The 53,726-nt window shown below is 62.6% G+C and carries 62 protein-coding genes, 1 other RNA gene and 1 pseudogene (2 of these 64 only partly in view); 37 read left to right on the top strand and 27 right to left on the bottom strand.

Annotated features, from left to right (window positions below):
* Positions 1-310 carry the 3' portion of a hypothetical protein gene (locus tag NKJ81_RS10090; protein ID WP_352471246.1) on the top strand. Its footprint begins 5 nt before the window's first position, so only the last 310 of its 315 coding nucleotides appear in the window; its start codon lies beyond the left edge, outside the window; its stop codon occupies positions 308-310.
* Positions 311-323: 13 nt separating this feature from the next.
* Here the strand turns inward: NKJ81_RS10090 and NKJ81_RS10085 are convergent, their stop codons facing one another.
* Positions 324-914 (bottom strand): GntR family transcriptional regulator, encoded by a 591-nt coding sequence (locus NKJ81_RS10085; protein WP_502893709.1) that lies wholly within the window; start codon positions 912-914, stop codon positions 324-326.
* Positions 915-1,080: 166 nt separating this feature from the next.
* Between NKJ81_RS10085 and NKJ81_RS10080 the strand changes: the two genes are divergently transcribed.
* The 13 genes from NKJ81_RS10080 to NKJ81_RS10020 all read left to right on the top strand — a co-directional run bounded on the left by NKJ81_RS10080 (position 1,081) and on the right by NKJ81_RS10020 (position 15,650).
* Positions 1,081-1,974, top strand: coding sequence for a dihydrodipicolinate synthase family protein (locus NKJ81_RS10080; protein WP_352471244.1), 894 nt, complete (start codon positions 1,081-1,083; stop codon positions 1,972-1,974).
* A 48-nt stretch (positions 1,975-2,022) separates the two neighbouring features.
* A complete protein-coding gene (locus NKJ81_RS10075) occupies positions 2,023-3,273 on the top strand; it encodes an NAD(P)/FAD-dependent oxidoreductase (protein ID WP_352471243.1) in 1,251 nt (416 codons plus the stop codon).
* 28 nt (positions 3,274-3,301) lie between these two features.
* Positions 3,302-4,303: a 4-hydroxyproline epimerase gene (locus tag NKJ81_RS10070; RefSeq protein WP_352540331.1), complete on the top strand. Its 1,002-nt coding sequence runs from the start codon at positions 3,302-3,304 to the stop codon at positions 4,301-4,303.
* A gap of 335 nt (positions 4,304-4,638) precedes the next feature.
* On the top strand, positions 4,639-5,541 hold the full coding sequence (locus NKJ81_RS10065) for a branched-chain amino acid ABC transporter permease (protein WP_352454929.1): 903 nt from the start codon (positions 4,639-4,641) through the stop codon (positions 5,539-5,541).
* A 4-nt stretch (positions 5,542-5,545) separates the two neighbouring features.
* On the top strand, positions 5,546-7,174 hold the full coding sequence (gene livM / locus NKJ81_RS10060; protein WP_352471241.1) for a high-affinity branched-chain amino acid ABC transporter permease LivM: 1,629 nt from the start codon (positions 5,546-5,548) through the stop codon (positions 7,172-7,174).
* A complete protein-coding gene (locus NKJ81_RS10055) occupies positions 7,174-8,340 on the top strand; it encodes an ABC transporter ATP-binding protein (RefSeq protein WP_352540330.1) in 1,167 nt (388 codons plus the stop codon). Before livM ends, NKJ81_RS10055 begins: the two co-directional genes overlap by 1 nt.
* Positions 8,340-9,068 carry an ABC transporter ATP-binding protein gene (locus NKJ81_RS10050; RefSeq protein WP_352471239.1) on the top strand — a complete coding sequence of 243 codons (729 nt, stop codon included), beginning with the start codon at positions 8,340-8,342 and terminating at the stop codon, positions 9,066-9,068. Before NKJ81_RS10055 ends, NKJ81_RS10050 begins: the two co-directional genes overlap by 1 nt.
* Positions 9,069-9,087: 19 nt before the next feature.
* Positions 9,088-9,435, top strand: coding sequence for a DUF6867 family protein (locus NKJ81_RS10045; RefSeq protein WP_352471238.1), 348 nt, complete (start codon positions 9,088-9,090; stop codon positions 9,433-9,435).
* A gap of 138 nt (positions 9,436-9,573) precedes the next feature.
* On the top strand, positions 9,574-10,692 hold the full coding sequence (locus tag NKJ81_RS10040; protein ID WP_352471237.1) for a branched-chain amino acid ABC transporter substrate-binding protein: 1,119 nt from the start codon (positions 9,574-9,576) through the stop codon (positions 10,690-10,692).
* A 191-nt stretch (positions 10,693-10,883) separates the two neighbouring features.
* On the top strand, positions 10,884-14,342 hold the full coding sequence (pyc, locus tag NKJ81_RS10035; RefSeq protein WP_352540329.1) for a pyruvate carboxylase: 3,459 nt from the start codon (positions 10,884-10,886) through the stop codon (positions 14,340-14,342).
* 161 nt (positions 14,343-14,503) lie between these two features.
* Positions 14,504-14,764, top strand: a complete 261-nt coding sequence (locus NKJ81_RS10030; RefSeq protein ID WP_023719653.1) for a DUF2312 domain-containing protein — start codon at positions 14,504-14,506, stop codon at positions 14,762-14,764.
* A 61-nt stretch (positions 14,765-14,825) separates the two neighbouring features.
* Positions 14,826-15,266, top strand: a complete 441-nt coding sequence (locus NKJ81_RS10025) for a hypothetical protein (protein ID WP_352540328.1) — start codon at positions 14,826-14,828, stop codon at positions 15,264-15,266.
* Positions 15,267-15,335: 69 nt separating this feature from the next.
* Positions 15,336-15,650, top strand: coding sequence for a hypothetical protein (locus NKJ81_RS10020; protein ID WP_352471234.1), 315 nt, complete (start codon positions 15,336-15,338; stop codon positions 15,648-15,650).
* Between the two features lie 3 nt (positions 15,651-15,653).
* Here the strand turns inward: NKJ81_RS10020 and msrB are convergent, their stop codons facing one another.
* The 7 genes from msrB to NKJ81_RS09985 all read right to left on the bottom strand — a co-directional run bounded on the left by msrB (position 15,654) and on the right by NKJ81_RS09985 (position 20,263).
* Positions 15,654-16,058: a peptide-methionine (R)-S-oxide reductase MsrB gene (gene msrB, locus NKJ81_RS10015; RefSeq protein ID WP_027152870.1), complete on the bottom strand. Its 405-nt coding sequence runs from the start codon at positions 16,056-16,058 to the stop codon at positions 15,654-15,656.
* Between the two features lie 109 nt (positions 16,059-16,167).
* Positions 16,168-16,989 (bottom strand): MBL fold metallo-hydrolase, encoded by an 822-nt coding sequence (locus NKJ81_RS10010; RefSeq protein ID WP_352540327.1) that lies wholly within the window; start codon positions 16,987-16,989, stop codon positions 16,168-16,170.
* Positions 16,990-18,180, bottom strand: coding sequence for a vWA domain-containing protein (locus NKJ81_RS10005; protein WP_352540326.1), 1,191 nt, complete (start codon positions 18,178-18,180; stop codon positions 16,990-16,992).
* Between the two features lie 9 nt (positions 18,181-18,189).
* Positions 18,190-18,594: a type II toxin-antitoxin system HicB family antitoxin gene (locus NKJ81_RS10000; RefSeq protein WP_254816428.1), complete on the bottom strand. Its 405-nt coding sequence runs from the start codon at positions 18,592-18,594 to the stop codon at positions 18,190-18,192.
* Positions 18,595-18,603: 9 nt separating this feature from the next.
* Positions 18,604-18,798: a type II toxin-antitoxin system HicA family toxin gene (locus NKJ81_RS09995; protein WP_126104508.1), complete on the bottom strand. Its 195-nt coding sequence runs from the start codon at positions 18,796-18,798 to the stop codon at positions 18,604-18,606.
* 61 nt (positions 18,799-18,859) lie between these two features.
* Positions 18,860-19,306 (bottom strand): GNAT family N-acetyltransferase, encoded by a 447-nt coding sequence (locus tag NKJ81_RS09990; protein ID WP_352450857.1) that lies wholly within the window; start codon positions 19,304-19,306, stop codon positions 18,860-18,862.
* Between the two features lie 117 nt (positions 19,307-19,423).
* A complete protein-coding gene (locus NKJ81_RS09985; RefSeq protein WP_352540325.1) occupies positions 19,424-20,263 on the bottom strand; it encodes an AAA family ATPase in 840 nt (279 codons plus the stop codon).
* Positions 20,264-20,439: 176 nt separating this feature from the next.
* Between NKJ81_RS09985 and ssrS the strand changes: the two genes are divergently transcribed.
* From ssrS to NKJ81_RS09965, 4 genes are all read left to right on the top strand, one after another.
* A non-coding RNA gene (ssrS, locus tag NKJ81_RS09980) (6S RNA) lies at positions 20,440-20,595 on the top strand.
* A 140-nt stretch (positions 20,596-20,735) separates the two neighbouring features.
* Positions 20,736-21,323: a 5-formyltetrahydrofolate cyclo-ligase gene (locus NKJ81_RS09975; protein ID WP_352540324.1), complete on the top strand. Its 588-nt coding sequence runs from the start codon at positions 20,736-20,738 to the stop codon at positions 21,321-21,323.
* Between the two features lie 81 nt (positions 21,324-21,404).
* Positions 21,405-22,229: a TIGR00282 family metallophosphoesterase gene (locus NKJ81_RS09970; RefSeq protein WP_023678036.1), complete on the top strand. Its 825-nt coding sequence runs from the start codon at positions 21,405-21,407 to the stop codon at positions 22,227-22,229.
* A 70-nt stretch (positions 22,230-22,299) separates the two neighbouring features.
* Positions 22,300-23,064, top strand: a complete 765-nt coding sequence (locus NKJ81_RS09965) for a TerC family protein (RefSeq protein WP_352471227.1) — start codon at positions 22,300-22,302, stop codon at positions 23,062-23,064.
* A 21-nt stretch (positions 23,065-23,085) separates the two neighbouring features.
* Here the strand turns inward: NKJ81_RS09965 and NKJ81_RS09960 are convergent, their stop codons facing one another.
* From NKJ81_RS09960 to NKJ81_RS09950, 3 genes are read right to left on the bottom strand one after another with little or no spacing between them, the layout of a single operon-like run.
* A complete protein-coding gene (locus tag NKJ81_RS09960; RefSeq protein WP_352540323.1) occupies positions 23,086-23,553 on the bottom strand; it encodes an SRPBCC family protein in 468 nt (155 codons plus the stop codon).
* A gap of 30 nt (positions 23,554-23,583) precedes the next feature.
* Positions 23,584-23,946, bottom strand: a complete 363-nt coding sequence (locus NKJ81_RS09955) for a VOC family protein (protein WP_352540322.1) — start codon at positions 23,944-23,946, stop codon at positions 23,584-23,586.
* 17 nt (positions 23,947-23,963) lie between these two features.
* Positions 23,964-24,446: an SRPBCC domain-containing protein gene (locus NKJ81_RS09950; protein ID WP_352540321.1), complete on the bottom strand. Its 483-nt coding sequence runs from the start codon at positions 24,444-24,446 to the stop codon at positions 23,964-23,966.
* Positions 24,447-24,497: 51 nt separating this feature from the next.
* Here NKJ81_RS09950 and NKJ81_RS09945 point away from each other — a divergent pair, with 51 nt between their 5' ends.
* From NKJ81_RS09945 to NKJ81_RS09935, 3 genes are all read left to right on the top strand, one after another.
* Complete coding sequence (locus NKJ81_RS09945) at positions 24,498-24,821, top strand: ArsR/SmtB family transcription factor (RefSeq protein WP_352471223.1); 324 nt, start codon at positions 24,498-24,500, stop codon at positions 24,819-24,821.
* A 238-nt stretch (positions 24,822-25,059) separates the two neighbouring features.
* Positions 25,060-25,809 carry a YebC/PmpR family DNA-binding transcriptional regulator gene (locus NKJ81_RS09940; RefSeq protein WP_352540320.1) on the top strand — a complete coding sequence of 250 codons (750 nt, stop codon included), beginning with the start codon at positions 25,060-25,062 and terminating at the stop codon, positions 25,807-25,809.
* Complete coding sequence (locus NKJ81_RS09935) at positions 25,806-26,117, top strand: Rdx family protein (RefSeq protein WP_352540319.1); 312 nt, start codon at positions 25,806-25,808, stop codon at positions 26,115-26,117. Before NKJ81_RS09940 ends, NKJ81_RS09935 begins: the two co-directional genes overlap by 4 nt.
* A gap of 27 nt (positions 26,118-26,144) precedes the next feature.
* Here NKJ81_RS09935 and NKJ81_RS09930 read toward each other — a convergent pair whose 3' ends face one another.
* On the bottom strand, positions 26,145-26,624 hold the full coding sequence (locus tag NKJ81_RS09930; protein ID WP_352471219.1) for an anthrone oxygenase family protein: 480 nt from the start codon (positions 26,622-26,624) through the stop codon (positions 26,145-26,147).
* A 142-nt stretch (positions 26,625-26,766) separates the two neighbouring features.
* Here NKJ81_RS09930 and NKJ81_RS09925 point away from each other — a divergent pair, with 142 nt between their 5' ends.
* Positions 26,767-27,408, top strand: coding sequence for a TetR/AcrR family transcriptional regulator (locus NKJ81_RS09925; protein ID WP_352540318.1), 642 nt, complete (start codon positions 26,767-26,769; stop codon positions 27,406-27,408).
* Between the two features lie 69 nt (positions 27,409-27,477).
* Here the strand turns inward: NKJ81_RS09925 and rpmE are convergent, their stop codons facing one another.
* A complete protein-coding gene (rpmE, locus tag NKJ81_RS09920) occupies positions 27,478-27,699 on the bottom strand; it encodes a 50S ribosomal protein L31 (RefSeq protein WP_006327661.1) in 222 nt (73 codons plus the stop codon).
* Between the two features lie 204 nt (positions 27,700-27,903).
* Between rpmE and NKJ81_RS09915 the strand changes: the two genes are divergently transcribed.
* Positions 27,904-29,706 carry an ABC transporter transmembrane domain-containing protein gene (locus tag NKJ81_RS09915; RefSeq protein ID WP_352540317.1) on the top strand — a complete coding sequence of 601 codons (1,803 nt, stop codon included), beginning with the start codon at positions 27,904-27,906 and terminating at the stop codon, positions 29,704-29,706.
* A gap of 118 nt (positions 29,707-29,824) precedes the next feature.
* On the opposite strand, the gene NKJ81_RS09910 is transcribed toward NKJ81_RS09915, so the two are convergent.
* Positions 29,825-31,852 carry a DUF3857 domain-containing protein gene (locus NKJ81_RS09910; protein ID WP_352540316.1) on the bottom strand — a complete coding sequence of 676 codons (2,028 nt, stop codon included), beginning with the start codon at positions 31,850-31,852 and terminating at the stop codon, positions 29,825-29,827.
* Positions 31,853-32,058: 206 nt separating this feature from the next.
* On the bottom strand, positions 32,059-33,543 hold the full coding sequence (locus NKJ81_RS09905; protein ID WP_352540315.1) for a carboxypeptidase M32: 1,485 nt from the start codon (positions 33,541-33,543) through the stop codon (positions 32,059-32,061).
* Between the two features lie 185 nt (positions 33,544-33,728).
* Between NKJ81_RS09905 and NKJ81_RS09900 the strand changes: the two are divergent.
* A pseudogene (locus NKJ81_RS09900) lies at positions 33,729-34,071 on the top strand (DUF1304 domain-containing protein).
* Between the two features lie 79 nt (positions 34,072-34,150).
* Here NKJ81_RS09900 and NKJ81_RS09895 read toward each other — a convergent pair.
* The 7 genes from NKJ81_RS09895 to NKJ81_RS09865 all read right to left on the bottom strand — a co-directional run bounded on the left by NKJ81_RS09895 (position 34,151) and on the right by NKJ81_RS09865 (position 40,248).
* Entirely contained in the window at positions 34,151-34,549 is a 399-nt protein-coding gene (locus NKJ81_RS09895) for a hypothetical protein (protein ID WP_352540314.1), read from the bottom strand.
* A gap of 273 nt (positions 34,550-34,822) precedes the next feature.
* Entirely contained in the window at positions 34,823-35,854 is a 1,032-nt protein-coding gene (locus NKJ81_RS09890; protein WP_352471213.1) for a peptidoglycan -binding protein, read from the bottom strand.
* 1 nt (position 35,855) lies between these two features.
* Entirely contained in the window at positions 35,856-36,881 is a 1,026-nt protein-coding gene (locus tag NKJ81_RS09885) for a MotA/TolQ/ExbB proton channel family protein (protein WP_352471212.1), read from the bottom strand.
* A gap of 115 nt (positions 36,882-36,996) precedes the next feature.
* Positions 36,997-37,704, bottom strand: a complete 708-nt coding sequence (trhA, locus tag NKJ81_RS09880) for a PAQR family membrane homeostasis protein TrhA (RefSeq protein ID WP_023678018.1) — start codon at positions 37,702-37,704, stop codon at positions 36,997-36,999.
* 99 nt (positions 37,705-37,803) lie between these two features.
* A complete protein-coding gene (locus NKJ81_RS09875) occupies positions 37,804-38,604 on the bottom strand; it encodes an inositol monophosphatase family protein (RefSeq protein ID WP_352540313.1) in 801 nt (266 codons plus the stop codon).
* An 81-nt stretch (positions 38,605-38,685) separates the two neighbouring features.
* Positions 38,686-39,252 carry an elongation factor P gene (efp, locus tag NKJ81_RS09870; RefSeq protein WP_023678016.1) on the bottom strand — a complete coding sequence of 189 codons (567 nt, stop codon included), beginning with the start codon at positions 39,250-39,252 and terminating at the stop codon, positions 38,686-38,688.
* Positions 39,253-39,390: 138 nt separating this feature from the next.
* Complete coding sequence (locus tag NKJ81_RS09865; RefSeq protein ID WP_352540312.1) at positions 39,391-40,248, bottom strand: LysR family transcriptional regulator; 858 nt, start codon at positions 40,246-40,248, stop codon at positions 39,391-39,393.
* A 112-nt stretch (positions 40,249-40,360) separates the two neighbouring features.
* On the opposite strand from NKJ81_RS09865, the gene NKJ81_RS09860 reads away from it, so the two are divergent.
* Positions 40,361-41,377 carry a zinc-dependent alcohol dehydrogenase family protein gene (locus tag NKJ81_RS09860; RefSeq protein WP_352540311.1) on the top strand — a complete coding sequence of 339 codons (1,017 nt, stop codon included), beginning with the start codon at positions 40,361-40,363 and terminating at the stop codon, positions 41,375-41,377.
* Positions 41,378-41,419: 42 nt separating this feature from the next.
* On the opposite strand, the gene NKJ81_RS09855 is transcribed toward NKJ81_RS09860, so the two are convergent.
* From NKJ81_RS09855 to NKJ81_RS09845, 3 genes are all read right to left on the bottom strand, one after another.
* Positions 41,420-42,451 carry a tetratricopeptide repeat protein gene (locus tag NKJ81_RS09855; protein WP_023678013.1) on the bottom strand — a complete coding sequence of 344 codons (1,032 nt, stop codon included), beginning with the start codon at positions 42,449-42,451 and terminating at the stop codon, positions 41,420-41,422.
* Position 42,452: 1 nt separating this feature from the next.
* Positions 42,453-43,100 carry a thiamine phosphate synthase gene (locus tag NKJ81_RS09850; protein WP_352540310.1) on the bottom strand — a complete coding sequence of 216 codons (648 nt, stop codon included), beginning with the start codon at positions 43,098-43,100 and terminating at the stop codon, positions 42,453-42,455.
* A 176-nt stretch (positions 43,101-43,276) separates the two neighbouring features.
* Complete coding sequence (locus NKJ81_RS09845; RefSeq protein ID WP_352540309.1) at positions 43,277-44,161, bottom strand: DMT family transporter; 885 nt, start codon at positions 44,159-44,161, stop codon at positions 43,277-43,279.
* 132 nt (positions 44,162-44,293) lie between these two features.
* Between NKJ81_RS09845 and NKJ81_RS09840 the strand changes: the two genes are divergently transcribed.
* Positions 44,294-44,743: an Lrp/AsnC family transcriptional regulator gene (locus NKJ81_RS09840; RefSeq protein ID WP_023678010.1), complete on the top strand. Its 450-nt coding sequence runs from the start codon at positions 44,294-44,296 to the stop codon at positions 44,741-44,743.
* 95 nt (positions 44,744-44,838) lie between these two features.
* Positions 44,839-45,609, top strand: a complete 771-nt coding sequence (locus tag NKJ81_RS09835) for a sulfite exporter TauE/SafE family protein (protein WP_352450835.1) — start codon at positions 44,839-44,841, stop codon at positions 45,607-45,609.
* A gap of 41 nt (positions 45,610-45,650) precedes the next feature.
* Here NKJ81_RS09835 and NKJ81_RS09830 read toward each other — a convergent pair whose 3' ends face one another.
* A complete protein-coding gene (locus tag NKJ81_RS09830; RefSeq protein ID WP_352540308.1) occupies positions 45,651-46,202 on the bottom strand; it encodes a DUF2269 family protein in 552 nt (183 codons plus the stop codon).
* A 581-nt stretch (positions 46,203-46,783) separates the two neighbouring features.
* Between NKJ81_RS09830 and rcdA the strand changes: the two genes are divergently transcribed.
* Positions 46,784-47,311, top strand: coding sequence for a protease adaptor protein RcdA (gene rcdA, locus NKJ81_RS09825; protein WP_352450833.1), 528 nt, complete (start codon positions 46,784-46,786; stop codon positions 47,309-47,311).
* A 38-nt stretch (positions 47,312-47,349) separates the two neighbouring features.
* Here rcdA and NKJ81_RS09820 read toward each other — a convergent pair whose 3' ends face one another.
* The gene (locus NKJ81_RS09820; protein ID WP_352540307.1) at positions 47,350-47,667 is read right to left on the bottom strand and encodes a winged helix-turn-helix transcriptional regulator; all 318 of its coding nucleotides are present in this window, start codon (positions 47,665-47,667) and stop codon (positions 47,350-47,352) included.
* A 192-nt stretch (positions 47,668-47,859) separates the two neighbouring features.
* On the opposite strand from NKJ81_RS09820, the gene NKJ81_RS09815 reads away from it, so the two are divergent.
* From NKJ81_RS09815 to tolR, 9 genes are all read left to right on the top strand, one after another.
* Complete coding sequence (locus NKJ81_RS09815) at positions 47,860-48,714, top strand: SDR family oxidoreductase (protein WP_352540306.1); 855 nt, start codon at positions 47,860-47,862, stop codon at positions 48,712-48,714.
* A gap of 265 nt (positions 48,715-48,979) precedes the next feature.
* Positions 48,980-49,492, top strand: coding sequence for a crossover junction endodeoxyribonuclease RuvC (gene ruvC, locus NKJ81_RS09810; protein ID WP_352540305.1), 513 nt, complete (start codon positions 48,980-48,982; stop codon positions 49,490-49,492).
* A 55-nt stretch (positions 49,493-49,547) separates the two neighbouring features.
* Complete coding sequence (locus tag NKJ81_RS09805) at positions 49,548-49,817, top strand: AbrB/MazE/SpoVT family DNA-binding domain-containing protein (protein WP_352471202.1); 270 nt, start codon at positions 49,548-49,550, stop codon at positions 49,815-49,817.
* Positions 49,795-50,217, top strand: a complete 423-nt coding sequence (locus tag NKJ81_RS09800; RefSeq protein WP_352471201.1) for a type II toxin-antitoxin system VapC family toxin — start codon at positions 49,795-49,797, stop codon at positions 50,215-50,217. Before NKJ81_RS09805 ends, NKJ81_RS09800 begins: the two co-directional genes overlap by 23 nt.
* 13 nt (positions 50,218-50,230) lie before the next feature.
* A complete protein-coding gene (gene ruvA / locus NKJ81_RS09795) occupies positions 50,231-50,851 on the top strand; it encodes a Holliday junction branch migration protein RuvA (protein WP_352540304.1) in 621 nt (206 codons plus the stop codon).
* A gap of 43 nt (positions 50,852-50,894) precedes the next feature.
* A complete protein-coding gene (gene ruvB, locus NKJ81_RS09790) occupies positions 50,895-51,935 on the top strand; it encodes a Holliday junction branch migration DNA helicase RuvB (protein WP_352540303.1) in 1,041 nt (346 codons plus the stop codon).
* 127 nt (positions 51,936-52,062) lie between these two features.
* A complete protein-coding gene (ybgC, locus tag NKJ81_RS09785) occupies positions 52,063-52,533 on the top strand; it encodes a tol-pal system-associated acyl-CoA thioesterase (RefSeq protein WP_352540302.1) in 471 nt (156 codons plus the stop codon).
* Between the two features lie 295 nt (positions 52,534-52,828).
* Positions 52,829-53,539, top strand: a complete 711-nt coding sequence (tolQ, locus tag NKJ81_RS09780) for a protein TolQ (RefSeq protein ID WP_023677997.1) — start codon at positions 52,829-52,831, stop codon at positions 53,537-53,539.
* Positions 53,540-53,548: 9 nt separating this feature from the next.
* Positions 53,549-53,726, top strand: partial view of a protein TolR gene (gene tolR / locus NKJ81_RS09775; RefSeq protein WP_352522864.1) — the 5' portion only. It continues 281 nt past the right edge of the window; the window shows 178 of its 459 coding nt (coding positions 1-178); the start codon lies at positions 53,549-53,551; its stop codon lies beyond the right edge, outside the window.

The following is a 53,726-nucleotide window of genomic DNA, read 5'->3' as shown; positions in this document are numbered from 1 at the left end:
ACGCAAATCGCTGTTGAGATGGGTGAAAACCCTGGTTCTTGCTGGCGCATTGGCGGTGGGTACGAACACCGCAGGCGCGCAATATCAACACTGCGTTGAACATGGCGAGCTCGTCGCCCATTTGAGCGAGAAGTTCCAGGAAAGGCAGTTTGCTTTGGGGCTGATCGGTCATGAGGCGGTCATGGAAGTCTTTGTCGCCGAGACCGGAACCTGGACCATCGTCGTCACCGATATCGCCGGCAGAAGCTGCATCGTCGCGGCCGGCGACAATTGGGAAAACGTGATGGCCCTGCCCGGCCAGGGCGCATGACGAAATGGCAGGCTCAGCGTGTGGCAGCTGCCTCGGCATGGCCGCGCAAAAGCGCCATCAGGCGCTTGGCGTCCTTGGCCGCGGCATCTTCGTCGCCGGCGAGGATCGAACGGATCAGTGCGACATGATGCTCGGCGGATTCGGCCAAGCCGGTATCGGCCTTGTAGCGGAACCAGAAGCGACGGCTATGGGTTTGCAAGGGTGCCGCCAGGCGCGCGGCGAACGGGTTGTCGGCAGCCAGGGCCAGCGCCTCGTCGAGCGCCTTGTCGGCCTGGATAAAGTAGAACACATTTTCCGAAATCACCGCCTTTTGCATGGCAAGGGCAGCGTCATGGAACAGGTCGGCGGCCTCGCGGGTGACGAAGCGGGCGGCCGAGCGGGCAAGCACCACCTCGACGCCACGGCGGGCGTCGAGGACACGCAGCCAGTCGCCGGGGTGAAGCGGCGCGATGGCGATGCCGGCGCGCGGCCGGACCTCGAGCAGGCCCTCCCAGGCCAGCCGCTGGATTGCTTCGCGAACCGGGGTGCGGCCGAGGCCGAGCCTGTCAATCAGCGCCCCCTCGGTGATGAAGCTCGCCGGCGCCAGTTCGAGAGTTACGATCATGTGCTCGAGCCTGCGGTAGGCCTTCGCAGTTGCCGGCTCGGAGCCCGGGCTGTCATATACCAATGCGGCATCTCCTGATATATTGTTGATATATCATATCAGATTCAACGTTGACAGCCGGCTTCTTAAGAAATATACGACTGATATATCAGATGGAGCGATCGACATGTGGGCCGGAGTCTTCCCCGCCGTTACGACCAAATTCACCGAGGACGACGGCCTCGACCATGCCGAGATGGAGCGCTGCTTTGCGCTGCAGATGGAGGCCGGCTGTGACGGCATCATCGTCTGCGGGTCGCTCGGCGAAGGCCCGATGCTGTCGCACGACGAGAAGATCGCGGTGCTGAAGACCGCGCAGAAGATCGCCGGCAAGAAACCGGTGCTGTTGACGGTCAACGAGGCCGGTACACGCGAGGCGGCGGCGATCGCGCGCCGCGCCGCCAAGGAAGGCGCCAACGGTTTGATGGTGGTGCCGAGCCCGATCTACCATACCAATGCCGAGGAGACGGTCGCGGCACTCAGCGCCGTCGCCGCGGCCGGCGACCTGCCGGTGATGATCTACTCCAACCGGCTTGCCTACCGCGTCGACGTTACCGTCGACCAGATGGAGGAGTTGGCGAAGGACCAACGCTTCGTCGCCATAAAAGAGTCCTCCGACGACATCCGCCGCTCGACCGAGATCATCAACCGCCTCGGCGACCGCTACGACCTGTTCACCGGCGTAGACAATCTCGCCTTCGAGGCGCTGTCGGTCGGCGCCATCGGCTGGGTGGCGGGCCTGGTCACCGCGTTCCCGCGCGAGACCGTCGCCATCTACCAGCTGATGCGACAGGGCCGCCGCGAGGAGGCGTTGAAGATCTACCGCTGGTTCCGGCCGCTGCTCGACCTCGACGTTTCGACCTATCTGGTGCAGAACATCAAGCTTGCCGAAGTGCTGGCGATCAACACCAACGACCGCGTGCGCATGCCGCGCCAGCCATTGTCGGGCGAGCGGCGCAAGGCAGTCGAAAAGATCGTCAGGGATGCGCTGGCGGTGCGGCCAGAGCTGCCGACATTCTGATCCAGTCGCTTTGAAGGCATTTGCAGATGTGCAGCGCGGCGCACGGCAATGAATGATAATGCTACGCTCGATGTCGCCATCATTGGTGGCGGCATCATCGGCATCTGCGCCGCCGCCCTTCTGGCAGAGGCGGGGCGAAACGTGACGATCTTCGATCGGACGGGGATCTGTGAGGAAACCAGCTCCGGCAATGCCGCTGCCTTTGCCTTCTCCGATGTGCTGCCGCTCGCCCACAAGGGCATGATCAAGCAGTTGCCGAAATGGCTCGCCGACCCGCTCGGCCCGCTCAGCATCCCACCCGCGTATCTGCCGAAGCTGCTGCCCTGGCTGGTCCGCTTCTGGCGCGCCGGCCGAAGCGACCGCTATGAAGCCGGCCTTGCCGCGCAGGCCGGGATGATGAAGCTCGCCGAGGCGGAATGGATGGGCTTGCTCGACCGTTCCGGCACACGGCCGATGCTGCATGAGGACGGCTCGCTGGAACTCTACGACAGCGAGACCGAGTTCAAGGCTTCACTGCCCGGCTGGGCGGCAAGGCAGCGCTTCGGCATCGGCTTCGGCCATGTCGAGGGGAGCGCTCTCACAGCCCTGCAGCCCGGTCTGTCGCCGCGCTTCGTCAAGGGAACGTTCGTGCCGGGGTGGAAAACCGTTGCCGATCCCAAGCTGCTTGGAAAGGCCTTGTGGGCCTATGCCGAGAGGTTGGGCGCCGTGTTCGAAAGGGCCCGGATCGAGCGTGTCGAGGCGGGACAGGACGGCGCGATCCTGACCACGGCCGACGGCACGCGGCGACGGGCGAAGCACGTCGTCATCGCTGCCGGGGCCTGGTCGCATCTGCTGGCGAGACATCTCGGCGACGGAATCCCGCTGGAGACCGAGCGTGGCTACAACACGACGTTGCCGAAGACTGCCTTCGACGTAAAGCGGCAATTGATCTTCTCCGGGCATGGCTTCGTCATCACGCCGCTCGAGACGGGCCTGCGCGTCGGCGGCGCGGTCGAACTCGGCGGCCTTGAGAGGCCGCCCAATTATGCGCGCTCGAAAGCGCTGCTCGAAAAGGCGCAGAAATTCCTGCCGGGACTGGATCCGGCCAATGGACGCGAATGGATGGGGTTCCGGCCGTCGCTGCCGGACTCGCTGCCGGTGATCGGGCGGTCGCAACAAACGCCGTCGGTGGTGTATGGTTTCGGCCACGGTCACCTCGGCCTGACCCAGGCCGCGGTGACCGGGCGCTTGATCCGCGAGCTCGTTCTCGGGCAGAATCCATCGCTCGATCTCGGCCCGTTCAGCCCGCAACGGTTTTGAGTTCGAAGACAGTCAGTTGGGAGCCGGCATGGCCAAGAATTCCTTCTTCTGCATAGACGGCCACACCTGCGGCAATCCGGTGCGGCTGGTCGCCGGCGGCGGGCCTTTGCTCAAGGGCTCGACGATGATGGAGCGGCGAGCGCATTTCCTGGCCGAATATGACTGGATCCGCACCGGGCTGATGTTCGAGCCGCGCGGCCATGACGTGATGTCCGGCTCGATCCTCTATCCGCCGACGCGTGAAGATTGCGACATCGCCATCCTGTTCATCGAAACCTCGGGCTGCTTGCCGATGTGCGGCCACGGCACCATCGGGACGGTAACTTTTGCCGTCGAGCATGGGCTGATCAAGCCGAAGACACCGGGCGTGCTCAGGCTGGATACGCCGGCGGGCGTGGTCGTAGCCGAGTACAGCCAAGTCGGCGACTATGTCGAGGAGGTGCGCATCACCAATGTGCCTTCCTTCCTCCATGCCGAGGCACTGACGGTCGAATGCCCCGGGCTCGGCGAGATCAGCGTCGATGTCGCCTATGGCGGCAATTTCTACGCCATCGTCGAACCGCAAAAGACCTATCGCGACATGGCCGACCATTCGGCCGGCGAACTGATCGCCTGGAGCCCGGTGGTGCGGCAGCGGCTCAACGAAAAATATACCTTCGTGCATCCGGAGAATCCCGGCATCAATACGCTGTCGCACATATTGTGGACCGGCGCGCCGACCAACCCGCAAGCCGATGCCCGCAACGCCGTCTTCTACGGCGACAAGGCAATCGACCGTTCGCCCTGCGGCACCGGCACCTCGGCGCGCATGGCGCAGCTTCACGCCAAGGGCAAGCTTGGGGTCGGCGACGACTTCGTCCACGAATCGATCATCGGGTCGCTGTTCAAGGGCAGGGTCGAGAAAGAGGTCACCGTCGCCGGCAAGCCGGCAATCATTCCGTCGATCGGCGGGTGGGCGCGGATGACCGGATTGAACACGATCTTCATCGACGACCGCGACCCGTTCGCGCACGGCTTCGTCGTCAAATAGAGAAAACGCTGACGCAAGCGAAAGAAAGAGAGCGCAAACGGATTGCCTTCGACGGCGCAACGATCCCGCTCATCAACTTATTTTGACGGCGATTTCTTCGAAATGGGTCGCATGCTGCGATTGAATCGTCAAAGACATTGCGTTAGGCCAATGGTAGGGTCCGCGATGGTCCAGGGGGCGGACGGGAACAAAACGGGCAATCGGACGACGTGCGGCGAAAACACGCGTAAAGATCGAAAAATCACGTTGCAATCCGGGCTCGAAACTTTACGACTAGGGAAAATACGAAAAGGAATGCGTCTGCATGGGCGACATTCCAGGGGAGCCACGACAGCATGCAGTATTTTGTCCAGCAGCTTATCAACGGGCTGACGCTGGGATCGATCTATGGGCTGATAGCGATCGGCTATACGATGGTCTACGGCATCATCGGCATGATAAATTTCGCCCATGGCGACATTTTCATGATCGGCGCTTTCACCGCGCTCATCGTTTTCCTTATCCTCGGTGCATTGTTCTATTCGCTGCCGATCGTCGTTGCGCTGCTGATCATGATGATCGTCGCGATGCTGCTGACCAGCCTGTATAACTGGACGATCGAGAAGGTGGCCTACCGGCCTTTGCGCGGTTCATTCCGGCTGGCGCCGCTGATCACCGCGATTGGCATGTCGATTGCGCTGTCCAATTTCGTCCAGGTGACGCAAGGGCCGCGCAACAAGCCGGTCCCGCCAATGGTGTCCAAGGTCTACAACATCGAAGGCATCAGCGTCTCGCTGAAGCAGATCATCATCGTCCTGGTCACCATAGTCCTGCTGGCGCTGTTCTGGTACCTGGTCAACAAGACCTCGCTCGGCCGGGCACAGCGCGCCTGCGAGCAGGATCGCAAGATGGCCGCACTGCTCGGCGTCGACGTCGATCGCACCATCTCGATCACCTTCATCATGGGCGCCGCCCTTGCCGCCGTCGCCGGCACGTTGTTCCTGATGTATTACGGCGTTGTGGTGTTTTCCGACGGCTTTACGCCCGGTGTGAAGGCGTTTACTGCCGCGGTGCTCGGCGGCATCGGCTCACTGCCCGGCGCCGTGCTCGGCGGGCTGATGATTGGCTTCATCGAAAGCATGTGGTCGGCTTATTTCTCGATCGACTACAAGGACGTCGCCGCCTTCTCCATCCTGGCGATCGTGCTGATCTTCCTGCCTTCCGGCATTCTCGGCCGGCCAGAAGTCGAAAAGGTCTGAGATCATGGCGGTTACCGTGTCTCCGGAAAGCACCGTCGTTGCCACCCCGGTCCAGCGCGCTTTTCGCGAAGCGCTCTATGCCGGCGCCATCTCGCTTGGCCTGTTCGTGCTGTTCATCGGCCTGAAAACCGACCAGAATATCTCCAACGAACTGATCCTGGTGCAACGCTGGGGCTTGCTCGCCGGCGTCGTGATCGCCACCATGGCAGGACGCTTCCTCTATGTCGCCTATGGCCAGCCCTTCCTGGCGAACCAGAAGATCGTCGACGTCGCCACCGGCCTGCTGCCGGTCAGCCTGGCTTCGCGATTCTTCCGCCTTCCCGCGTTCATCGTGGCGCTCGCCGTCGCCGTTATTCTGCTCGCGCTCAGCGGCTTTCTGACCGAGGCCTTAGGGCCGGAACTTTCCGATTTTGTGCGGTTCCTGCGGGCGCTCGCAATCATCTATGCGCTGGCTTGGCTGATATATCGGTTCCGGGCCTTCATTCACGCTCATTTCTCGGCATTGGGCATAACCGCACTGGCGCTCTACCCGATTATCGTGGTGTTGGTGCTGGCTCTATATGCCGGGTCGATGGCCGCCGGTTTCCAGGGCTCGCTGAAATATGTCGACAATTACGGCATCCAGATCCTGATCTACGTGATGCTGGCTTGGGGGCTGAATATCGTTATCGGCTTGGCCGGCTTGCTCGATCTCGGCTATGTCGCCTTCTACGCCGTCGGTGCCTACGCCTATGCGCTGCTCGGCACGCATTTCGGCCTCTCCTTCTGGATCCTGCTGCCCGCCGCTGGCCTGATGGCTGCGTTCTGGGGCGTGATGCTCGGCTTCCCGGTGCTGCGCCTGCGCGGTGACTATCTGGCGATCGTGACGCTCGCCTTCGGCGAAATCATAAGGCTGGTGATCATCAACTGGCGCGAGGTGACCAACGGCTCGGCCGGCATTTCCGGCATCCCGAAGGTGTCTTTCTTCGGCCTGATGTCGTTCAACGTCTCCGATCCGAACTACATCTCGAAGGTGCTCGGCATCGCCCAATCGGGTGCCTACTACAAGATATTCCTCTACTATTTGATCCTTGGGCTCTGTCTGCTGACGGCCTTCGTCACCGTGAGGCTCAGGCGTCTGCCGGTCGGCCGCGCCTGGGAAGCGCTGCGCGAGGACGAGATCGCCTGCCGCTCGCTCGGTATCAACACCACCACCACCAAGCTCACGGCCTTTGCCACGGGCGCGATGTTTGGCGGCTTCGCCGGCTCGTTCTTTGCCGCGCGGCAAGGCTTCGTCAGCCCGGAATCCTTCGTCTTCCTGGAATCCGCGATCATCCTTGCCATCGTCGTGCTTGGCGGCATGGGCTCGCTGGTCGGCATTGCCGTCGCCGCGATGGTGATGATCGGCGGCACCGAAATCCTGCGCGAACTGGATTTCCTCAAGACCGGCCTGAGTTGGGGCAACATCAAGGTTATACCCGGGTTCGGCCCCGACTTCACGCCGGAGCTTTATCGCATGCTGTTGTTCGGCATGGCCATGGTCATCGTCATGCTGTGGAAGCCGCGCGGCTTCGTCGGCAGCCGCGAGCCGACAGCCTTCCTCAAGGTGCGCAGGGCGGTGTCGGGGTCCTTCACCAAGGAGGGACACGGCTGATGAACGCGAGCCCCTCCGTGAACGATGCCATCCTGCAGGTCGATCATTTGTCGATGAAGTTCGGCGGTCTCGTCGCCATCGGCGACCTGTCGTTCCAGGCCAAACGCGGCGAGATCACCGCGCTGATCGGTCCCAACGGCGCCGGCAAGACCACCGTGTTCAATTGCATCACCGGTTTCTACAAACCGTCGGAAGGCATGATCACGCTCAATCGGCGCGACGGCTCGACCTTCCTGCTCGAACGTTTGCCGAACCATGAAATCCCGGCGCGGGCCAAGGTGGCGCGCACCTTCCAGAACATCCGCCTGTTCTCGGGCATGACGCTGCTGGAGAACCTGCTGGTGGCCCAGCACAACAAGCTGATGAAGGCGTCCGGCTATACCATTCTCGGCCTGTTCGGTTATAGCGGATACAGACAGGCTTCGGCGGAATCGGTTGAACTGGCCGAGCACTGGCTGGAAAAGGCCGATCTCGTCGACCGCGCCGACGATCCTGCCGGCGATCTGCCCTATGGCGCGCAGCGACGGCTCGAAATTGCTCGCGCCATGTGCACCGGCCCTGAGCTTCTGTGCCTCGACGAGCCGGCCGCCGGCCTTAATCCGAAGGAATCGGCGGCGCTCAATGCACTGCTGATGGACATCAAGGACAACACCGGCACGTCGATCCTTTTGATCGAACACGATATGGCGGTGGTTATGCAGATTTCAGACCATGTCGTCGTGCTCGAATACGGGCGCAAGATCTCCGACGGCAACCCGCAATCGGTGCGGACCGACCCGCGCGTCATCGCTGCCTACCTCGGCGTCGAAGACGAGGACGTCGAGACGGTGCTGACCGAAGTCGGCGACGAAGACGTCATCGAGCAATTGGATACGGGTCCGGATGCGGCCCACGGCCCAGGCACATCGTCTTCGTATCTCGCCGGACCGGTTGCCGACACGGTTGGCCACAGCGAGGGCGAACGCGTCACCGTGTCAAAGGGCGCTTCGAAAGCCGGGCAGATCGATGCAAGGTCGAGCGCCGCGGCAAAGTCCGGATCGCCGGCCAAAGCCAAATCGGCCGCGAAATCTTCTGCCGCAAAATCTTCCACTGCAAAGCCGGCCTCCAAGGCTCCGGTGAAGTCAAAAACTCCCGGCACCTCTAATCGGCGTGGGGGGCGGAAATAATGGCCGGCACAACGCTGCTCGATATCAAGGGCGTCCAGACCTACTACGGCAACATCAGGGCGCTGAACGGCGTCGATGTCACGGTCAAGCAAGGTGAGATCGTAGCGCTGATCGGTGCCAACGGCGCCGGCAAGTCGACGCTGATGATGACCATCTTCGGTGCTCCCCGCGCCCGCGCGGGTACCATCACATTCGCCGGTACCGACATCACCCAGATGCCGACCCACGAGATCGCGCGCATGCGCATCGCCCAGTCGCCGGAAGGGCGCCGCATTTTCCCGCGCATGACGGTGATGGAAAACCTGCAAATGGGCGCCAGCCTCGACAACCTCGAGCATTATGACGAGGACGTCGAGAAGGTGTTCACGCTGTTTCCACGCCTGAAGGAACGCATTGCCCAGCGTGGTGGCACGCTGTCCGGCGGCGAGCAGCAGATGCTGTCGATCGGGCGCGCGCTGATGGCGCGGCCGAAGCTGCTTTTGCTCGACGAGCCGTCGCTTGGCCTGGCGCCGCTGATCGTCAAGCAGATATTCGACGCTATCCGGGAGCTGAACCGCACGCAGGGACTGACCGTGTTCCTGGTCGAGCAAAACGCCTTCGGCGCTCTGAAGCTCGCCACGCGCGGCTATGTCATGGTCAACGGCAACGTGACGATGAGCGGCACCGGCAAGGAGTTGCTCGCCAATCCGGAGGTGCGCGCCGCCTATCTCGAAGGCGGCCATCACTGAGTTTCAGGAGACATCAATCATGCAGGGCATTGTCTATGAGGAACCCTCGATCTGGCAGTTCTTCTTCGTCACCTGCCTGCTCGGCGGCTGGGCGGCGTGGATGACGGGCAAGGCATGTGCGCAGACGTGGCGCAGCTTCGCCCAGTTGTTCGCCTACATGCTGGGGCTCGGCATCGGCGTAAGATTCATCCATCATGCGCTGTTCGGCGGAACGATGTTTTCGCTGCATTACTACGTGGTCGACACCATCGTGCTGATGATATTGGGCTTCATTGGCTACCAATACACGCGCACCAACCAGATGGTAACGCAGTATAATTGGCTTTACGAAAGAGCCTCTCTTTTGAGCTGGAAACCAAAAGGTTGACATTTATCATTAACGGCGCTTCAGGGATGAATCGGCGTGACAAGTGCCTGAAAATCGGCAAAGTACTCTTTCTGCGAGCAAGAGTGGGCATCGCATGAAAGCAACATCCACGCCCACTCGGTAAATGGGAGCGTTTCAATGAAAAAGTCACTTTTGTCCGCCGTCGCCCTGACCGCGCTTGTCGCGTTCAGCGGCAGCGCGTGGGCTGACATCCTGATCGGCGTTGCCGGTCCGATCACTGGCCCGAACGCAGCATTCGGCGCGCAGTTGCAGAAGGGCGCCGAACAGGCTGCCGCCGATATCAACGCGGCTGGCGGCATTAACGGCGAGCAGATCAAGATCGAGGTCGGCGACGACGTGTCGGATCCGAAGCAGGGCATCTCGGTCGCCAACAAGTTTGTCGCCGATGGCGTCAAATATGTCGTCGGCCACTTCAATTCGGGCGTCACCATTCCGGCGTCAGAGGTCTATGCCGAGAACGGCATTCTCGTCATCACGCCTTCCGCGACCAACCCGAAGCTGACCGAGCGGGGCCTGTGGAACACGTTCCGTACCTGCGGACGCGACGATCAGCAGGGCAAGGTTGCCGGCGACTACCTCGCCGCGCACTTTAAGGACGGCAAGATCGCCGTCGTCCACGACAAGACGCCTTACGGCCAGGGTCTCGCCGACGAAACCAAGAAGGCACTCAATGCTGATGGCGTGACCGAAGCCATGTATGAGGGCATCAATGTCGGCGACAAGGACTTCTCGGCGTTGATCGCCAAGATGAAGGATGCCGGCGTCAACGTCGTCTACTATGGCGGCCTGCACACCGAGGCCGGCCTGATTATGCGCCAGCTCGCCGATCAGGGTCTCAAGGCCCAGTTCATGTCCGGCGACGGCATCGTGTCGAACGAATTGGCCTCCATCGCCGGCGATGCCGTCGACGGCACGCTGATGACGTTCGCTCCCGATCCGCGCAAGAACCCGAACGCCAAGGAACTCGTGGAGAAGTTCCGCGCCGCCGGTTTCGAGCCTGAAGCCTATACGCTCTACTCCTACGCCGCGCTGCAGATCGTCGCCGCCGCCGCCAACAAGGTCGGCTCTTCCGACGACGCGCAGAAGGTTGCGGAAGAGATCAAGAAGAGTGGCCCGTGGAAGACCGCCATCGGCGACATCGGCTATGACGCAAAGGGCGACATCACCCGTCCCGACTACGTCATCTACACTTGGAAGAAGGGTGACGACGGCAAGTACACCTACTTCGAACAATAAGCCGGCAAACGCCTGCAGCCCAAAAAATGCCCGGCGCCTCGCGCCGGGCATTTTTCATTTGTCTTTTGCTTCATCGCATAGCCGCAAGGATTTAAATCGGTTTAGCCGACGTCTCCATTTTTGTTTGCACTGCAGCATTTTCGCGCTAATCATGTCCAGCAGTTCCCTTTCCCGCGTCCGGAGCCCTGTCCTTGGCAATCTCGAAGATCCTTGTCGCCAACCGCTCCGAAATAGCCATCCGCGTCTTCCGCGCGGCCAATGAGCTCGGCCTCAAAACCGTGGCGATCTGGGCAGAGGAGGACAAATACTCCCTGCATCGCTTCAAGGCCGACGAAAGCTACCAGGTCGGGCGCGGGCCGCATTTGGCCAGGGACATGGGGCCGATAGAAAGCTATCTGTCGATCGAGGAGGTTATCCGCGTCGCCAGGCTATCGGGCGCCGATGCCATCCATCCAGGCTACGGCCTGCTGTCGGAAAGCCCGGAATTCGCCGAGGCCTGCGCCACAGCCGGCATCATCTTCATCGGGCCAAAGCCGGATACGATGCGCAGGCTAGGCAACAAGGTCGCCGCTCGCAACCTCGCGATCGAAGTCGGCGTGCCGGTAATTCCCGCCACCGATCCCTTGCCGGACGACATGGAGGCGGTAAAGGAACTCGCCAAGACGATCGGCTACCCGGTGATGCTCAAGGCATCCTGGGGCGGCGGCGGCCGCGGCATGCGCGCCATCCGCTCCGAGGCCGATCTCGCGCGCGAGGTCATGGAAGGCAAGCGTGAGGCGAAGGCGGCTTTCGGCAAGGACGAGGTCTATCTCGAAAAGCTGATCGAGCGCGCACGCCATGTCGAGGTGCAGGTGCTGGGCGACACTCATGGCAACGCCGTGCACCTGTTCGAGCGCGATTGTTCGATCCAGCGCCGCAACCAGAAAGTGGTCGAGCGGGCGCCGGCGCCCTACCTCGAAATGTCACAGCGCGAGGAGCTTTGCGGCTACGCGCTGAGGATCGCGCGCGAAACCAGCTATATCGGCGCCGGCACGGTCGAGTTCCTGCAGGATGCCGATACCGGAAAATTCTACTTCATCGAGGTCAATCCGCGTATCCAGGTCGAGCACACGGTCACCGAACAGGTGACCGGCATCGACATCGTCAAGGCGCAGATCCATATCCTCGACGGCTTTGCCATCGGCACGGCGGAATCGGGCGTTCCGGCGCAGAAGGACATCAGGCTCAACGGCCACGCGCTGCAGTGCCGCATCACCACGGAAGATCCCGAGCATAATTTCATCCCCGACTATGGCCGCATCACCGCCTATCGCGGTGCCACCGGCTTCGGTATCCGCCTTGATGGCGGCACCGCCTATTCGGGCGCGGTCATCACCCGCTTCTACGATCCGCTGCTGGAAAAGGTAACGGCGTGGGCCCCGACGCCGGCCGAGACCATCGCCCGCATGAACCGGGCGCTGCGCGAATTCCGCATCCGCGGCGTGGCGACCAACCTCACGTTCCTCGAGGCGATCATCAATCACCCGAGCTTCGCCGACAATTCCTACACCACCAAGTTCATCGACACGACGCCGGAACTGTTCGCCAGTGTGAAGCGGCAGGACCGCGCGACCAAGCTGCTCAACTACCTTGCCGACGTTTCGGTCAATGGTCATCCCGAGACGCGCGGCCGGCCGCAGCCAAAGGCCGATGCGGCGCCACCGGTGGTGCCATATCTCAACGGCAATGTGCCTCAAGGCAGCAAGCAGAAGCTCGACGTGCTCGGGCCGGAGAAATTCGCCGCGTGGATGCGCGAGCAAACAGAGGTGCTGGTCACCGACACGACAATGCGCGACGGGCATCAATCCTTGCTCGCGACGCGTGTGCGCACCTATGACATTGCCGGAATTGCCGGCACCTATGCGCGTGCTCTGCCGCAGCTTTTGTCGCTCGAATGCTGGGGCGGCGCCACATTCGACGTCGCCATGCGCTTTCTCACCGAAGACCCATGGGAGCGGCTGTCGCTGGTGCGCGAGGCAGCACCCAACCTTCTGCTGCAGATGCTCCTGCGCGGTGCCAACGGCGTCGGCTATACCAACTATCCCGACAATGTCGTCCAGCATTTCGTCCGCCAGGCCGCTGCCGGCGGCATCGACCTGTTCCGGGTCTTCGACTGCCTGAACTGGGTCGAGAACATGCGCGTGGCCATGGATGCGGTCGGCGCCGAGGGCAGACTGATCGAAGCGGCGATCTGTTATACCGGCGACATACTCGATCCGGCGCGGGCCAAATACGATCTGAAATACTATGTCGGCCTGGCCAGGGAATTGCAGGCGGCAGGCGCCCATATCATCGCCGTCAAGGACATGGCTGGGCTTCTAAAGCCGAGCGCTGCCCGCGCGCTGTTCAAGGCACTGCGCGAGGCGACGGACCTGCCGATCCACTTCCACACCCACGACACATCCGGCCTGTCGGCGGCAACCGTGCTGGCGGCGGTGGAGAGCGGCGTCGACGCCATCGACGCGGCGATGGATTCGCTATCGGGCAACACCTCGCAGCCGTGCCTGGGTTCGATCGTGGAGGCGCTGAAGGGCACCGAGCGCGATCCGGGCCTCGACCCGCAGTGGATCAGGAATATCTCGTTCTACTGGGAGGCGGTGCGCAACCAGTATTCAGCCTTCGAAAGCGACCTGAAGGGGCCGGCATCGGAGGTCTATCTGCACGAAATGCCGGGCGGTCAGTTCACCAACCTCAAGGAACAGGCGCGCTCGCTCGGGCTGGAGACACGCTGGCACGAAGTGGCGCAGACCTATCACGACGTCAATCTGATGTTCGGCGACATCGTCAAGGTGACGCCGTCGTCCAAGGTCGTCGGCGACATGGCGCTGATGATGGTGAGCCAGGACCTGACCGTCGCCGACGTCGAGAATCCGGCGAGGGACATCGCCTTCCCGGATTCGGTGGTGTCGATGTTGCGCGGCGATCTCGGCCAGTCGCCGGGCGGCTGGCCAAAGCCATTGCAGAAGAAGGTGCTAAAGGGCGAAAAGCCGATCACGGTGCGGCCGGGTTCGCTGCTCAAACCGGCGGACCTCAAGGCCAGTCGCGCGGAGGTCGAGGAAAAGCTCGAGCGCAAGCTCAGCGGGTTCGAGTTCGCGTCGTGGCTGATGTATCCGAAGGTGTTTTCCGATTTTGCCGCCGCGCAGGAGACCTACGGGCCGGTCAGCGTGCTGCCGACGCCGACCTATTTCTACGGCATGAAGCCGGAAGACGAGATTTTCGTCGACATCGAAAAAGGCAAGACGCTGGTGGTGCGCTGCCTTGCCATCGGCGATGTCGACGAAAAGGGCATGGTCACCGTGTTCTTCGAGCTCAACGGGCAGCCGCGCCGGGTGAAGGTGCCGGACCGGGCGCATGGCGCGTCCGCTGCCAAGGCACGGCGCAAGGCGGAGCCGGGCAATGAGGCGCATGTCGGCGCGCCGATGCCTGGCGTCGTCTCGGCGCTTGCGGTCGCTGCCGGCCAGGCTGTGAAGGCCGGCGACGTGCTGCTGTCGATCGAAGCGATGAAGATGGAAACGGCGTTGCATGCCGAACGCGACGGCACCATAGCCGAGGTGCTGGTCAAGGCCGGCGACCAGATCGATGCCAAGGATCTGCTGATCGCGTTCGGGTGAAACAGGCCGGCATCGATAGGGCCTTGTCGGCGCCTGGCAGCAGCCCTTCATGCCGCATCGATAGTACCTTGACCCGCCGCGCCCGGTCGGGCATCGAACCGCTGCAATTCGCCGCTCGGGTCACCCCGAGTCGCGGCGAGAAACGACGCGGAGAGAAGAATATGGCCGACGACATCACCGAGACCAGCCAGACTGTTGCCGCCGGCCAGCTGCGCGCCTTCATCGAACGAATCGAGCGGCTCGAGGAAGAGAAGAAGACGATTGCCGACGACATCAAGGAAGTGTTCGCCGAGGCCAAGGGCACTGGCTTCGACACCAAGGCGATGCGGTCGATCATCCGGCTGCGCAAGAAGGACCAGGCCGAGCGGCAGGAAGAGGAATCCATCCTCGATCTGTACAAGGCTGCGCTCGGCATGGTGTAAAGGCCGGCCTCGGCGCCGGAGACGATCGCGGGAGAAGCGGTTCTGACCATGGAATCCAGCCATGAGTGAATTCGACTTCGGCGCCCACCGCGCCACGGAATTCCGGCAGCGCGGCTTCTGGACCCTTTTCGCAGAGCGGCATCCCGAGGAACGGGTCCGCCGGGCAAAGCGCGGGCCGTGGTTCTGGCAGCGTGGGCTGCCCGATTTCGCATTGGTTCTTTCGATGTACGTCGCGCCTGCGCACAATCATGTCGGCGTCTTCTTCGGCCGCAACGAGAAGTTCGGTGCCACGCAAGCCTGGTCGCGGTTGAAGCCGTTCCAGCCGGCCATCGAAGACAGGCTGAAGCTCAGGCCAGAACAAAGTTGCGACGGCCTCGGCATTAATTCGATGTGGCGGGTGAATTGTTTTGCCGAGGACAATTGGCCGGCGATGACCGACTGGCTGGTGACGGAAGCCTCACGTTTCGAGCGCGCGATTGCCGAAGTTCTGGGTCAGGAATAAAGCAGGGTTTCCAGACGCAATCCTTGTGGAAGGGTTGCTCTGGTGAGCAGCCAGGGAGCCGATCGATCGATGACGATCATGTCGCGCGTTGCCGCCTTCTTCCGCTCACGCTGGTTCGGCGGCGTGCCGCTCGATCGGCTGTTCTGGCGCGACCTGGTCGTTGTCGGCACAGCGATCAACGTCGCGTCGTCGGTGGGGGCGCTCATTCTGCTAGGATTGAAGCTGCCGCTTGCGCTCGTCCTGGCGGTGCATTTCGCGCCGGTGCCCTACAATATCTTCCTGACCTTTGCCGTTTGGCGAACTGCCGGAAAATCGAGTGGCGTCATGGCCTCGCTGATGACGCTTGGCGCCACGTTGTGGCTGATCCTGGTGGTTGTGGCCTGACGATCAGGCGGCCGGCTCGAATTTGAGCGCCACGCCGTTGATGCAATAGCGCAGACCCGTCGGCGGCGGGCCGTCCTCGAAGACGTGGCCGAGATGGCTGCCGCAGCGGGCGCAATGGCATTCGGTGCGGACCATGCCGTAGCTGCGGTCGACGGTGGTCTCGACCGAACCCGGCACTGGGTCGTTGAAGCTCGGCCAGCCGGTGCCGCTCTCGAATTTCAGCTTGGATTCAAACAAGGGCTGGTCGCAGCCGACGCAGGAGAAGGTGCCGGCGCGCTTCTCGTGCAGCAGGGCGCAGCTTCCCGGCCGCTCGGTGCCGTGGTTGCGCATCACCGCATATTGCTCGGGCGTCAGCCGGGCGCGCCATTCGGCATCGGTGCGGGTAACGGGGTAGGTGTGGCTGTCCATTTTTTCCTCTTAGCTTATGTCGCTATTTGGGTTGCCTTCGCAACTTCGTCTGAAATAGGCATTTGTTACGGCGTTTGCTCGTATTTCCTATCCTGCCGCGAAGAATCCCTCAGGCGATGGCCGCGAGATAGCGCGCAACCGATGCTGAAAATGCCGCCTTTGCGTCTCCGATGACGTTCTGGTTCCACCATGCGCCGTAGATATGGTCGAACGCGAAAGGCTCCAGCGCGGCCTTGATGCCGTGCACTTTCGTCGCGTTGAGCGGGATATAGTTCGGATAGCTGTACATGAAGCTTACATGACGGCGGGTCGGCGTCACCTGCAGGATGTCGCCGGCCAGGATGGCATTGCCGCCGTCGCGCTTCCAGTGCAGCACCTGGCCACCGGCAAAGTGGCCGCCGCAGCGGATGAGCGTCAGAGACGGGGTTATGGCGCGCATCTCGCCTTCCCAACTGATGATTGCCGGATGCGGCCGCATGATCCAATGACGATCATCGGCGTGCAGATAAATCGGCACGCCGCCAAACGCCGCGCTCCATTCGACCATTGCCGAATAATAATGGCAGTGCGAAATGGCGATGGCGGCCAGGCCGCCCCGGCGGTTGATCTCGGCCACCGCCACGTCGCTGACCATCGAGATGCAGTCCCACAGCACATTGCCGTGCGGCGTTTGCGCCAGCAATGCGCGCTGGCCGATAGCGAAGCGCGGCTCGATGCCGAAGGCGAGCACGCCGGCATCATCCTTGATCACGACCCGATGCCCGGCGGCGAGCTCTTCCGGCGTGGTCCAGGCCTGACCCTCCCAGCGCACATATTGCCGCTCGTCCTCGCAGATCGGGCAATGTCGCGGCGGCGTCGCTGTCGCCGCGAACTGGACACCGCATTGCAGGCAAAGGAAACAGGTCGACCGTCCTGTTTTGCGTGGATCCATTCAGTGCTTCCTTGAAAGTTGCTTCGTCGCGGCTTCGAGGCCGGCGAGCGTCAGCGGAAACATGCGGCCGCCAAAAATATCGCGGATCATGGCAATCGAATGGGTAAAACCCCAGTTCTTCGCGTCTTCCGGATTGAGCCAAATGGCGTTCGGCCATTGCTGCAGCAGCCTGCCGAGCCAGACGGCGCCGGCCTCCTTGTTCCAATGCTCGACCGAGCCGCCGGGTTGAGCGATCTCATAGGGGCTCATCGAGGCGTCGCCGACGACGATCACCTTGTAGTCGGGGCCATATTTATGGAGGAGATCGAAGGTCGGAATCACCTCGGCATGGCGGCGGCGATTGTCCTTCCACACGCCCTCGTAGAGGCAGTTGTGGAAATAGAAATATTCGAGCTGGCGGAACTCGGCGCGGGCGGCCGAAAACAGCTCCTCGACACTCCTGACATGGTCGTCCATCGAGCCGCCGACATCGAAGAACATCAGCAGCTTCACGGCATTGCGACGTTCGGGTTGTGTCTTAACGTCAAGATAACCGTGCTCGGCGGTGGCGTGGATGGTGCCGGGCAGGTCGAATTCCTGTTCGGCGCCTTCGCGCACCCAGCGGCGCAAGCGCTTCAGCGCGACCTTGATGTTGCGGGTGCCGAGTTCGACGGCGTCATCGAAATTCCTGAACTCGCGTTTGTCCCAGACTTTTACCGCGCGGCGGTTGCGGCTTTCGTGCTGGCCGATGCGCACGCCTTCGGGATTGTAGCCATAGGCGCCGAAGGGCGAGGTGCCGCCGGTGCCGATCCATTTCGAACCGCCCTGATGCCGGCCGTTTTGCTCCTCCAACCGCTTCTTCAGCGTCTCCATCAGCTTTCCGAAGCCGCCCAGCGCCTCGATCAGCTTCTTCTCCTCGTCGGTCAGGTGCTTTTCGGCGAGCCTCCGCAGCCATTCCTCCGGGATGTTTGCGACATCGACCGCGTCTTCGTCAGTCAGCGCCTCGACACCTTTGAAGATGTGCGAAAAGACCTGGTCGAAGCGGTCGATGTGGCGCTCGTCCTTCACCAGAGCGGCGCGGGCGAGATAGTAAAAGCCCTCGACATCATAGTCGACCAGCCCGGCCTCCAGCCCCTCCAGCAGCGACAGATATTCGCGGAGCGAGACCGGAACCCGCGCTGCCTTCAGTTCGAGGAAGAAGGGGATGAACATGGTCCGACTTTATCTGTGTCCCTCGATCTTCTCCCGTGCGGCGCTGGCGATAAAGGCGGAACGCGTCAGACCACGCCGACCCGCTTCTTCGTCGATTGCCGCCAAAAGACCTGCGTCGAGCGACAGATTGGCCCGGACAGGCCGTCCGGAATCGATCAGCACAGGGATCATCACGGCGGATTCACCGGCAGCGCTATCGACTTCGCCCAGTCGGAGCAGATCTGCCACAGTGCGCGCCGCGGGCAAGGGCAAGTTCTTCGCCATTCGTGTCTCTGCCCATTCGCGAACGGCAGAAGTCGCATCGGCTATCGCCTCTTCGGGACTTGCGCCACCGCCGTGACATCCGGGAAGATCAGGCACCCGCACTCCCCAGACTTCATCTGCGCCGTCAAGAATTCCGACATAGTGCGTCATGATTCGTCCTTAAATCCATCCAGCAAGCCGGGCGATCGACCGCGCAACACCCAGAGATTGTTCGCGATGCCGCGGCACGATAATCATGATCTCCGGCCTTTCCGGATGCTCGTACTTCTCGTGTTTGCCGCCGCCTACGTTCACCCAGCCGTCACGTAAAAGCCTCGTGACAATCTTGCGCGTGTTGGTCTCGATCAGCGGCACTGTCGCCCCTGATCATGCGCAATATATTGCGCACAGGTGATTATTTCAATCGTTGGCCTCATCATAGCAGATCGTATTCGATGAAGCCGGTCCTGCGCGCCACGTGGTCGTAGAGCTTGCGTGCCGTGGTGTTGGTTTCGTGGGTCATCCAGTAGACGTTCTTGACGCCGATCTTGCCGGCTTCCTGCTTGACCGCTTCGATCAGGGCGGCGCCGACACCCTTGCCGCGTACATCGGGGTCGGCGAACAGGTCCTGCAGATAGCAGTTGTTTATCTGCGACCAGCAGGAGCGATGGTAGAGATAGTGCGTCAGGCCGACGGCCTTGCCGTCGAGGGTGGCGATGAAGCCTTTCGGCTCGAACTCGCCCGCCGTGAACAGCCGCTTCCAGGTGACGGCGTAAACCTCTTCCGGCAGCTTGGTTTCGTAGAAGGTGAGATAGGCGGTCCAAAGACGCCGCCAATCGGCGTGGTCAGATTGCGCCAATGGGCGGATGGTGATCTCGGTCATTTCGTTTCCCTCTGAAGTCGGCAACCTGAAGCTGCCTCCGTGCCCGGCTAGAGGCAACGGTCCAGCACCGGGAAAGCGCTGTCCGGTGACTTCGTGGGCTTCCGGCCGACCGGCCCCTCATCCCTGCCGTCTCGCCATGAAGGCCAGGCGCTCGAACAGATGCACGTCCTGTTCGTTCTTCAGCAAGGCGCCGTGCAGCTTGGGCAGCACGTTCTTCGGGTCGGCGCGCAGGTCCTCGGGCGCGATCTCGTCGGCGACCAGCAGGCGGATCCAGTCGAGTGCCTCGGAGGTCGACGGCTTCTTCTTGAGGCCCGGCACGTCACGGATTTCATAGAATTGCGTGAGTGCGGCGCGCACCAGGTTCTGCTTGATGCCGGGATAGTGCACGTCGACGATTTTGTGCAGCGTCTCGACGTCGGGAAAGCGGATGTAGTGGAAGAAGCAGCGGCGCAGGAAGGCGTCCGGCAGCTCTTTTTCGTTGTTGGAGGTGATGATGACGATCGGCCGGACTGTGGCACGGATGGTCTCGCCGGTCTCGTAGACGAAGAACTCCATCCGATCCAGTTCCTGCAACAGATCGTTGGGGAACTCGATATCGGCCTTGTCGATCTCGTCGATCAGAAGCACGACTTTCTTGCCGGCAGCAAAGGCGTCCCACAGCTTGCCGCGCTTGATGTAATTGCGGATGTCGTTGAAGCGCTCGTCGCCGAGCTGGCTGTCGCGCAGCCGCGAGACGGCATCATATTCATAGAGGCCCTGCTGCGCCCGCGTGGTCGATTTGACATGCCATTCGATCAGATCGATGCCGAGCGCCGCCGCCACCTGGCGGGCAAGTTCGGTCTTGCCGGTACCGGGCTCGCCCTTGACCAGCAACGGCCGCTCGAGCGCGATCGCCGCGTTGACCGCCACCATCAGATCCTTGTCGGCGACATAGGCTGCCGTGCCTTCAAAACGCATTTTTGCTCCCGGGTTCATCGCGCGACCCTAAGGAGGCGGCCTTCGCTGTGCAAGGCGCTGCTGGCAAAGCGGGGATCTTGCCGGCGCGACCCTCGTCGAGCGGTTCTGCGTCGATTTAAGACTCCAAACATGTCGTCTCTCTGGCGCTTGGTCTGCCGTCTGCCTATATTGGCGGAGACGGTCTGCGCTTCCCGGCAGGAGAACATTTTCCCCGGGGCCTTAATGATCCCTAGGGAGCTGTCCCTGGGAAGACCCGTGGGTTTTCTCATACGGCGCCCACCTACTTTGTAGGTTCCCGGGATCGCTCTCTCCACCGGTTGTGTGGATCGTCACCTGTCGAAAAGGCAATGTCTGGCGGATCTTGTCGTCGCGCCGCTTTGTGCGGTGCTCTCACGAACGAAAGCTCGCCCCGCTCCTCCAAAACGTCGCTCGTAAAACTCCATCCAAATCTGACCTTTTCTAACGTCGGCGCATGACATCCCCAAAAGACCTGAAAAAAACTCTCCGCAACCAAGCCCTCGGGCGCCGCGACGCGCTCGATCCTTTCTGGCGGGTGGAGGCAGCACTCGAAATGGCCGAGACGGCGCGCGACCGGATCACCGTCGAGCCGGCCCAGATCGTCTCAGGCTTCTGGCCGATGCGCTCGGAAGTCGACGTCCGGCCGCTGATGTTTGCCTTGCGCGAAAAGGGGGCAAGGCTCTGCCTGCCGGCCATCCTCAACAAGACCACCATCGTTTTTCGCGAACTGGTGCGCGGCGCGCCGATGATCGACGTGGGCTTCGGCACCGTCGGGCCGCATGAGGAAGCCGAGGTGCTCGATCCCCAAATGATGCTGGTGCCGCTTGCCGCCTTCGATGCGCGCGGCCACCGCATCGGTTACGGCGCCGGCTATTATGACCGGGCGATCGCGCGGCTGGCCGACAAGGGGCAGCAGCCGCGGCTGATCGGCATTGCCTTCGACTGCCAGGAGGTGGCCCTGGTGCCGGACGAGCCGCATGACGTGATCATTCCGGAAATACTCACCGAGAGCGGGTTGCGCCGGTTCGCGCCGAAATTGTAGATAAGTTCCTGGACGCATGGTCTTTTCCGAAAGTCATGCAGCTTTTTGCTTCGCTGACCTTCGGTTCGGGATCACGCTTATATGAGACTTCTCTTCCTCGGCGACATGGTCGGCAAGACAGGACGTACGGCGGTGTGGGAACAACTGCCCGGCCTGATCTCGGATTTCAAACTCGACTTCGTCATCGTCAATGGCGAGAACGCCGCCGGCGGCTTCGGCATCACCGAGGAAATTTTTCGCGAGACGATCTCGGCCGGCGCCGATGTCGTCACCACCGGCAACCATGTCTGGGACCAGCGCGATGCGCTGATTTTCGCGCCGCGCGAAGAGCGCTTCCTGCGTCCGTCCAATTTCCCCAAGGGTACGCCGGGGCGCGGCTCAGGCGTCTACATCGCCAGGAACGGCGCGCGCGTGCTGGTCGCCAACATCATGGGCCGGGTGTTCATGCATCCCGAGCTCGACGATCCGTTCCAGGCCGGCGAGCGCGAACTTGCCGCTTGTCCACTTGGTGAGCAGGCCGATGCAATCGTCATCGATTTCCATGCCGAGGCGACCTCGGAAAAAATGTGTTTCGCCCACTTCGTCGACGGCCGTGCCAGCCTTGTTGTCGGCACCCATACGCATCAGCCGACCGGCGATCACCAGATCCTCAATGGCGGCACCGGTTATATTTCCGATGCCGGCATGTGCGGCGATTACGATTCCTCGCTCGGCATGGACAAGGAGGAGCCGCTCAACCGGTTCTTGTCCAAGGTGCCGAAAGGCCGCTTCGAGGCGTCGACCGGACCGGCGACATTGTGCGGCGTCGGCGTCGACATTTCCGACCGTAGCGGCCTGACCGAACGGATCGCGCCGTTTCGCCGCGGCCCGCGGCTGGAGGAAACGGCGCCATCCTTCTGGTCGTGACATTGATATGGACGCTTGCAATACCCAATTGCCGGCGAAACTGCTCTAGATCGTAGAGGGGACGACCTCCATGCAGCTAGTCGAATTCCTGGCGCCGCATTTCGCCTTTGTCTCCGACCCGACGGCATGGGTCGCGCTGCTGACTCTGGTCGTGCTGGAGGTCGTGCTCGGCATCGACAATCTGATCTTCATCTCGATTTTGACCAACAAATTGCCGGTAGCGCAGCGGGCCCGCGCCCGGCGGCTCGGCATATCCGCCGCGCTGGTGATGCGGCTGATCCTGCTGGCCACCATCTCGATCATCGTCCAACTGACGACGCCGATATTCACCGCCTTCGGCCACGGGTTTTCATGGCGCGACCTGATCCTGATCGCAGGCGGCCTGTTTCTCGTCTGGAAGGCGACCAAGGAGATCCACCACACGGTTGATCTCGATGATCACCAGGACACCATGATGGGCGAGACGCTGCAGCTTTCGCTGGCCGGCGCGATTTTCCAGATATTGCTGCTCGACCTCGTCTTCTCGATCGACTCGATCATCACCGCCGTCGGCATGACCGACGAAATCGCGATCATGTACATCGCGGTGATCGTGGCGGTGAGCGTGATGATGCTGGCGGCCGGGCCGCTGGCCGACTTTATCGCCAGGAACCCCAGCATCGTCATGCTGGCCCTCGGCTTCCTGCTGATGATCGGCACGACGCTGATCGCCGACGGCATGGGTTACCACGTGCCGAAAGGCTACATCTACGCCGCCATGGGTTTTTCGGCACTGGTCGAAGGGCTCAACATGCTGGCGCGGCGGCGGAAGAAGGCAAAAGGCGGCGGGCACTGAGGATGGCCCACCGCGGCTGACCTAATTCCCCGGCACGCCCTTCGGATGACGGTCGCCGATCAGGCCAAGCGTCAGGCCTTGCTCCAGCCACGCCTTGGCGCCGGCGAGCACCAGCGCAAAGCCATCGGTCGAGCCGATCGCCTGCTTGACCTGCTCATCGGGGCTGCCGACAAAGCCGAAATTGCGGACCTCGACAAAGGTCGTGCCGCCCGGCATCTCGGCGAAAGTCCACACTACGGTGGTCGGCGGATCGCTCCATTGCATGACGATCTTCTTGTTATCGACGATCTCACTGACATTGACCGCCGTCGAGGCGCCATACATGCGCCATTCCCAACTGATTTCCTTGCCGCTGTCCAACCTGTCGCTGCCATGGGTGAACCAGAACTTCGTCGTGATCGCCGGATCGACGAAGGCTTCGAATACGTCGGCGACCGGCCGCCTTATCAGCATGCCGGCTTCGGCGGTCGGTGTTTCGCGGATTTCCATTTCATCCTCCTTTCCACGGCGCCGCCCTGTTCACCAGGCATCGGGTTCGCGCACGAGGTGAATGATGTTGGCCGGATTGGTGATCCAGCCGCCGCGAAAGCCTTCACCCAGTGCCTCGATGGCATCGCAGCGCACGACGCCGGCCTCGGCGAGATGCTCCGCCGCGCCTGGAAAATCATCGGTGAACAGTTCCAGCCAGATCTCGGCCTGGCTCATCATCGGCGCCTCGTCGATCCACAGTCGATTGGGACCGAGTTCGAACCCGATGGCCGGCGATTTGGCCGTGAATGGCTTCAGGCCGATGACGTCGCGATAGAAGGCGATCGTTGCCTGGTATTGATGTGGCGGGACCTTCATCGCGATGTTGATGCCGCCGGTGATCTTCGCGGTCATTCTTACTCCATTTGCTCTCAGATGTTGTTCTCGTTGGCCGGCTCGCCCTTCATCTCGCTGCGGTAATAGCCGTCGCGCAGATTGATGCCGTATTCGACATAGGCCTTCATGCAGGCCAGCATCTGCGACCAGCCCTCGCAATTGAGGTAGGATTTCTTCAGGCCGACCGCGTCCTCGTGCCAGCCGGTTTCGGCGATGGTGACGAAGGTGCCGCCATCGTCGAGCGGCTCGAAATTTATCTCGATGCGGGTCTTGTAGGCTGGCTTGCCGTCGGCGTCGGTGGCATCCCAGCGCAGCACGATGCGGCTGTCTTTCTTCACCTCGTCGACCTCGACGGGAACCTTGCCCCACCAGATGACGGTGGCGCCCGCCACCAGCAGTGCGCTGGCGCCGCCGATCGTGGTGAAGTAGCCGCTAAGTTTCTTCGGATTGACGACCGCATCGAAGACTTCGGCGACGGGTTTGCCGATGCGGCCAGAAACCCTGAATCCAAGAGACATATCCACAGCTCCTTCCTTGAATGGCTCAAGGATATGTTATAGAAATATAACATGTCAAGCCAATCGCGGGACGACAATGTTTTCAAGGCGCTGGCGCATCCGCGCCGGCGTGCGTTGCTCGACCGGCTGAAGGATGCGCCGCAGACCACCGGCATGTTGTGCGATGCCTTCCCCGACATGGACCGTTGCACGGTCATGCTGCACCTGAAGGTGCTGGAGGAGGCCGACCTGGTCGTGGCGCGGCGCGAGGGGCGCGAACGCTGGAACCATCTCAACGCGCTGCCGATCAAGCACATCCACGACCGCTGGATCAGTCAATATGCCACGCACGCGATCGGCATCCTCGACCGGCTGAAATCCGATCTTGAGGGATGAAAGGTTTGCCGAAGCCTGCCGATTTTCGGATCTTGAAAGCCTTGCGTGCCGGCAGCAATGGCGCGGCTGGACGAATTGAGCCGATTTATCTATAAGCCGGCCATTCCGACAGCGAGCGCCGTCCGTCCGTCAGGGACGCAGCAGGACGTTCTGAAATTTTGAATTCGAGCATTTTTGCAAGATGCCGGGTGGTTCACCAGGCGGCAGATGCTCTAGCCGAGAAGATGACAGGGGTGCCATGGCTGGCCATTCGCAGTTCAAGAACATCATGCACCGCAAGGGCCGCCAGGATGCGGTGCGGTCGAAAATGTTTTCCAAGCTGGCGCGCGAAATCACCGTCGCCGCCAAGAGCGGCACGCCCGATCCATCGATGAACCCGCGCCTGCGCCTTGCGGTGCAGAACGCCAAGGCGGTGTCGATGCCGAAGGACAATATCCAGCGCGCCATCAACAAGGCGTCGATGGGCGATGCCGAGACCTACGAAGCCGTGCGCTACGAGGGTTACGGGCCAGGCGGCGTCGCGCTGATCGTCGAGGCGCTGACCGACAACCGCAACCGCTCGGCGTCGAATGTGCGTGCTGCCTTCACCAAGGCGGGCGGGGCGATGGGCGAGACCGGCTCGGTATCGTTCATGTGGGACCGCGTCGGCGAGATCTACTATCCGGCATCGGCCGGCAGCGCCGAGAAGGTGATGGACGCGGCGATCGAGGCCGGCGCCGACGACGTCCAGTCGGACGAGGACGGCCACACGATCTACTGCGCCTTCGAGAATCTCGGCGAGGTGTCGAAGGCGCTGGAAGGCGCGCTCGGCGAGGCTGAATCAGTGAAGCCGATCTGGAAGCCGCAGACCAATATCGCGGTCGACGAGGAGCGGGCACAATCGCTGATGAAGCTGGTTGCGACGCTCGAGGACGACGACGACGTGCAGAGCGTCTACGCCAATTTCGAGGTCGACGAGGAGACCTTGGCAAAGCTCAGCGCGGCATGATCCAACACGCGCTGCCCACCGTCCGCATCACCTATTGCATCCAGTGCCAGTGGCTGCTCAGGGCCGGCTGGATGGCGCAGGAGCTGCTGTCCACCTTCGGCACCGATCTGGGCGAAGTGACGCTGGTGCCCGGCACCGGCGGCATCTTCACCATTTCCTGCAATGACACGCTGGTCTGGGACCGCAAGCGTGACGGCGGTTTTCCCGACGCCGCAAAGCTCAAGCAACTGGTTCGCGACGTCATCGATCCGGATCGCGATCTGGGCCATGCCGACCGCAAGGGCCATAAGTCAAAAGACCCTGCCTGACGGCCTTTTAGGACTTCCGTCCTGCATTCACCGCCATGCGAAGATGAAGCAGCCCAGCGCCACGATGGCGGTGATGGTGCGGACATGGTTCCACATCACCCAGTCCCTGAGATAGGTGGCCCATACCGCGGCGCCGTTGGCGCTTGCCGGATCGACCGCGGCCAGGGCGTTGTTGAGCGGCACGTTGAACATCATCGTCACGATCGGGTTGCCGACGAGGTAAATCAGGGCGCCGGCGAGAAGCCAGAACGAACCCGGTTGGCTCCAGCCGATAAGAGCGCCGGCGGCAAGGACAAGACAGACCAGCCCGGTGCCGAAAAGCGCGGTCATGAATGCCGGCGTAATCACGGTGATGTTGATCGAATTCATGGCGGCGATGCCGCCTCCGGCAGGCAAGCGGGCGAGCGCCGGCATGATAAAGTTGGAGAAGGCGAAGAAAACGCCGCCGACAACGCCTGAGCCAATGGCAGCGACGAAGGTGAGGGTGGGAAGCAGTTTCATGATCATGTCAGTTCCTCCGGTTTCGGGGTTCGAGCAATTTGATTGGCACGCCCACCAAATGTGAATAATCCTCATGTTTGCAAAACGTGATAAACCCTCGTATTTTGCAAGTCAAGGCAATTTGTTGATTGTTCGTCTGGAGACAGTGATGGGAGGCTCTGCCGTATCGGATTCACAGAACGGCCAGATCGCATCGCCGCGCCGGGCGCCGAGCCAGCAGCGCAGCCGCGAGCGGGTCGAGCGCATGCTGGCCGCCGCCTCGGCGCTGATCGCCGAGCAAGGCAGCGACGCCATGCGCATGGGCGAGGTGGCCGAGAGGGCCGGCGTGTCGATCGGCTCGCTCTACCAGTTCTTCCCCGACAAGAGGGCGATCATCTGGGCGCTGGCCGAGCGCTACACCGCCGAAAGCCAGGCCTGCATTGCGGCAGCGCTAGCCGAGGTCAATGACGCCGAAGGCCTGCGCCGGGCATTTTCGGAACTGGTGGATATCTACTACGGAATGTTCCTGGCGGAGCCGGTGATGCGCGACATCTGGTCGGGCACGCAGGCCGACAAGGCGTTGCGCGAACTCGAGCTTGCCGATAGCCGGGCCAACGCCGAATTCCTTACAGCCGTGCTGAAACGGCTGCGGCCATCCGCCGATCCGGAAGCGCTCGAAACGACGGCGTTTCTCATCTGGCAGATGGGCGAGGCCGCAATGCGGCTGGCGATCTCGGTCGGGCGGCAAGAAGGCGACCGGCTGGTTGCTGCCTACAAGCGGATGGCCCTGCGCGAGTTGCTCGGCGAGTAGGGCCGTATTTTCCCAACAAAAAACCCGCCACGAAGGCGGGTTTCTCGATCTGCGAAACGCCAATGCGGCTTAGAGGCCGAAGCCTTCGAAACGCTTCTTGAACTTCGACAGGCGGCCACCGCGGTCGAGCAGGGTCTGCTGGCCGCCGGTCCAGGCCGGATGGGTGGTCGGGTCGATATCGAGGTTCATCGTATCGCCTTCTTTGCCCCAGGTCGAACGGGTCATGTATTCGGTGCCGTCGGTCATGACGACCTTGATGGTGTGGTAGTCGGGATGGATATCGGTCTTCATGGGTCTGTTCCTGGCTTGCCGGGTGCTGCCGACGGGCTGAAGCCTGCGTCGATGCGCCCCTTTTTAAAACTCGAAGCCGCAGCTATTGAGGAGCCACGGCTTCTAAAACGGTCGGCGAGCCTATACATCAGCCGGAATTGAATCACAAGGCCGCGGCAAGCGCATATTGATGGCGCAAGCCTCAAAGGGCCAAAGGAAACGGTCATGGCGAACATCAGCGGCGATGCAGACGAGCGCAGGCGCTCGCTGAGGCCGCTGCAGCGCCTGTTTCCCTACATCACGCATTACCGCAAAATGGTCATCGGCGCGATCGTCTCGCTGGCCATCGCTGCGGCGACGACGCTGGCGCTGCCGCTGGCCGTGCGGCGGATGATCGACCACGGTTTTTCCGCTTCCGATTCCAGCTTCATTGCCGAATATTTCGCCATGCTGGTGCTGATGGCCGCCGTTCTGGCGGCGGCGTCGGCCAGCCGCTACTATTTCGTCATCACGCTCGGCGAGCGCGTCGTTGCCGATATCCGCCGCGATGTCTTTGCCCACGTCACAACACTGTCGCCATCCTTTTTCGACACGGCCCAGTCGGGCGAGATCGTCTCGCGGCTCGCCGCCGACACGACACAGGTCAAATCGGCCGTCGGTGCCACCGCCTCGGTGGCTTTGCGCAACGTCATCCTCGGCCTTGGCGCCGTGGCAATGATGGTCTTCACCAGCCCAAAACTGTCCGGCCTGGTCATCGCGGCCATTCCGCTGATCGTGCTGCCGCTGGTCGCCTTCGGCCGCTCGGTGCGGCGCAAGTCACGGCTGGCGCAGGATACTCTGGCCAATGCCACCGCCTACGCCAGCGAGCAGATCGGCGCGGTGCGCACCTTGCAGGCCTTCACCAACGAGAAGCTTGTGACCGGGTATTTTTCATCCGCCGTGGAAGCAGCGTTCGAAGCGGCGCGGGCCTCGATCTTTGCCCGCTCCTTTCTCACCTTCTTTGCCATCTTCATGATCTTTTCCTCGGTCGTGGCGGTGCTGTGGTTCGGTTCGCGCGACGTGCTCGACGGCACGCTGTCGCCAGGCACGCTTGGCCAATTCCTGCTCTATTCGGTGTTCGCCGCCGGCGCGCTCGGCGCCCTGTCGGAGGTCTGGGGCGAACTGTCCCAGGCAGCGGGCGCTGCCGAACGGCTGACCGAGATCCTGGCCGAGAAACCCGCGATCCAGGCGCCCGCCGATCCGAAGCCGCTGCCGGCAAAGGCGACAGGTGCGATCAGCTTCGACGATGTCTCCTTCTCCTATCCGGCCCGGCCCGACCGCGCCGCCGTCCATGGCCTGAGCTTTCAGGTCAAACCCGGTGAGACGGTGGCGATCGTCGGGCCATCCGGCGCGGGCAAGAGCACGGTGTTTTCGCTGCTTCTGCGCTTCTACGATCCGGAGGCCGGCAGGATCGTCATCGACGGGGTCGATCTGCGCGAGGCCGATCCGGCGGCGATCCGCGCGCGCATCGCCATCGTACCGCAGGACGTCACCATCTTTGCCGCAAGCGCGCGCAACAATATCGGCTTTGGCCGGCCTGACGCCAGCCAGGCCGAGATCGAGGCGGCGGCGAAGGACGCGCTTGCCGACGAGTTCATCCTGAAACTCGAAAAGGGCTATGACAGCCAGGTCGGCGAGCGCGGCGTGACGCTGTCGGGCGGCCAGCGCCAGCGCGTGGCGATCGCCCGCGCCATTTTGCGCGATGCGCCCATCCTGCTGCTCGACGAGGCGACCTCGGCGCTAGATGCCGAAAGCGAGACGCTGGTGCAGACGGCGCTGGACCGGCTGATGCAGGGCCGCACCACGATCGTCATCGCCCATCGGCTGGCAACCGTGCTGAAGGCCGATCGCATCCTGGTCATGGATGGTGGCCGCATCGTCGAGGAAGGCACGCATCAGAGCCTGGTCGCCAAGGGCGGCATCTATGCACGGCTGGCCAAGCTGCAGTTCGATACCGGGGCGAATGCTTTCAGGGGCGCGGCAGAGTAGCATCGCTCCATCCCGATGAAATCGGGATGAGGCTCCATCTTCTTGTTTGACCATGATCTCTTCCGAAAACCGGCAGCCACTTTTCGGGATCATGGTGCCCAGCGGCCGCCGAGATTCTTCAGCTACCGAAAGCTCGGCGTTTGCCGCGTCGATAGGCGATGAACAGGGGAACGCCGACAAGCAACGACAACAAAAGCATGCTGGCGACGGTCTGTCGCTGCTCCTTTGCCGGATCGCTGAGCTGCACATCGGCAGGCGGCTCTTCATAGGTAAAATCGTACTGCCAGCGAACCTGGTCTGCGAGGTCATCGACGGTTTTCAGATAATCGGCAATCGCCTTGGCCGGTACTTCAGTCGCCAGCGTCTGAAAGTTCCATTCAACTTGAAATTCGGTGGGCGTGTTGGACCAGGATGCCTTGAGAGACAGATAGGGCGCCACGACGTTTTTCATCGACTCGCCGGAAAACCTCGCCTTGAGGTTGCGCACGGTCACCTTGTGGCGGCGGTAGAACTGCGGGCCGAGGGAGACGGGCCCGGTTCGGTCGACGATTGTCGGGGTTGGAAGAGAGTTGTTGCCGAGATCGGCCGCGCGGATCGGGAAATTCTTTGCCAGATCGTTGGCCGTCAGCGCTTCCGCCGGCAAGCGATAACTTTCCTTCACGCTCACTATGTTGCCGTCGCGGCGATCCACGATTTCCGGCTTGGCGATGGTTTGGATGCCCGGATATTGCTTGTTGTAGTATTTCAGGTAGGCGTCCGACACCTCGCTCAGCGACCTGCTGGCGAAATTGCCGCGCATCCAATCGGCATCGGCGTCCTCATATGTCGAGAAGACCGTCAGCACGAGGGGATCGCCCGGTTTCCGCGGAAAGTCGAATTCCTCGGCGATCTGGATCGATGGGCTGCTAAGCACAGGGCTCGGCATCTTCTCCAACCCGCCGGTGCTGGAAAGCGGCAGCGCGAAGCCGTAGTCCGGCTGTGCGAGATTGTGCGCCCTGCCGCCCTGAAGATAGTTCGTGGCGTCCAGCCAATATGTCTTTGCTCCGATCCTTGCCTTGACGATGGCATGGTCGAAATCGCGAAGCGCCGGCAGATGCTGGTCCAGAGCCCGCCCCTCGTCGAGATCGGCCAAGGCAACCTCGGCAGCAATGCCAAGCCGCACAAGCGACGAAACCAGCAGCAGTGCCTTGTCCTTGCAGTCACCGAACCCGCTCAGGATAACCGTCGCGGGATCACGCGGAACGTAGGAACCGGCACCCATCGACAGGCTTACATAGCGGATCTGGTCCTGCACCAACCGCATTGCCTCGACCATCCGGTCTTCGGGCACCGGATGCCGCAGAGCGATGTCGTCGAGCTTTGCGGCAAAAGCCGGGGGAAAAACGGTCGCTGGCTTGTAATAGGGCGCAACGGCATCGACCACACTTTGCCAATTCGCGCTAGACGCGACATCGATGGAGCCCCAGCCTGGATAGGTCACGGGCAGGTTGTCCTCGACATTGACCGGTTTCGGGTTTGGAATCTCCCACAGATAGGTGGTGTCCGGCCCAGTCGGGGAGATTGAGGGCTTGAGTCGGGTTCCCCTTGTCTTGATCTGGAGCGGCTGGTCCGAAGGCCAAATGATGCTTGTGCGGATAAGCGCTACCGGCTCTTCCCATTCGGTGGAGAAATTCTTGAAGAAAAGGTCCTTGCCGACCAGCGGCGTTATCTCATAGGTCGACCCGTAGTCGACGGTGTCGCCGGTGCGCACATCATCGATGTTGACATGTGCTGTCAGCCAGCCGTCGAAGACACCCTTCTCGGCGTCTCTTTCCCTGCGGAAGATGTCGAATTCGACGCCTTCCAGCCGGTCCAGAACGGCACCATCGCGGATGATGTGAAGATGGTTGAGCGTGACCTTGTGCTGGGACGGATCGAACTGCAGATCGATACTCGCGCCACGATCCAGGCCGGGACGGTCGACGATCTTATAGACGGTGCGCGAGTACTCGACATAGCCGCCGGCGCGATGCTTGATCTGGTCGTCCGAGAGCAGCCATGAAACGCCATTCTTGATTTGATCCGATCGGGTGGGATCGGCAGCCGGAATATCAAGCTGCTTTACCCAGCTTTCTGCCGGACCCTTGAGAACCATGTCGTCGGCCATGGCCGGAGAACTCAGGCCGATCAATAAGATGAAAAATACCAAGCGGGGCCAGAAAGACTTCATCCTATGAAAACTGTAACGGACAGACATCTACGCTCGCCCAACTTGGAAGAACTCCTTTTTCAGAGGCTTTCCCACCAAAGTAAAGGCCAGTTTCGCGGATTTCTGCAGTCACCGCGGCAAGAACCTGGAATAGACGAAGCGGCTCAGTTCCCGTACCGCTTCTTCAGGTGATCGGTGAAATGCACGGCATTGAGCTTTTCGCCGGTAGCGCGTTCGAGCAGTTCCGGTGTCGACCAGCGCGAGCCTTGCGACCAGATCCTTTTGCGGCGCCAGTCGTTGATCGCGGCAAAATCTCCGTTGGCGAGGTCTTCGTCGGCTGAAGGATGATCCCTGGTCAGCGCCGCCCATTGCTGCGCCGCCATCATGGCGCCCAGCGTGTAGGAGGGGAAATAGCCGAAGGCGGCACCCGGCCAGTGGACGTCCTGCATCGGACCGTCAGCCGGATTGTCTGATGTCGACAGGCCGAGATAATCGCACATCTTGGCATCCCAGGCTTCGGGCAGGTCGGCTGCTTCCAGCCGTCCCGAGACAAGCTCCTGCTCCAGCTCGTAGCGCAGGATGACGTGCAGCGGATAGGTGACCTCGTCGGCATCGACGCGGATCAGGCCGCGCTCGACCCGGTGCACATGCGGCAGGATGTCGTCGATCGTCCAGCGCTCGCCGAGGTGTCTTTCGACCACCGGCAGCGCCCAGCGCCAGAATTCTGGATTGCGGCCGATCTGCTTTTCGACGAACAGGCTCTGGCTTTCATGCACCGCCATGCCGCGCGCTCTACCCAGAGGCCAGTGCGCCCACGCCTTCGGCAGGTTCTGCTCGTACAGCGCATGGCCGGTCTCGTGCAGCACGCCCATCAGCGCCGACAGGAAATCCGAGGTCTTGTAGCGGGTGGTGATGCGCACGTCGCTCGGCACGCCGCCGCAGAAGGGATGGTGCGAAACCGACAGCGAGCCGTGGGTGAGGTCGAAGCCGACTGCCGCCATCATGGCGAGGCCGAGCTCGCGCTGCTTGTCCAAGGGGTAGCTGCCGGAAAGCGGCTTCAGCGGATGTTTCGCCAGCCGCTCTTCCTGCACGGCCAGTGCCTCCGGCACGAAGCCTTTCAGGAAGGTCTTCAACTCGACAAACACAGGCGTGATGTCGGCGGCGCGATTGCCCGGATCATATTGCTCCATCAGCGCGTCGTAAGGCTCGAGCCCGAGCACCTCGGCGCGAAGGGCCGCCTCCTCGCGGACCAGCGCCACGACGCCTTCCAGCGCCGGCAGGAAGCCGGCCCAGTCGTTCTTGGCGCGCAGGTCGCGCCACAGCTGCTCGGAGCGCATGCGCGCGGTCGTCTGGCGCTCGACGAACTCGACCGGCAGGCAGGTCAGGTTGGTATATTGCCGGCGGAATTCCCTGACCGCGGCCTGCTGCTCTTCGTTCAGCGCCTCCTGCTCGGCCGCCGCGATCCAGTCGGCAATCTCCGGCGCAGTCGCCCGGGCATGGTGCATGCCGGCAAGCACCGACATTGCCTCTGCGCGCTTCTCGCCGCCGCCGACCGCCATATGGGTCGCCTCGTCGGCGCCGAGGATGGCGAGGGCGTGTTCCAGTGCTTCGAGCTTGTGGCCGAGGTCGTCGAGTTTTTGAAAGGACATTGTGGGTTCCGCTGATTTGACGGCGGGAAAAGATACCAATGCAAAACTGTTGGCAACCCCTGAAGACCGTCCGCGACCGATGCATCGACTGCCGGCCGCAACGGTCGAAAGGCACCTCGCGGAAGCGGTGGCGTGCGTGATCAATGTCGTCCGGCGGCGGCAGACCGCGATGGGGGAGACGAAACGTGATCGCCAATGTGCTGGTCGGGCTGGTGGCCGTGATCCACCTCTGCATCGCCTATCTGGAGATGGTGCTGTGGGACACGCCGCGCGGCCATATGGTATTCAGGCTGACGCCGGAATTCGCCAGTGCCTCGAAAGTCCTCGCGGCCAATCAGGGCTTTACGACGGCTTTCTCGCAGCCGGCCTGACCTGGGGCTTTACCTCGGCGAAGCCGGTTTTCAGTAGTCTTCTTCTTGCTCTGCGTCGCCGTCGCCGGCCTTTACGGCGGCAACGGCGGGCGCAAAATCCCTGTTCATCGAGACAGTGCCGGCAGTACTGGCGCTGATTGCGCTGGCGTTGGACTAGCGCATGATCCCTGAACCGAAAGCTGGAAAAGGATCATGGGCAAAATCAATTGCCACAGCGCCCGGCACTGCGGCCGATTTCAGCCGCCTGGATAAGTTGGGCCATAGCCGTTGGGATAGTATCCGCCATCGGCGCCGTTGCCGATGAGGAAGGCACTGCCGGTGTCAGCGCGCAGCTTTTGGCTGATATCGTCGAGCTGCGCCATCAACTGCTGATATTGCGTGCTCGGCATCGTTCCACGGCGAGCGGCCCTCTGGGCGGCCCGATCGAGTTGAGCGACCTGCGTGCGCAAGTCACGTGCCTCGCCCGGCTCGAGCTTGTTCGCCCGGATGGCGCCCTGGATACCCGTCTCCACACTCTGGATCTGATTGATCAAGGCCGTCTCACGCGGGCCGGCGTAAGCGCCAGCAAATGGAACGGCGAGGAAAAGTGTGGCGAGCGTAGCAGTCCTGAGATTCCTGGGAGCGAAGAAGCGCATGGTTGCGTCTCCTTTACTGGGGAAGGCGGTGGTTGGGAGGGTCCTGCCTTCCGGCCGCGGGCCGTCAGGTTCCGTCGCGTCGCGATGAGCGGTTCCACCGCCGGCGGTTCTCGGCCCATGACCAAGGCTAAAGGTCACGGCGGCAAAGTGTAATTAAAAAATGGTAATTTTTTCAGCTCTTGCCGCTGCCGCACCAGTGCCCTAAATGCCGCCGACTTGAGCCGGCTCGAGCCGGCCCGACCTGGCGCATGATACAAGCCAAAGGCTTGCAGATCACCGCTCGGTCAGCTTCAACTCGATGCGGCGGTTCTTGTTGCGCGCCTCTTCGGTATCGGCGGGGTCGAGCGGCTGGAATTCGCCGAAGCCGGCCGCGACCAGCCGGTTGGCCGGCACGCCGTTCTCGATCAGGAACTTGACCACCGATGTCGAGCGCGCCGTCGACAATTCCCAATTGTCGCGGTAGCGGCCGGTGCCGGAGAGCGGCTTGTTGTCGGTGTGGCCGTCGACGCGCAGCACCCAGCTGATCTCCGGCGGGATTTCCTTTTGCAACTCGATGATGGCATCGGCAAGCTTCTTCATCTCGAGCTTGCCGGCATCGTTGATCACCTCGGAGCCGGTCGGGAAAAGCACTTCCGACTGGAAGACGAAGCGGTCGCCGACGATGCGGATGTTCTCGCGGTCGGCAAGAATTTCACGCAAGCGGCCGAAGAAATCGGAGCGGTAGCGGTTTAGCTCCTGCACGCGTTGCGCCAGTGCGACGTTGAGGCGGCGGCCGAGATCGGCGATCTTGGTGTTGGATTCGCGGTCGCGCGTTTCGGACACGTCGAGCGCTTGTTCGAGCGCTGCGATCTGCCTGCGCAGCGCCGAAATCTGCTGGTTGAGGATCTCGACCTGGCTCAGCGCCTGCTGGCTGATCTGGCGCTGGCTGTCGAGCTCGCCGGAAAGTGCCGTCGCGCGCTGGTTGGCGGCATCGCCGGCACCGGCGCCTTGCGCCAGCAATTGCTCGAGCCGGCTCTTTTCCGCCTCCGATGCAGACAGCGATGCCTGCAAATTGGCAAGGGTGTCCTCCTTGTCCTGCGTCGTCGAGCGCTCCAGCGCCAGAAGCTGGGTCAACTCGTTGATCTGCGAATTGAGGCGGTTGAGCACCGTGTCCTTGCCGGAGATCTCGCGGCCGAGCAGGAACTGCGCCAGCACGAAAACAGTCAGCAGGAACATGATCGCCAACAGCAGCGTCGACAGCGCATCGACGAAGCCCGGCCAGTAATCGATGCGGCGGTCGGAGCGCCGGCCTCGTGCCAACGCCACGTCAATGCACTCCAGGCTTCTTCAAGGCGTCGGCGATCTTCTCCAGGGTGTTGCGCATCGCCTTCTGCTCGTCCGACTGGGCCTCGACCCAGTCGCGCATGATCTGCTGTTCCGAGCGCATGTTCTTGACCAGGCCGGAAATGCCGTCGGCGAGATTGGCCATGGCGGTGGCGACGCGCGGATTGGAGCCGCCGCCATTCTCCTGCAGAGTGCGCAGCTTTTCCGACAACAGCCGGATTTCCTCGGAGGGTTCGGTCTTGGCCGTGTCGGCAACGACGATGTCGGAGGACAGGTCGGTGACCGAGGACAGCCAGTTTTCGAGTTCGGTATAGAAGCGCGTCTGGGCGCGGCCGGCCTGCAGGTCGAGGAAGCCGAGCACCAGCGAGCCGGAGAGGCCGAACAGCGAGGACGAGAAGGCGGTGCCCATGCCGGCCAACGGAGCGGAAAGCCCCTGCTTCAGGGATTCGAGCACGGCCGCGGCATCGCCGGTGCCGGGATCGAGCGACTCGATGGTTTCGCGGATCGAGCCGATCGTGTTGAGCAGGCCCCAGAAGGTGCCGAGCAGGCCGAGGAACACCAGCAGTCCGACAAGGTAGCGCGACGTGTCGCGGCTTTCGTCGAGCCGGGTGGCGATCGAATCCAGCATGGTGCGCATCGAACTGGTCGAGAAGGCAATCGTCGAGGAGCGGCCGATCATCGCCTTCATCGGCGCCAGCAGCACCGGTTCGGTGGTTTCGGAGCCGGCGCGGAACGAGTTGACCCAGCGCACCTCGCGGAACAGCCGGCCGACCTGGACGAAGGCCAGCAGGATGCCGACCGCCAGCACGCCGATGATCAGGCCGTTGAGGCCGGGATTGGTGACGAAGGCGGTCGAGATCTGGCGGGTCAGGATGGCGGCGATGAAGGCCACGATGAACAGAAAGATCACCATGGTCAGCAGAAACACCTGAGGGCTCGACAATTTGTGCGGGTCGTAGATCAGAACGTCGGAGCGCCTGCCCATGCCGAAGGATCTGAGAAGAGTCATCCGTGCCCCGTTTCCGATGCCGTCGCCGCCGATCAATTTGTGTTTGCGACTCTAAACGGAATTGTGACGAAATTGAATGGCGCTTGGCAATATTGCCACTGTCCGCGACCGGAGGTCAAAGCCGGTTGATGACCAGGCAGTCGACCATGGCGGCCAGATGCAGGCCGGCGCCGGTGACGACAAAGCCATGCCACAGCGCATTGTGGAAGCGCAGGCCCTTCCAGGCGAAGAAGATCACGCCACAGGAGTAGACGATGCCGCCGGCAACGATGAGCGCGATCGATGTCGCCGGCAGCGTCCGCACGAGCGGCTCCACCAGAACGATACCGCTCCAGCCGATGGCTAGGTAGAAGACGATCGCCAGCCGGTCGAAACGGCCGGGAAGAAAGACCTTGATGGCGATGCCGACCGCCGCGGCGGTCCAGACCAGGACGATCATGGAAACGGCCAGCGGCGAGCCGCCGAGCTGGGCCAGGAAAGGCGTGTAGGTGGCAGCGATCAGCAGATAGATCGCGGCATGATCGAAGCGCCGCAATATCCATTTCGCCGGCGACGAGACCGGCCAGACATTATAGGCCAGCGAAACCGACAGCACGGTGAGCAGCGAGACTACATAGAAGGCGGCGGCGACGTATTCGCCGGGGCCGGTTCGATAGGCGGCCAGTGCCAGCAGCGTCGAGCCGGCAGCGATCGCTAGCACGATGCCCACGGCGTGGACAATGCCGTCGGCGATGATCTCGGCGCGCGAGTAATGCCAGCGCCCCATGAAGGGAATGTCGAGCTGGGAGAGTTCGCTCTGGGGTTGGGGCCGGCTGTTCGTCATCGATGATCCTGCGCCACCGTATCTGGGCGGCCGCGGGACAGTATTTCAAGCTTTGGTTGCGGTTTTGCGACTGCGGCGGTTCAGCGCGGCGTGCCTCTATCAGCCGACTGAGAGTGGCTTTTTGATAGTCTTCAACAGCGCGCGCTGGATGAGTTCGTTGCCGGCGACCAGTGAACCGGCGTTCAGCACATCCTGTCCCCCGGCGAAATCGGAGACGAACCCGCCCGCCTCGCGGATCAGCAAAATGCCGGCGGCGACATCCCAGGCCGACAGGCCGGTTTCCCAGAACCCGTCCATGCGGCCGGCGGCGACGTAGGCAAGATCGAGCGAGGCGGAGCCGAGACGGCGGACGCCAGAGACCTCGGCCATGACATTGCGCAACTCGATGAGGAAATTGCCGTGCTGGCCACGCCCGAGATGCGGCATGCCGCAGCCGATCACCGCATCGACCAGCTTGGTGCGGCCGGCGACGCGCAGCCGGCGGTCGTTCATGAAAGCGCCGCCGCCGCGCTCGGCGGTATAGAGCTCATCCATCGCCGGATTGTAGACGACGCCGGCGACGATCTGGCCCTGGCGCTCCAGCGCGATCGAAACGGCAAAGAGCGGAATGCCGTGCAGGAAATTGGTGGTGCCGTCGAGCGGGTCGACGATCCAGCGGTGCTGGCCGTCGTCGCCCTCGATCACGCCGCGTTCCTCCATCAGGAAGGCGTAGCCGGGCCGCGCCTTGGAGAGTTCGGCAAAGACGATGTCTTCGGCCTTGCGGTCGGCCTGGCTGACATAGTCGCCCGGCCCCTTCATCGAGACCTGCAGGTTCTGCACTTCGCCGAAGTCACGCGACAGCGAGCGGCCGGCCTTCATTGCGGCCTGGACCATGACATTGAGGATCGCGGAACGCGCCATTGCTGTTCTTCCTGTCGCTGCGCCTATTTGCCTTGACGCATGATCTTATCCAAAAAGTCTGCAACTCTTTGGGATCACGCCTTAGTCGGCGCGGCGCACGTAAGTGATTTCGTTGGTATCGACGATGATGCGCTCGCCCGAGCCGATGAACGGCGGCACCAGCACGCGGATGCCGTTTTCGAGTATCGCCGGCTTGTAGGACGAGGCTGCCGTCTGGCCCCTCACCACCGGGTCGGCCTCGGTGATGGTCAGCGTCACCTGGTCGGGCAGCGAAATGCCGATCGGCCTTTCGTCATAGAGCTGGACCGTCACCATCATGCCGTCCTGCAGGAAGGCGGCGCGATCGCCGACGAACTCCTTTTGCAATTCGAGCTGCTCGTAGCTTTCGGTGTCCATGAACACCAGCGCGTCGCCCTGCTCGTAGAGGAAGGAAAAATCCTTCAGATCGAGCCGGATCTGCTCGACCGTCTCGGCCGAACGGAAGCGCTCGTTGAGCTTGGTGCCGTTGATCAGGTTCTTGAGTTCGACCTGGTTGTAGGCGCCGCCCTTGCCGGGCTTGACGGTGTTGGTCCTGACCGCCACCCAAAGGCCGCCATCATGCTCGATGACGTTGCCGGGACGGATTTCGTTGCCATTGATCTTGGCCATGGTGAGGTGATCCGGAAATGAGATGATCGCCGCAAAGGGCAATTTGGCGCCTCCAAGACCACAAATCGCCAGCAGAGGCAAGGAGCGCCTTCCGATGAAGCGGGAACGAAGCTGGCCCGGCAGCGCGGCGTGGCGGCCTCAGTCCGCCCTGACAGTCGCGGTGACGGCCTCGGTCACTGCGTCGGCGACCTCTCTCAAAAGATGCAGATGCGGCGAACGCAAGACGACAATTCGCAGCGACAGCTCGAGGCCGGGAGCGTCGACCAGGGCAATGCCCTCCGGCAGCTTTTCCCGCAGCAGCCGCGTGGGCAGCAGGCCAAGGCCTTGGCCTCGATGAACCCAGTCGATCTGCAGCGCGCTGTCCTGAATCTCGGCGCCGACCATCAACCTGTGGCCGCCCTCGGCCAGGGCAGCCGCCAGCCGCCGGCGCGCGTCGCAGGGTTCAGGGCTGAGGACCCAGGGCATGGTCTTGACGTCGGCTTGCCGACTGGTGTTTTCGGCAGCGATGATGCCGAGGGGCTCGGTTCCGACAACGCCGTCTCCAGTTTTGGAATTGCTGCCGTCCAGGATGAAGGCGAGGTCGAGCTGTCCGCGCTTGTGCTGGTCGGCCAGCTCAAGACTCCAGCCGCTCTTCAGACGCAGCGAAACCTTCGGAAACCGCGCCACGGCATCAGCAATGGCGGCGGCCACGGCTTTGTCGCAAAGTCCATGCGCGAGGCCGAGCCGCAGCAGGCCCTCCGGCTCGTTGCCCTTGGCGAATGATCTCAGCGCGTCGACGGCGGCGAGAATTTCCTTGCCGCGTGCCAGCACCTCTACGCCGGCCGGGGTCAGTCGCGACGGCTTTAGCCGGCGGTCGAGCAATTCCGTGCCGAGCACCTCCTCCAGCCGCTGGATCTGGCGGGTGACGGCCGGCTGCGTCAACGGCAGGCGTCGAGCCACCTTCTGAATCGAACCCTCCTCGGCAAAGAGGGCCAGTGTTTTCAGTTCTTCAAGCACGACACACCCGAACATGTCACAGAAGCATAATTATGCTGAACATTATGAATTTGAAATCCGGTGGATGGCAAGCGATTTTCCTCTGGCAGGACCCAGCTGAAAAGGAACGACGATGAAAGCGATCGAATTGCAGAGCCCGGGCGGCCTCGAGAGCCTCAGAATGGTCGAGCGGCCGATGCCTGAACCGGGGCGCCAGGAGATGATTGTGAAGGTCAAGGCGACGGCGCTGAACTACCGCGATGCCGAGATCGTCCGCGGCAGCTATCACACGAAGTTTGCATTGCCGCTGGTGCCGCTGTCGGACGGCGTCGGCGAAGTCGTTGCCATCGGCGCCGAGGTCAGCCGGTTCAAGATCGGCGACCGGGTCTGCGGCACGTTCTGGCAACGCTGGGTCGGCGGCAGTTTCGCGATGGCCGAGCCCTCCTATCAACGTGGCGGCCCGATCGACGGGCCGCTCAGCGAGTTTGCCCGGCTCGACGAACAGGCGGCGGTGCTGGCGCCGGCCAATCTGAGCGACCTCGAGGCGGCGACGCTGCCATGCGCCGGCGTGACGGCATGGCACGCGCTGTTTACGGAGGGCAGCGTCAAACCCGGCGACACCGTGCTTTGCCTCGGCACCGGCGGCGTTTCGCTGTTTGCGGTGCAGTTCGCCGCCGCTGCCGGGGCGCGCGTCATCGTGACGTCGAGCAGCGATGAGAAGCTTGCGCGGGCAAAGCAACTTGGCGCGCAGGATGGCGTGAACTATCGCAGCGTCCCCGATTGGGCATCGGCCGTGCTGGGATTGACGGATGGCCGCGGCGCCGACCATATCATCGAGGTTGGCGGACCGCAGAGTTTTGCACAATCGCTGAGGGCAGCGGCGCGCGGCGCCCAGATCAACGTCATAGGCTATCTCGGCGGCAGTGACGGCGCCATCAACCCGCTCGACATCTTCCGCCGGCAGGTCCGGGCGCGAGGCATACCGGTGGGCTCACGCGAATCCTTCGAGGCGATGAACCGCGCCATTGTCGTCAACCGGTTGAGACCGGTGATCGACCGGGTCGTGCCATGGAGCCGGGCCGCCGAAGCCTTTCGGTACCTTGAACACGGCTCGCCCTTCGGCAAGGTCGTGCTCGATCATACCCAATGAGCCCGCCTGACGAGCCCGGTGCGATGAGTCTCGAGACCGCGGTCAGGGCAGGCGGTTGGCCCGTTGCAGCGCCTGCTGCGTCTGCTCGTCGGTCAGGCCCTGCAGGAAATCGTCCATCTCTTGGTCGATGAGCCCGGCGCGGCGGGCGACAACATACCAGGCGCCGGCGAGGATCAGATCCGGGTCGGTGCCGATGCCGTTCATGTAGAGCTTGGCGAGACGGTTCTGGGCGGCGACATTGCCGCCCTCGGCGGCCTGCTTCATCCAGTTGAAGCCGGATTTCAGGTCGCGGGCGCCGCCGCGCCCCTCGATCATCCAGGTTGCGAGATCGATCTGTGCCGTGTCGTAGTTCTGCCGCGCGGCCTGTGCCAGCAGGCCGCGGGCGCGGACATCGTCGCGCGGCTTGCCGCCGGCGCCATTGGCGTAGACCTGTGCCATCGCATATTGTGCGTCGGCAAGCCCGGTCGCGGCAGCGCGCTCGTAATAGGATACGGCTTTGGCAATACCGGCATCGCCGGGCTCCTGTTCGACCATCAGCTGCGCAAAATTGAACTGCGCCAGGCGGTTGCCGGCCTCGGCGGCGGCCTGCATCAGCGCATAGGCCTCCTTCTCGTCCTTTTTGACGTAGCGGCCGTCGAGCAGCATCAGCGCATACTGGAATTGCGATTCCGGGACGCCCTGCTCGGCGGCAAGCGCATACCACTTCGCCGCCCCTGCCGCGTCGACCGGCACGCCGAGGCCGCGCGACAATATCTCGGCCACCAGCGTCTGTGCCGCCGGATCGCCGTTTTGAGCGCGCGAAAGCGCAAGGTTGTAGGCCGTCTTGTAGAGCCCGCGCTGAAAGGCGCCGTAGGCAGCATCGGACGGCTTTGCGCCGAAGCGGTCGGGGTTGATGGTATCGGCCGACGGCAACGGGGCGGTAGTGGCGGGCTGCGGCAATTGTGCGGCGATCGGCTTGTCGGCAGGTTCGCTGGAATCCGGCCTGGGCTGCGGCAGAGGAACGGGTTCCGCCGCTATCGCCTGCGTCACGGCCGTTGCGAGAAAGGCGCTGAAAAGGATTTTCCGCGAGAGCACGTCAGTCCTCGAAGCGCGGCGCGGTTTCGTCGAGCAGCGCGTTGGCGGCGGCAACCGCCATCTTCGGATCGACGTCCTCGGCGAAGACGGCGCTGGACAGCGCCACGAATTCAGCGCCGGTGGCGGCGACCGCTTCCACCGAGGCAAGATCCGATCCGGCCATGACGATGCAGGGGATCTGGATGACGTCCGCCCACCATTGCCCGAGCGACAGGTTGCGCGGGTGCGGCTCAGGCTTGTTGTCGTAACCGAAACGGCCGAAGAAAATGTAATCAGGCCTGACCTCGCCGAGTTCCAGCGCATCATCGCGGGTCTTGGCGCCGCCGGTGCCGACCATCATCCTGGCCTGGAAGTGTTCGATCGTTTCGGCGAGCTCGTCCTTGCCGACCTCGACATGAATGCCGTCGGCCTGGACGCGGCCGGCGATGCGGGTGTCGCCGGCAATGATGACGGCAATGCCGGCCGCTTGCGCCACCGGCACGATCTGCTCGGCAAAGGCTTGGAAAGAGGCCTCGTCCATACCGTTTTCCGGCAGGATAAGCGAGGCGACGTCACCGCCCTCGAAGGCCGCGGCGATGCGCTCGGCCGGCACGTTCGGCGGCGCGATCAGCACGATACGGCAGCGGTTGGGCGGCGTTGCGTCATTCATTGGTGTTCGATCCCGGTTATCGCCTATGCCGGGCGAAGATGGTTGCATTGCGGCATAGAGCAAAGTGCGGGGATTGAACAGGCGGCAGGGGGATCACGATTGCCGTCAACGATTCCATAGGGCTCGGCGCATGACTGCCGTTGGCCGAAATTCTCCTCGCCTGGTCGCCTGCGGCCCTACGCAGGCACCTTCGATTTCCACAGCGACCAGCCGAGATTCATGCCGGCCGCGGCGACCAGGATGGCGGCGGCGCCGACGATCTGCGCCGGATGCAGCCGATGGCCGAAGGCGACGACATCGACGAGGATGGCGACGACGGGATAGATGAAGGACAGCGATCCCTGCAGATGCGTCGGCAGCTTCTGGATGGCGCCGTACATGAGGATGTACATCAGGCCGGTATGGACGATGCCGAGCGTCGCCAGCATGACCCAGCTCCGCGCATCGGCGGGAAGGTGGGTGAGATTGGCGAAAGGTGCCAGCATGAGAACGCCGACGCAGACCTGGATCAGGGCGATCAGGTGCGGCGGCGTGCCTTTGAGCTTCTTGGTGACGATAGCCGCAACGGCCCAGAAGAAAGCCGCGGCCAGCGCCATCGCAATGCCGGTAAAGTAATCCGTACCATGATCGCCTGCATCGGGCGCGGCCTGCACGATCAGCAGCATGCCGGCAAAGGCGATGCCGAGCCAGGTCAGCTTGGTCACCGTCAGCCGTTCGGAGAAGAAGAGCGCGCCAAAACCTACCAGCATGAAGGGCTGCGTGTTGTAAACGGCCGTGGCGATCGAGATCGACGCGCGGGAAAACGCGCTGAACAGCAACAGCCAGTTGATAACGATGGCAGCACCGCCGAGAGCCGCGATCGCGACGATGCGAAGCGACAGCCTGCCACGCAGCAGTCCCAGCGCCGCGCAGATGATCAGCAGCGTTACCGCCCCGAAAGCACAGCGCCAGAACACCACGTCCATGATGGGCTGGCCGGAAAGCACGACGAACCAGCCGATCGTGCCGAGGATCGCCATCGCCGCCGTCATTTCGATCGTGCCGCGTACCGTGTTGTCCATGGATGCTCCTGAAACCCGTTGAGATTTTATAATCCCACGGCGGATCGGGTATTTCCATGACTTGCAGCTGGTGATATGCAGGACGAACCTCATTTAATTAGGTAGACATCGGCTTTTTCTTGGAATTGTAAAATGCTGGACGAACTCGACAGAAAGCTCCTCGATATCCTGGTCAAGGATTCACGGACCTCGCTGAAGGAACTGGCGCTGCAGGTCGGGTTGTCGTCGCCAAGCGTTTCGGAGCGGCTTCGGCGGCTTGAGGATCGCGGCGTCATCCGCGCGTTCACCATCGACATCGATCCGCAGGCGCTCGGCTACGCCTTGCAGGCGATCGTTCGCATCCGGCCATTGCCGGGCAAGCTGCACATCGTCCAGAAGCTGATCGAGGAAATCCCGGAATTCGGCGAATGCGACAAGGTGACGGGCGATGACTGCTTCGTTGCCCGGCTGTTCGTCCGCTCGATCGGCGAGCTCGACGGGATTCTCGACCGCATTGCCGACAAGGCCGAAACCAGCACCGCCATCATCAAGGCGCAGCCGATCCGGAGACGCCCGCCGCCGCTCGACATGCCAAACATGTGACGGGTTTCGGTGGCGTGGCCCACATATTTGCGGTCGCGGTCTGGCCATTTCTGGTCTATTCCAGAGTTCAACTTTCCCTCCAGCGTCCCTTCCCCATGTCAGGCCTGCTCGTCGATCCCTGGTTCTATGCCGCGGCCATTCCGGCCGTCATCCTCGTCGGCCTGTCGAAAGGCGGCTTCGGCGGCGCCGTCGGCTTTGTCGGCGTGCCGTTGATGGCGCTGACCATGCCGCCGGTTCAGGCTGCCGCAATTCTTCTGCCAATTCTGTGCCTGATGGACATTGTCTCGGTATGGACGTGGTGGGGCATCTTCGACCGCAAGATGCTGGCCGACATGATGCCGGGCGCCGTGATCGGCATCGCCCTTGGCTGGCTGACGGCGGCACTTGTAACCGAAGAGATGGTGCGGCTGATCGTCGGCGCGGTTGCCCTGATCTTCGTGCTGCGCTGGCTCTATTTGCAACTCCGCCACGGTGCCGGCCACGCGGCGGAGCCCAACCGCGTCGCCGCCGGCTTCTGGGGTACTGTTGCCGGGTTCACCAGCTTCGTCGCCCATGTCGGCGGCCCGCCTTTTCAGGTCTATGCGCTGCCGATCAGGCTCGATCCGAAGGTGCTGTCGGGCACCGCGGCGATCTTTTTCGCCGTCACCAATGCGCTGAAGCTCATCCCCTATTTCGCGCTCGGCCAGTTCGACACCACCAATTTGACCGCGTCGGCGGTGCTGATGCCGCTGGCGCCGCTGTCGACCATCGCCGGCGCCTGGCTGGTGCGGCGGATGCGGCCGGAGCTGTTCTATCCCTTCACCTATGCGACCGTGGCGGTCGTCGCGGTCAAGCTTCTGTGGGACGGCATCGCCGGCCTCCTGTAAGACGGCGGCCCCATTCGGCCGCCGCCGGATATCCTTACACCTCAGGCGGCACTCGGCAGCAGCTGCCGCGTCCTGCCAAGCGCCAGGGCAATGCCGGTTGCGAGTACGAGCGCCATGCAGCCCAGAATGGTGATGTCGTGCAGCGTCGGCTTCAGCACCATGTCCGCGATGATCACCAGCATCACCGAATAGTCGAAGCGCGCGGCGCTGAGGACGCGCTGGCCCTGGGCAAGCACTGCCGGCGTCACGCCATCCTTGGCGATCATGCCTGCCATGCGGTCGGCAGTCGGCTTGAAGATGAACATGCCGATGCAGAAGGTCGTCGCATAACCGGCAAGGCCGATCAGCACCCACAGATCGGAAAAGCCGACCCAGAAGCCGCACATGATGAGGCCGAAAAGCAATGTCAGCATCGACATCGGCGCGAAGAACCGGTTGCCGAGCTCGCCGGTGGCGCGCATCGCCTGCAGCATGCCTTCGACGTTCCCGGCGCGGTCGGCGCGTACCGCGAGCAGCATCAGCGTGAAGCCGCCGCCGACCCAGAGGATCGCCGAGACGACATGCAGAAATTTAACGGCCGAGTACCAGTCCATTATTCGCTCCTTGAGAGATTTGATGATTTGCCGGAGCGCAAGGTTTGCTCCGCCTCGTTGCGAGGAGCGGGCGTTTACCGCGGCGCCTGTTTCGGAACGATGTCGCGCGGCGAGCGGATCTGTTTCGATATGTCGGTCACGATCTGGAGGAAACATGGCGCAAGCGCGTCGCCCCGACTTTCCAGCCGGTAGTGGGAACGGGTGCCGTGGCCAGTCAGCTGTGCTGTTACGGCACAGATGCTGGGCGCTTGATCGAAAAATATGCCCTGCGTTAAGGCTTCGTTAAGCTTTACAGGCGTTTACTATGTCCATCCAGTGATCTGGATTCTTACCGAGTGGTTGGAGCCACTTTGTTTGACGCCTCCCTGTTAAACTCCTGAGAGCCGCCTTATCCGCGGCTCTTTTTTTGTGCGCCGGCATGGGCGTCCTTCCGGCTAAATGCGGCCGTTAACCGTTTGTTAAACATGTGCTTGCCTTCGCTGGCAGCGAAGCGCATTTTCAAGCTTCAGTCGTTTAGGCTGCCGGATATGGCGGCCAAGAGCCGAATCGGCCGGCTGTCAGGCAAGTGCAGGGGCGTAGCGATGAACGAGCCTTCGAAGGCGAGCGCGAAAACCATCAAGCTGGCGGAGCGCCGGGTTTTCTCCCAATCCTTCAAGCCGCTCTATCAGGAAGGCATGGGCCTGGTCGAGCAGGCGGCCGAATATCTCGACGGCAAGGGCCGCGCCGAGGCCAAGAAGCTGTCGAGGCTGGCGGCGACGCTTTATGCGGCCGAATCGATGCGGCTGACCACCAGGCTGATGCAGGTCGCCTCGTGGCTGCTTTTGCAGCGGGCGGCGAATTCCGGCGAGATGACCCGCGATCAGGTGGCCTCAGAAAAATCCAAGGTGCGTCTCGATACTGCCTCGGCGCATGACGAGGCGCCCGGCTGGGCCGAGCTGCCGAAGGATTTCATCGACCTCGTCAACCGTTCGCTGCGGCTGCAGGCGTTGGTGCGCCGGATGGACGAGGAGATCTATGGCGGCCTTGCCGAGGTGCCGCCGTCGAGCCGTCGCCTCAATCCGGTCTCCGACCAGATCACGCTGCTCAACACGGCTTTCGCCCGCGGCTGAGAGACCGTTTCATAATTCTACTCCGGCGGCCATCTAGACTAACCGCGAAGGGATGGGCCCGCGATCATCAGGCGGGGAGAATCACGCAGCAGCAGGCGCGATCCGACCTCCACGATAGACCTGATCGCTGGGAGCAGCTCCTGCCCCAATGACGTCAGCTCATACTCCACGGTCGGCGGCGATGTCGGCATCACGTGGCGTGCGAGGACGCCACGCTCCTCGAGATCGCGCAACCTGCCGGTCAGCACCTTCGCCGAAATGGCTGGGATATCGCGGCGCAATTCGGAGAACCGGCGCGGGCCGTCGCTCAAGGACCAGAGCACCTCGGGTGTCCAGCACCCGCCAAGCAGCGCCATGCACCTCGACATGGGGCAGCCGGGAAGCGCCTTCACCTTCGTTCGCATCCTGAGGACCATCGCGCATCTTCCATGAGAGTTTCCAGTTGGTTACCGGAAAATGATGGTAACTACAAGATACGTGGTTTCCGCGGGTAACGAGAGCCGCTATCTGAGGCTCTCAATCCATCCAACCACGAAATGGACAGAACGATGTACGCAATAACTGGAGCAACAGGACAGCTTGGCCGTCTCGTGATCGACGCACTGCTGAAGACAGTTCCGGCCAGCCGGATCGTTGCGGCGGTTCGTGATCCCGCAAAGGCCAGCGATCTTGTCCAACGCGGCGTAGTCGTGCGGGAGGCGGACTATGATCGTCCCGACACGCTCCCGATGGCGCTGGCCGGCGTCGATAGACTGCTGCTGATTTCCTCGACCGAAGTCAGCGGCCGCTTGCCGCAGCATCGGTCAGTGATCAAGGCCGCCCAACGGGTGGGGGTTTCGCTGATCGCTTACACAAGCATGCTGCATGCGGACACGTCTCCCGCGAGGCTCGCGGTCGAACATCGGCAGACGGAGGAGGTCATCGCGGCCTCCGGCCTACGCGCCGTCATCCTGCGCAACGGCTGGTACACCGAGAACCATCTGATGGCGCTCCCGGCGGCTCTGGAGCACGGCGCCTTCATCGGCGCCGCAAATGAGGGGCGCTTCTCGTCCGCGGCGCGGCAGGATTATGCCGAGGCCGCGGCCGTGGTGCTGACGAGCGAGGATCAAGCAGGGAGGACTTACGAGCTCGCCGCGGACCAAGCCTTCACGCTCGCCGAGCTTGCGGCGAAGGTCTCGCGGCAATCGGGCAAGGCGATCGCCTACAACGATCTTGCCGGGGCGGCCTATGAGGGCGTGTTGACAGGCGCCGGGCTGCCCGCCGATCTCGCCGCTATCCTGGCCGATGCCGACATTGCAGCCTCACGCGGAGCGTTGTTCGATGACGGCGGCGCCATGAGCCGGCTGATCGGTCGACCGACAACGCCACTGGAGAGCGTCGTTGCGGCAGCATTGCGCGGTTGAAACCGAGATGGCTGTCACATCCGCCAAAGGATCAGAGGACCGTCTGTCGCTCGCGCCAACAGTTATTCAAACGACTAGACTAGCGCAGCCTTCTGCGCTTCCGGTGCTCGCGTACTTATGTACGCTCCGCTCCGGTTCTCGAAAACCACGCTATCTGTCTCGCCAGAGCGAATTCTCAAAGATTCTCTAGACCAGACTCGGTTGCTGTTTCTGGTTTGTTTCACATTTCGCTGGCATCGCTGTCCCCCGAAGGTAGACTTGACGGATGGGGGAAGCGATTCGCATCATCGGCATCGATCCGGGGCTGAGGCGCACCGGCTGGGGCATCGTCGAGAGCCTCGGCAATTCGCTGCGCTTCGTCGCTTGCGGCACGGTGCGGTCCGACGACAAGGCCGCCCTGGCGGTGCGTCTTTGCCAGTTGTATGACGGGCTCGCCGAGGTCCTGCATGCCGCGATGCCGCAGGAGGCGGCGGTCGAGCAAACTTTCGTCAACAAGGACGCCGCAGCGACGCTGAAACTCGGCCAGGCACGCGGCATCGCCATGCTGGTGCCGGCGCGTGCCGGCCTTGTCGTAGCCGAATATGCGCCAAACGCCGTCAAAAAGGCGGTGATCGGCGTCGGCCATGGCGACAAGAAGCAGATCCACATGATGGTCAAGGTGCTGATGCCGAAGGCGACTTTCGACAGCGATGACGCCGCCGACGCGCTGGCCATCGCCATCTGTCACGCGCATCACCGGCAGAGCATCGCCTACAGGATGGCGGCGCTGGCCGGATAAGTATGTTCTTGACTTGTTCTCCATGGGCAATAAGTAATACCAACGAGGTATTACCATGCGCGTTACCACCAAGGGCCAAGTGACCATCCCGAAGGAAATACGGGATCATCTGGGTATCGGCCCGGGCTCGGAGGTGGAGTTCGTCCCCACCGAGGACGGGGCTCGTGTTATTGCGGTCGACGAAAACATGTCGGAGGAGGAAGCCTCGCGCAGATTCAGCCAGATGCTCGGCCGTATGGCCGGTACGCTGGATCTGGGAGGCATGACGGCGAACGAATATATGGAATGGCTGAGGGGCCCACGTGAAGATCTCGACATTGATTGACACAAATGTCCTGATCGACGTTTGGGGTCCTGCCGGACGGGAGACGAAATGGTCGGCATCCGCGATTACCGCATGCCGGCGCGACGGCGCACTCGTAATCAATGCAATCGTCTGGTCCGAGCTCGCGCCGTTGATTGCGACCGAACAGGCCCTTCGCCAAGCAGTCGACATGCTCAAGATGGATCGCGAATTCCTGCCGTGGGAGGCAGCCTTCCTCGCTGGTGTCACGCATTCCCGCTATCGCCGCGCCGGCGGCATTGGCGAACGAACGCTGCCGGATTTCTTTATCGGCGCCCATGCGGTTGTCGCCGGGCATCGGCTGCTGACGCGCGATGCCGCGCGCTATCGCAGCTACTTCCCGGACCTCGATATCATCTCTCCGGAAACCCACCCGGCATGATCGGCACGCTCAAATGATCGGCAAGCTAAAAGGCACGCTGGACGAGATCGACGAGGATTTCTGCATCGTCGACGTACATGGCGTCGGCTACGTTGCCTATTGCTCGGCGCGCACGCTGGCGGCATTGCCGCCGCCCGGCGAGGCGGTGGTGCTGTTCATCGAGACCTATGTGCGCGAGGACATGCTGCGGCTCTATGGGTTCCAGTCGGTGCTGGAGCGCGAATGGTTCCGGCTGTTGATGAACAATGTGCAAGGCGTCGGCGCCAAGGTGGCGCTGGCCATCCTGTCGACGCTGGCGCCGGCCGACCTCGCCAATGCGATTGCGCTGCGCGATATCGCCATGGTCAGCCGTGCTCCCGGCGTCGGCAAGAAGGTCGCCGAGCGCATCGTCACCGAATTGAGGAACAAGGCGCCGGCCTATGCGGGCACTGCCTCCGGCACCATCGGCCTGAAGCAGGAGCTCGGCGAGGGCGTCGCCTCGGCGCCGATCACCGACGCCGTCTCGGCGCTGGTCAATCTCGGCTATTCGCGCGACACCGCGGCCAATGCGGTGGCGGCAGCGCTGAAGACGGCAGGCGAGGAGGCGGACGCCTCGAAGCTGATCCGCTTCGGGCTGAAGGAGCTGGCACGGTGAGACGTTGCTTGTCCGGTCCCTTGCCATATGCAAGGAAGGCGGCATGAGCCTTTCGCCACGCCTCATTGCTCCCGACAGACGCGGCGAGGACGCCGAGCAGACCTTGCGGCCGCAGACGCTTGGCGACTTCGTCGGCCAGGCGGCGGTGCGGGCCAATCTCAAAGTGTTCATCGAGGCCGCCAAGGGGCGCAGCGAAGCGCTCGACCATGTGCTGTTCGTCGGCCCGCCCGGCCTCGGCAAGACGACGCTGGCGCAGATCATGGCGCGCGAGCTTGGCGTCAATTTCCGCTCGACCTCGGGTCCGGTCATCGCCAAGGCCGGCGATCTCGCGGCGCTGCTCACCAACCTCGAAGACCGCGACGTGCTGTTCATCGACGAGATCCACCGGCTCAACCCGGCGGTCGAGGAAATCCTCTATCCGGCGATGGAGGATTTCCAGCTCGACCTGATCATCGGCGAGGGGCCGGCGGCGCGCTCGGTCAAGATCGACCTTGCCCGCTTCACGCTTGTCGCCGCCACCACCCGGCTCGGCCTGTTGACCAACCCGCTGCGCGACCGGTTCGGCATTCCGGTGCGGCTCAATTTCTACTCGGTCGAGGAACTCGAGCAGATCGTGCGGCGCGGCGCCCGCATCCTTGCCATGCCGCTCGGCGACGACGGTGCTTTGGAGATCGCCCGGAGGGCGCGCGGCACGCCGCGCATCGCCGGCCGGCTGTTGCGCCGGGTGCGCGACTTCGCCAGCGTTGCCGGCGACGGCCATGTCGACCGCAAGATCGCCGACGAGGCGCTGACGCGGCTGGAGGTCGACGGGCTCGGCCTCGACGCGCTCGACCGCCGTTATCTGTCGATGATCGCCCGGAATTTCGGCGGCGGGCCGGTCGGCATCGAGACCATCGCGGCCGGGCTTTCCGAGCCACGCGATGCCATCGAGGACATCATCGAACCCTTTCTGATCCAGCAAGGCTTCATCATGCGTACCCCGCGCGGCCGCGTGCTGGCGGCCAATGCCTGGCGGCACCTCGGCCTCGACGCGCCAAAGGACCTGGCGCAGCAGCAGATCAGCCTGTTCCTGGAAGAACCCTAGGTTCCGCTGCTTATGGCTTCGGTGCTGGCAGTCCCCGGCCCAGCCCTCCAGGTCTTGATCATCGCCGGTCTATGCGCAAAACAGGTGTTGCTTGAAACAGGGCCTGTCGGGCCAAAAGGACAGCGCAATGGACGATCACGGTGAATCGGCATTGTCCGCCGGACTTTCCGGCGCGCTGACGGAATTCGGCCATCGACTGATGGCGCGGGTCTATTATGCCGACACCGATTTTTCCGGCGTCGTCTACCACGCGCGCTATCTCGAATTCTTCGAGCGCGGCCGGTCCGACTATCTGCGGCTGGCTGGCGTCCACCACACCGAGCTTGCCGACGGCAAGCATGGCGAGAAAATAGTCTGGGTGGTGCGGCGCATGGAGATCGACTTCCGCGGTTCGGCCCGCATGGATGACATCCTGACCATCGATACGCGCACCGACGAGATTTCCGGCGCGCGCATCGTCATGGCGCAGCAATTGAAGCGCGGCAGCGAAGTGCTGGTCGAGGCGCGGGTCGAAGCGGCGATCGTCGGCGAGAATGGACGGCCGCGGCGCTTTCCCAAGGATTGGGTGGCAGCCTTCATGCCCGGAACGCGCAAATAAGAGTTCAGAGGCGGAAGATCCGGAGCTCCCGGTCGAGGCGAGGATCGCCGGGCTGGTCGTCGGGGCGCGGCAATGCGCCGCGCTGTACGTCCTAACCCATCCTTAACCATAACGGTCCATGAAGGGATTGGTTAAGATTGGAAGAATCCAAGCGCCTTCCTTTCACCAATATTTGCCCCGAAAAGGCCGCCAACGGTGCATTTGGGGTTATTCCGCAAGCTTAACGCGAACGGACCACAAGGGATGCCCATGGGCCAGCCGCCAGCCACGCCCCGAAAATCTTTAAGGACGTAACATGGAAAACATCGCTCTCGCCGAACCGGGCGCGCATTTATCGATTTGGGCCTTGTTCATGCAGGCCGGTTGGGTGGTCAAGCTGGTCATGATCGGGCTGCTTGGTGCCTCGATCTGGACCTGGGCGATCATCGTCGACAAGCTCGTCGCCTATGCCCGCATGCGGCTGGCGCTCAACCGCTTCGAACAGGTGTTCTGGTCGGGGCAGTCGCTGGAAGAGCTTTACCGCACGCTCGCCGACCGCAAGACGACCGGCATGAGCGCGATCTTCGTCGCCGCCATGCGCGAATGGAAGAAGAGCTTCGAGAAGGGCGCAAAATCGCCGCTCGGCCTGCAGACCCGCATCGACAAGGCTATGGATCTGGCGCTGACCCGCGAGATGGAAAAGCTGGAAGGGCGGCTCGGCTTCCTCGCCACCACCGGCTCGGCGGCGCCCTTCATCGGCCTGTTCGGCACCGTGATCGGCATCATGACCTCGTTCCAGGCGATCGCCGCTTCGAAGAACACCAGCCTGTCGGTGGTCGCGCCCGGCATCGCCGAAGCGCTGCTGGCGACGGCCATCGGCCTGCTCGCCGCCATCCCCGCCGTCATCGCCTACAACAAGCTGTCGTCCGACGCGAGCAAGATCGCGGTGCGCATGGAAGGGTTCGCGGATGAGTTCTCCGCCATACTCTCGCGCCAAATCGATGAAAAAGTCGCGCAGAAGGCCTGAGGAACGATCATGGGAATGTCCGTAAGCGCAGGTGGCGGAGGACGCGGCGGGCGCGGCCACAGGCGGCGCGGCCGCCATCACGCCTTGATATCGGAGATCAACGTCACGCCGATGGTCGACGTGATGCTGGTGCTGCTGATCATCTTCATGGTCGCGGCGCCGTTGCTGACGGTCGGTGTGCCGATCG

This window comes from Mesorhizobium sp. M0018 (assembly GCF_040323955.1).
Taxonomy (GTDB): Bacteria; Pseudomonadota; Alphaproteobacteria; order Rhizobiales; family Rhizobiaceae; genus Mesorhizobium.
Note: the sequence above shows the minus strand (reverse complement) of the source record. Positions and strands in the feature narration are given on the sequence as shown.

What these genes read in the sequence shown, in the direction of transcription:
- NKJ81_RS09815 (WP_352540306.1), top strand. Translation starts at nt 47,860, where the DNA reads ATGTACGCAATAACTGGAGCAACAGGACAGCTTGGCCGTCTCGTGATC.
- NKJ81_RS09925 (WP_352540318.1), top strand. Translation starts at nt 26,767, where the DNA reads ATGGGAGGCTCTGCCGTATCGGATTCACAGAACGGCCAGATCGCATCG.
- NKJ81_RS09975 (WP_352540324.1), top strand. Translation starts at nt 20,736, where the DNA reads ATGACATCCCCAAAAGACCTGAAAAAAACTCTCCGCAACCAAGCCCTC.
- NKJ81_RS09955 (WP_352540322.1), bottom strand. Translation starts at nt 23,946, where the DNA reads ATGACCGCGAAGATCACCGGCGGCATCAACATCGCGATGAAGGTCCCG.
- NKJ81_RS10005 (WP_352540326.1), bottom strand. Translation starts at nt 18,180, where the DNA reads ATGTTCATCCCCTTCTTCCTCGAACTGAAGGCAGCGCGGGTTCCGGTC.
- NKJ81_RS09940 (WP_352540320.1), top strand. Translation starts at nt 25,060, where the DNA reads ATGGCTGGCCATTCGCAGTTCAAGAACATCATGCACCGCAAGGGCCGC.
- NKJ81_RS09875 (WP_352540313.1), bottom strand. Translation starts at nt 38,604, where the DNA reads ATGGCGCGTTCCGCGATCCTCAATGTCATGGTCCAGGCCGCAATGAAG.
- NKJ81_RS10040 (WP_352471237.1), top strand. Translation starts at nt 9,574, where the DNA reads ATGAAAAAGTCACTTTTGTCCGCCGTCGCCCTGACCGCGCTTGTCGCG.
- NKJ81_RS10000 (WP_254816428.1), bottom strand. Translation starts at nt 18,594, where the DNA reads ATGACGCACTATGTCGGAATTCTTGACGGCGCAGATGAAGTCTGGGGA.
- NKJ81_RS09850 (WP_352540310.1), bottom strand. Translation starts at nt 43,100, where the DNA reads ATGAATGACGCAACGCCGCCCAACCGCTGCCGTATCGTGCTGATCGCG.
- NKJ81_RS10030 (WP_023719653.1), top strand. Translation starts at nt 14,504, where the DNA reads ATGGCCGACGACATCACCGAGACCAGCCAGACTGTTGCCGCCGGCCAG.
- NKJ81_RS09845 (WP_352540309.1), bottom strand. Translation starts at nt 44,161, where the DNA reads ATGGACAACACGGTACGCGGCACGATCGAAATGACGGCGGCGATGGCG.
- trhA (WP_023678018.1), bottom strand. Translation starts at nt 37,704, where the DNA reads ATGACGAACAGCCGGCCCCAACCCCAGAGCGAACTCTCCCAGCTCGAC.
- NKJ81_RS09910 (WP_352540316.1), bottom strand. Translation starts at nt 31,852, where the DNA reads ATGGCCGACGACATGGTTCTCAAGGGTCCGGCAGAAAGCTGGGTAAAG.
- NKJ81_RS09830 (WP_352540308.1), bottom strand. Translation starts at nt 46,202, where the DNA reads ATGGACTGGTACTCGGCCGTTAAATTTCTGCATGTCGTCTCGGCGATC.
- NKJ81_RS09960 (WP_352540323.1), bottom strand. Translation starts at nt 23,553, where the DNA reads ATGGAAATCCGCGAAACACCGACCGCCGAAGCCGGCATGCTGATAAGG.
- NKJ81_RS10010 (WP_352540327.1), bottom strand. Translation starts at nt 16,989, where the DNA reads ATGGATCCACGCAAAACAGGACGGTCGACCTGTTTCCTTTGCCTGCAA.
- livM (WP_352471241.1), top strand. Translation starts at nt 5,546, where the DNA reads ATGGCGGTTACCGTGTCTCCGGAAAGCACCGTCGTTGCCACCCCGGTC.
- rpmE (WP_006327661.1), bottom strand. Translation starts at nt 27,699, where the DNA reads ATGAAGACCGATATCCATCCCGACTACCACACCATCAAGGTCGTCATG.
- NKJ81_RS09965 (WP_352471227.1), top strand. Translation starts at nt 22,300, where the DNA reads ATGCAGCTAGTCGAATTCCTGGCGCCGCATTTCGCCTTTGTCTCCGAC.
- NKJ81_RS10025 (WP_352540328.1), top strand. Translation starts at nt 14,826, where the DNA reads ATGAGTGAATTCGACTTCGGCGCCCACCGCGCCACGGAATTCCGGCAG.
- msrB (WP_027152870.1), bottom strand. Translation starts at nt 16,058, where the DNA reads ATGGACAGCCACACCTACCCCGTTACCCGCACCGATGCCGAATGGCGC.
- NKJ81_RS10065 (WP_352454929.1), top strand. Translation starts at nt 4,639, where the DNA reads ATGCAGTATTTTGTCCAGCAGCTTATCAACGGGCTGACGCTGGGATCG.
- ruvA (WP_352540304.1), top strand. Translation starts at nt 50,231, where the DNA reads ATGATCGGCAAGCTAAAAGGCACGCTGGACGAGATCGACGAGGATTTC.
- NKJ81_RS10050 (WP_352471239.1), top strand. Translation starts at nt 8,340, where the DNA reads ATGGCCGGCACAACGCTGCTCGATATCAAGGGCGTCCAGACCTACTAC.
- tolQ (WP_023677997.1), top strand. Translation starts at nt 52,829, where the DNA reads ATGGAAAACATCGCTCTCGCCGAACCGGGCGCGCATTTATCGATTTGG.
- NKJ81_RS09950 (WP_352540321.1), bottom strand. Translation starts at nt 24,446, where the DNA reads ATGTCTCTTGGATTCAGGGTTTCTGGCCGCATCGGCAAACCCGTCGCC.
- NKJ81_RS10080 (WP_352471244.1), top strand. Translation starts at nt 1,081, where the DNA reads ATGTGGGCCGGAGTCTTCCCCGCCGTTACGACCAAATTCACCGAGGAC.
- NKJ81_RS10020 (WP_352471234.1), top strand. Translation starts at nt 15,336, where the DNA reads ATGACGATCATGTCGCGCGTTGCCGCCTTCTTCCGCTCACGCTGGTTC.
- NKJ81_RS09885 (WP_352471212.1), bottom strand. Translation starts at nt 36,881, where the DNA reads ATGACTCTTCTCAGATCCTTCGGCATGGGCAGGCGCTCCGACGTTCTG.
- NKJ81_RS09895 (WP_352540314.1), bottom strand. Translation starts at nt 34,549, where the DNA reads ATGCGCTTCTTCGCTCCCAGGAATCTCAGGACTGCTACGCTCGCCACA.
- NKJ81_RS10055 (WP_352540330.1), top strand. Translation starts at nt 7,174, where the DNA reads ATGAACGCGAGCCCCTCCGTGAACGATGCCATCCTGCAGGTCGATCAT.
- NKJ81_RS10085 (WP_502893709.1), bottom strand. Translation starts at nt 914, where the DNA reads ATGATCGTAACTCTCGAACTGGCGCCGGCGAGCTTCATCACCGAGGGG.
- NKJ81_RS09860 (WP_352540311.1), top strand. Translation starts at nt 40,361, where the DNA reads ATGAAAGCGATCGAATTGCAGAGCCCGGGCGGCCTCGAGAGCCTCAGA.
- NKJ81_RS09930 (WP_352471219.1), bottom strand. Translation starts at nt 26,624, where the DNA reads ATGATCATGAAACTGCTTCCCACCCTCACCTTCGTCGCTGCCATTGGC.
- NKJ81_RS09990 (WP_352450857.1), bottom strand. Translation starts at nt 19,306, where the DNA reads ATGACCGAGATCACCATCCGCCCATTGGCGCAATCTGACCACGCCGAT.
- NKJ81_RS10075 (WP_352471243.1), top strand. Translation starts at nt 2,023, where the DNA reads ATGAATGATAATGCTACGCTCGATGTCGCCATCATTGGTGGCGGCATC.
- ruvC (WP_352540305.1), top strand. Translation starts at nt 48,980, where the DNA reads ATGGGGGAAGCGATTCGCATCATCGGCATCGATCCGGGGCTGAGGCGC.
- rcdA (WP_352450833.1), top strand. Translation starts at nt 46,784, where the DNA reads ATGAACGAGCCTTCGAAGGCGAGCGCGAAAACCATCAAGCTGGCGGAG.
- NKJ81_RS09905 (WP_352540315.1), bottom strand. Translation starts at nt 33,543, where the DNA reads ATGTCCTTTCAAAAACTCGACGACCTCGGCCACAAGCTCGAAGCACTG.
- ruvB (WP_352540303.1), top strand. Translation starts at nt 50,895, where the DNA reads ATGAGCCTTTCGCCACGCCTCATTGCTCCCGACAGACGCGGCGAGGAC.
- NKJ81_RS09840 (WP_023678010.1), top strand. Translation starts at nt 44,294, where the DNA reads ATGCTGGACGAACTCGACAGAAAGCTCCTCGATATCCTGGTCAAGGAT.
- NKJ81_RS09915 (WP_352540317.1), top strand. Translation starts at nt 27,904, where the DNA reads ATGGCGAACATCAGCGGCGATGCAGACGAGCGCAGGCGCTCGCTGAGG.
- NKJ81_RS09970 (WP_023678036.1), top strand. Translation starts at nt 21,405, where the DNA reads ATGAGACTTCTCTTCCTCGGCGACATGGTCGGCAAGACAGGACGTACG.
- NKJ81_RS10070 (WP_352540331.1), top strand. Translation starts at nt 3,302, where the DNA reads ATGGCCAAGAATTCCTTCTTCTGCATAGACGGCCACACCTGCGGCAAT.
- NKJ81_RS09945 (WP_352471223.1), top strand. Translation starts at nt 24,498, where the DNA reads ATGTCAAGCCAATCGCGGGACGACAATGTTTTCAAGGCGCTGGCGCAT.
- NKJ81_RS10045 (WP_352471238.1), top strand. Translation starts at nt 9,088, where the DNA reads ATGCAGGGCATTGTCTATGAGGAACCCTCGATCTGGCAGTTCTTCTTC.
- NKJ81_RS09985 (WP_352540325.1), bottom strand. Translation starts at nt 20,263, where the DNA reads ATGCGTTTTGAAGGCACGGCAGCCTATGTCGCCGACAAGGATCTGATG.
- NKJ81_RS09820 (WP_352540307.1), bottom strand. Translation starts at nt 47,667, where the DNA reads ATGGCGCTGCTTGGCGGGTGCTGGACACCCGAGGTGCTCTGGTCCTTG.
- NKJ81_RS09935 (WP_352540319.1), top strand. Translation starts at nt 25,806, where the DNA reads ATGATCCAACACGCGCTGCCCACCGTCCGCATCACCTATTGCATCCAG.
- NKJ81_RS09805 (WP_352471202.1), top strand. Translation starts at nt 49,548, where the DNA reads ATGCGCGTTACCACCAAGGGCCAAGTGACCATCCCGAAGGAAATACGG.
- efp (WP_023678016.1), bottom strand. Translation starts at nt 39,252, where the DNA reads ATGGCCAAGATCAATGGCAACGAAATCCGTCCCGGCAACGTCATCGAG.
- NKJ81_RS09835 (WP_352450835.1), top strand. Translation starts at nt 44,839, where the DNA reads ATGTCAGGCCTGCTCGTCGATCCCTGGTTCTATGCCGCGGCCATTCCG.
- ybgC (WP_352540302.1), top strand. Translation starts at nt 52,063, where the DNA reads ATGGACGATCACGGTGAATCGGCATTGTCCGCCGGACTTTCCGGCGCG.